The organism is Ktedonobacter robiniae (assembly GCF_016587375.1).
In the GTDB taxonomy this organism is placed as follows: Bacteria; Chloroflexota; Ktedonobacteria; order Ktedonobacterales; family Ktedonobacteraceae; genus Ktedonobacter; species Ktedonobacter robiniae.
In genome coordinates, this window is record NZ_BNJG01000001.1 from 3,727,400 (window position 1) to 3,785,070 (window position 57,671).

45 protein-coding genes (1 of these 45 cut by a window edge) are annotated in these 57,671 nt (G+C 54.7%); 18 read left to right on the plus strand and 27 right to left on the minus strand.

The genetic code is table 11. The annotated features are described in order from the left end of the window. Positions 1 to 28, minus strand: the 5' portion of a protein-coding gene (locus tag JMJ04_RS15590; protein ID WP_201371379.1) for an aminotransferase class V-fold PLP-dependent enzyme. The gene continues 1,166 nt to the left of window position 1, outside the view; the window shows 28 of its 1,194 coding nt (coding positions 1–28); its start codon is at positions 26 to 28; its stop codon lies off the left edge, out of view. 476 nt (positions 29 to 504) lie between these two features. On the opposite strand from JMJ04_RS15590, the gene JMJ04_RS15595 reads away from it, so the two are divergent. Continuing rightward, positions 505 to 1,557 carry a hypothetical protein gene (locus JMJ04_RS15595; protein ID WP_201371380.1) on the plus strand — a complete coding sequence of 351 codons (1,053 nt, stop codon included), beginning with the start codon at positions 505 to 507 and terminating at the stop codon, positions 1,555 to 1,557. Positions 1,558 to 1,629: 72 nt separating this feature from the next. Here the strand turns inward: JMJ04_RS15595 and JMJ04_RS15600 are convergent, their stop codons facing one another. Beyond that, positions 1,630 to 3,270, minus strand: a complete 1,641-nt coding sequence (locus JMJ04_RS15600) for a mucoidy inhibitor MuiA family protein (protein WP_201371381.1) — start codon at positions 3,268 to 3,270, stop codon at positions 1,630 to 1,632. A 406-nt stretch (positions 3,271 to 3,676) separates the two neighbouring features. Here JMJ04_RS15600 and mutS point away from each other — a divergent pair, with 406 nt between their 5' ends. Beyond that, positions 3,677 to 6,358: a DNA mismatch repair protein MutS gene (mutS, locus tag JMJ04_RS15605; protein ID WP_201371382.1), complete on the plus strand. Its 2,682-nt coding sequence runs from the start codon at positions 3,677 to 3,679 to the stop codon at positions 6,356 to 6,358. Continuing rightward, complete coding sequence (gene mutL / locus JMJ04_RS15610; RefSeq protein ID WP_201371383.1) at positions 6,355 to 8,154, plus strand: DNA mismatch repair endonuclease MutL; 1,800 nt, start codon at positions 6,355 to 6,357, stop codon at positions 8,152 to 8,154. The genes mutS and mutL overlap by 4 nt, the downstream gene beginning before the upstream one ends. A 6-nt stretch (positions 8,155 to 8,160) precedes the next feature. Here mutL and JMJ04_RS15615 read toward each other — a convergent pair whose 3' ends face one another. The 18 genes from JMJ04_RS15615 to JMJ04_RS15700 all read right to left on the minus strand — a co-directional run bounded on the left by JMJ04_RS15615 (position 8,161) and on the right by JMJ04_RS15700 (position 27,885). Beyond that, entirely contained in the window at positions 8,161 to 8,736 is a 576-nt protein-coding gene (locus tag JMJ04_RS15615; protein WP_201371384.1) for a P-loop nucleotide/nucleoside kinase family protein, read from the minus strand. Then, positions 8,736 to 9,038, minus strand: coding sequence for a hypothetical protein (locus JMJ04_RS15620; protein WP_201371385.1), 303 nt, complete (start codon positions 9,036 to 9,038; stop codon positions 8,736 to 8,738). Before JMJ04_RS15620 ends, JMJ04_RS15615 begins: the two co-directional genes overlap by 1 nt. Continuing rightward, complete coding sequence (locus tag JMJ04_RS15625) at positions 8,987 to 9,559, minus strand: hypothetical protein (protein ID WP_201371386.1); 573 nt, start codon at positions 9,557 to 9,559, stop codon at positions 8,987 to 8,989. The genes JMJ04_RS15620 and JMJ04_RS15625 overlap by 52 nt, the downstream gene beginning before the upstream one ends. Before the next feature lie 119 nt (positions 9,560 to 9,678). Continuing rightward, positions 9,679 to 11,103 (minus strand): MFS transporter, encoded by a 1,425-nt coding sequence (locus JMJ04_RS15630; RefSeq protein WP_201371387.1) that lies wholly within the window; start codon positions 11,101 to 11,103, stop codon positions 9,679 to 9,681. A gap of 103 nt (positions 11,104 to 11,206) precedes the next feature. Beyond that, complete coding sequence (locus JMJ04_RS15635) at positions 11,207 to 11,434, minus strand: DUF951 domain-containing protein (RefSeq protein ID WP_007906355.1); 228 nt, start codon at positions 11,432 to 11,434, stop codon at positions 11,207 to 11,209. Positions 11,435 to 11,458: 24 nt separating this feature from the next. Beyond that, positions 11,459 to 12,250 carry a nicotinate-nucleotide adenylyltransferase gene (nadD, locus tag JMJ04_RS15640; RefSeq protein WP_201371388.1) on the minus strand — a complete coding sequence of 264 codons (792 nt, stop codon included), beginning with the start codon at positions 12,248 to 12,250 and terminating at the stop codon, positions 11,459 to 11,461. A 41-nt stretch (positions 12,251 to 12,291) separates the two neighbouring features. Beyond that, positions 12,292 to 13,344, minus strand: a complete 1,053-nt coding sequence (locus tag JMJ04_RS15645; protein ID WP_201371389.1) for a mechanosensitive ion channel family protein — start codon at positions 13,342 to 13,344, stop codon at positions 12,292 to 12,294. 205 nt (positions 13,345 to 13,549) lie between these two features. Then, positions 13,550 to 14,482: a tRNA glutamyl-Q(34) synthetase GluQRS gene (gluQRS, locus tag JMJ04_RS15650; protein ID WP_201371390.1), complete on the minus strand. Its 933-nt coding sequence runs from the start codon at positions 14,480 to 14,482 to the stop codon at positions 13,550 to 13,552. A gap of 52 nt (positions 14,483 to 14,534) precedes the next feature. After that, positions 14,535 to 15,221: a Maf family protein gene (locus JMJ04_RS15655; protein ID WP_201371391.1), complete on the minus strand. Its 687-nt coding sequence runs from the start codon at positions 15,219 to 15,221 to the stop codon at positions 14,535 to 14,537. Positions 15,222 to 15,256: 35 nt separating this feature from the next. Beyond that, entirely contained in the window at positions 15,257 to 16,585 is a 1,329-nt protein-coding gene (locus tag JMJ04_RS15660) for a class I SAM-dependent RNA methyltransferase (RefSeq protein ID WP_201371392.1), read from the minus strand. After that, complete coding sequence (locus JMJ04_RS15665; RefSeq protein WP_201371393.1) at positions 16,582 to 19,137, minus strand: tetratricopeptide repeat protein; 2,556 nt, start codon at positions 19,135 to 19,137, stop codon at positions 16,582 to 16,584. The genes JMJ04_RS15660 and JMJ04_RS15665 overlap by 4 nt, the downstream gene beginning before the upstream one ends. A gap of 64 nt (positions 19,138 to 19,201) precedes the next feature. After that, positions 19,202 to 21,412 carry a tetratricopeptide repeat protein gene (locus JMJ04_RS15670; RefSeq protein WP_201371394.1) on the minus strand — a complete coding sequence of 737 codons (2,211 nt, stop codon included), beginning with the start codon at positions 21,410 to 21,412 and terminating at the stop codon, positions 19,202 to 19,204. Positions 21,413 to 21,558: 146 nt separating this feature from the next. Beyond that, positions 21,559 to 23,091 (minus strand): hypothetical protein, encoded by a 1,533-nt coding sequence (locus tag JMJ04_RS15675; protein WP_201371395.1) that lies wholly within the window; start codon positions 23,089 to 23,091, stop codon positions 21,559 to 21,561. Between the two features lie 292 nt (positions 23,092 to 23,383). Further along, entirely contained in the window at positions 23,384 to 23,854 is a 471-nt protein-coding gene (locus JMJ04_RS15680) for a GNAT family N-acetyltransferase (RefSeq protein WP_201371396.1), read from the minus strand. Between the two features lie 179 nt (positions 23,855 to 24,033). Beyond that, a complete protein-coding gene (locus JMJ04_RS15685; protein ID WP_007906339.1) occupies positions 24,034 to 24,234 on the minus strand; it encodes a hypothetical protein in 201 nt (66 codons plus the stop codon). 159 nt (positions 24,235 to 24,393) lie between these two features. Beyond that, complete coding sequence (locus tag JMJ04_RS15690; RefSeq protein WP_201371397.1) at positions 24,394 to 25,026, minus strand: NUDIX hydrolase; 633 nt, start codon at positions 25,024 to 25,026, stop codon at positions 24,394 to 24,396. Between the two features lie 17 nt (positions 25,027 to 25,043). Continuing rightward, the gene (recN, locus tag JMJ04_RS15695; protein WP_201371398.1) at positions 25,044 to 26,996 is read right to left on the minus strand and encodes a DNA repair protein RecN; all 1,953 of its coding nucleotides are present in this window, start codon (positions 26,994 to 26,996) and stop codon (positions 25,044 to 25,046) included. Beyond that, positions 26,986 to 27,885: an NAD(+)/NADH kinase gene (locus tag JMJ04_RS15700; RefSeq protein ID WP_201371399.1), complete on the minus strand. Its 900-nt coding sequence runs from the start codon at positions 27,883 to 27,885 to the stop codon at positions 26,986 to 26,988. The genes recN and JMJ04_RS15700 overlap by 11 nt, the downstream gene beginning before the upstream one ends. Before the next feature lie 420 nt (positions 27,886 to 28,305). Here JMJ04_RS15700 and JMJ04_RS15705 point away from each other — a divergent pair, with 420 nt between their 5' ends. Then, on the plus strand, positions 28,306 to 29,535 hold the full coding sequence (locus JMJ04_RS15705) for a mannosyltransferase family protein (protein WP_201371400.1): 1,230 nt from the start codon (positions 28,306 to 28,308) through the stop codon (positions 29,533 to 29,535). 127 nt (positions 29,536 to 29,662) lie between these two features. On the opposite strand, the gene JMJ04_RS15710 is transcribed toward JMJ04_RS15705, so the two are convergent. Beyond that, positions 29,663 to 31,258: a tRNA nucleotidyltransferase/poly(A) polymerase-related protein gene (locus JMJ04_RS15710; protein ID WP_201371401.1), complete on the minus strand. Its 1,596-nt coding sequence runs from the start codon at positions 31,256 to 31,258 to the stop codon at positions 29,663 to 29,665. 279 nt (positions 31,259 to 31,537) lie between these two features. Between JMJ04_RS15710 and JMJ04_RS15715 the strand changes: the two genes are divergently transcribed. From JMJ04_RS15715 to JMJ04_RS15745, 7 genes are all read left to right on the plus strand, one after another. Further along, the gene (locus tag JMJ04_RS15715) at positions 31,538 to 33,442 is read left to right on the plus strand and encodes a PrsW family glutamic-type intramembrane protease (RefSeq protein WP_201371402.1); all 1,905 of its coding nucleotides are present in this window, start codon (positions 31,538 to 31,540) and stop codon (positions 33,440 to 33,442) included. Positions 33,443 to 33,705: 263 nt separating this feature from the next. Further along, complete coding sequence (locus JMJ04_RS15720; protein WP_201371403.1) at positions 33,706 to 34,803, plus strand: thiamine pyrophosphate-dependent dehydrogenase E1 component subunit alpha; 1,098 nt, start codon at positions 33,706 to 33,708, stop codon at positions 34,801 to 34,803. After that, entirely contained in the window at positions 34,800 to 35,789 is a 990-nt protein-coding gene (locus JMJ04_RS15725; RefSeq protein WP_201371404.1) for an alpha-ketoacid dehydrogenase subunit beta, read from the plus strand. Before JMJ04_RS15720 ends, JMJ04_RS15725 begins: the two co-directional genes overlap by 4 nt. Positions 35,790 to 35,870: 81 nt before the next feature. Beyond that, positions 35,871 to 37,250, plus strand: a complete 1,380-nt coding sequence (locus JMJ04_RS15730) for a dihydrolipoamide acetyltransferase family protein (protein ID WP_201371405.1) — start codon at positions 35,871 to 35,873, stop codon at positions 37,248 to 37,250. A 202-nt stretch (positions 37,251 to 37,452) separates the two neighbouring features. Further along, a complete protein-coding gene (gene lipA, locus JMJ04_RS15735) occupies positions 37,453 to 38,331 on the plus strand; it encodes a lipoyl synthase (protein ID WP_201371406.1) in 879 nt (292 codons plus the stop codon). A gap of 6 nt (positions 38,332 to 38,337) precedes the next feature. Next, a complete protein-coding gene (locus JMJ04_RS15740) occupies positions 38,338 to 39,150 on the plus strand; it encodes an alpha/beta fold hydrolase (protein WP_201371407.1) in 813 nt (270 codons plus the stop codon). A 61-nt stretch (positions 39,151 to 39,211) separates the two neighbouring features. Continuing rightward, positions 39,212 to 39,619, plus strand: a complete 408-nt coding sequence (locus JMJ04_RS15745) for a response regulator transcription factor (RefSeq protein ID WP_201371408.1) — start codon at positions 39,212 to 39,214, stop codon at positions 39,617 to 39,619. 68 nt (positions 39,620 to 39,687) lie between these two features. Here the strand turns inward: JMJ04_RS15745 and JMJ04_RS15750 are convergent, their stop codons facing one another. Beyond that, positions 39,688 to 41,430: a hypothetical protein gene (locus JMJ04_RS15750; protein ID WP_201371409.1), complete on the minus strand. Its 1,743-nt coding sequence runs from the start codon at positions 41,428 to 41,430 to the stop codon at positions 39,688 to 39,690. Positions 41,431 to 41,911: 481 nt separating this feature from the next. Here JMJ04_RS15750 and JMJ04_RS15755 point away from each other — a divergent pair, with 481 nt between their 5' ends. The 4 genes from JMJ04_RS15755 to JMJ04_RS15770 all read left to right on the plus strand — a co-directional run bounded on the left by JMJ04_RS15755 (position 41,912) and on the right by JMJ04_RS15770 (position 47,920). Then, a complete protein-coding gene (locus JMJ04_RS15755) occupies positions 41,912 to 43,489 on the plus strand; it encodes a DUF1800 domain-containing protein (protein ID WP_201371410.1) in 1,578 nt (525 codons plus the stop codon). A gap of 19 nt (positions 43,490 to 43,508) precedes the next feature. After that, positions 43,509 to 44,771, plus strand: coding sequence for a DUF1501 domain-containing protein (locus tag JMJ04_RS15760; protein WP_201371411.1), 1,263 nt, complete (start codon positions 43,509 to 43,511; stop codon positions 44,769 to 44,771). Between the two features lie 436 nt (positions 44,772 to 45,207). Continuing rightward, the gene (locus JMJ04_RS15765) at positions 45,208 to 47,130 is read left to right on the plus strand and encodes a hybrid sensor histidine kinase/response regulator (protein ID WP_201371412.1); all 1,923 of its coding nucleotides are present in this window, start codon (positions 45,208 to 45,210) and stop codon (positions 47,128 to 47,130) included. A 199-nt stretch (positions 47,131 to 47,329) separates the two neighbouring features. After that, complete coding sequence (locus tag JMJ04_RS15770; protein ID WP_201371413.1) at positions 47,330 to 47,920, plus strand: DUF4352 domain-containing protein; 591 nt, start codon at positions 47,330 to 47,332, stop codon at positions 47,918 to 47,920. Between the two features lie 74 nt (positions 47,921 to 47,994). Here the strand turns inward: JMJ04_RS15770 and JMJ04_RS15775 are convergent, their stop codons facing one another. The 3 genes from JMJ04_RS15775 to JMJ04_RS15785 form a co-directional block, all read right to left on the minus strand. Continuing rightward, positions 47,995 to 48,522: a hypothetical protein gene (locus JMJ04_RS15775; protein ID WP_201371414.1), complete on the minus strand. Its 528-nt coding sequence runs from the start codon at positions 48,520 to 48,522 to the stop codon at positions 47,995 to 47,997. Positions 48,523 to 48,681: 159 nt separating this feature from the next. Continuing rightward, entirely contained in the window at positions 48,682 to 50,295 is a 1,614-nt protein-coding gene (gene mctP, locus JMJ04_RS15780; protein WP_201371415.1) for a monocarboxylate uptake permease MctP, read from the minus strand. A gap of 88 nt (positions 50,296 to 50,383) precedes the next feature. Then, the gene (locus JMJ04_RS15785) at positions 50,384 to 50,608 is read right to left on the minus strand and encodes a DUF3311 domain-containing protein (protein ID WP_201371416.1); all 225 of its coding nucleotides are present in this window, start codon (positions 50,606 to 50,608) and stop codon (positions 50,384 to 50,386) included. A gap of 414 nt (positions 50,609 to 51,022) precedes the next feature. Between JMJ04_RS15785 and JMJ04_RS15790 the strand changes: the two genes are divergently transcribed. The 3 genes from JMJ04_RS15790 to JMJ04_RS15800 all read left to right on the plus strand — a co-directional run bounded on the left by JMJ04_RS15790 (position 51,023) and on the right by JMJ04_RS15800 (position 54,907). Then, positions 51,023 to 52,252: a protein kinase family protein gene (locus JMJ04_RS15790; protein ID WP_201371417.1), complete on the plus strand. Its 1,230-nt coding sequence runs from the start codon at positions 51,023 to 51,025 to the stop codon at positions 52,250 to 52,252. Between the two features lie 253 nt (positions 52,253 to 52,505). Further along, positions 52,506 to 53,675: an FIST signal transduction protein gene (locus JMJ04_RS15795; protein WP_201371418.1), complete on the plus strand. Its 1,170-nt coding sequence runs from the start codon at positions 52,506 to 52,508 to the stop codon at positions 53,673 to 53,675. Between the two features lie 53 nt (positions 53,676 to 53,728). Then, entirely contained in the window at positions 53,729 to 54,907 is a 1,179-nt protein-coding gene (locus JMJ04_RS15800) for an FIST signal transduction protein (RefSeq protein ID WP_201371419.1), read from the plus strand. A gap of 7 nt (positions 54,908 to 54,914) precedes the next feature. On the opposite strand, the gene JMJ04_RS15805 is transcribed toward JMJ04_RS15800, so the two are convergent. Next, positions 54,915 to 55,931, minus strand: coding sequence for a hypothetical protein (locus JMJ04_RS15805; RefSeq protein ID WP_201371420.1), 1,017 nt, complete (start codon positions 55,929 to 55,931; stop codon positions 54,915 to 54,917). Between the two features lie 250 nt (positions 55,932 to 56,181). Beyond that, entirely contained in the window at positions 56,182 to 57,594 is a 1,413-nt protein-coding gene (locus tag JMJ04_RS15810) for a hypothetical protein (RefSeq protein ID WP_201371421.1), read from the minus strand. Positions 57,595 to 57,671: the final 77 nt, after the last annotated feature.

The following is a 57,671-nucleotide window of genomic DNA, read 5'->3' on the forward strand; positions in this document are numbered from 1 at the left end:
CGCGTTGTACATCGAAAACGAAAGGCATATCACAGCTTCCTTCTGCTGAAAAGGAAAAGCGGGGAGTGCAGAGGGGCGCCAGCCCCTCTGCGTCCCTTTCCCCTACCGCCGCAGGCGGTATGAACTCTTTCAAACGAAATTGAACAGCGTACTAAAAATAGACGTAGTGCTTTCTTATCTTACCATTCAGGACCGTTCCATGCGAGTAGGCATGAAGAGGAGAATAGTGGTAGCTGTCAGAGAATAGAATGTGGCTTAATGATTAACAAATACATTACAAAATTTGGCCTGGAGGACTGCCAGGAGTACTAAAGCATGGAAAATTTTGAGATTATAGACAAAATTCTTTACGATTAATATAGTGACTGACGAAAGTTCCTATTGATCTTGCGGTGAGGGGTTGTCAGAGGCAAAAGGTGGGGAAGTCTATGTTTCAGGCTTCACACATAACGATGTCTGTTCCCACCTGATTTTAGGAATGGTACGAGGAGGTACGTTAGCGATATGCATACAAAAGAGCGAAAAACAGAGATCAAGACCTATAATCTCTGTATTTTAGGCTTTGGCAACGTCGGTCGAGCTTTAGCGCGGCACCTATTAGCCAAGCGCGAAGATCTGCGGAATGAATATGGTATCGAGTGGCGTGTGACCGGTGTGGCGACTCGGCGTATGGGCTGGATCGCTGATCCTCAGGGGATCGACCTTGAGGCCCTCCTGGCCGGGAATGTGTCACCTACGCAGACAGAGCCGCGTGATGTGCAGGAGTGGCTCCAGGCTGCCCAGGCGGATGTGCTCTTTGAGCTTACCTCGACGAATCCTCAGACGGGCCAGCCCGCGATTGACTACATGCGCACAGCTCTGGAACTGGGGGCCCATGTCGTAACCGCGAATAAGGGACCAGTGGTCCATGCCTATGTGGAACTGGAGGAACTGGCGCAACGCAAAGGGAAACACTTCCTCTTTGAAGCCACAGTCATGGCAGGCGCGCCTATCTTCTCCCTCTATCAAAACTCACTTCCAGCGACCAAACTCATGCGTTTTCGTGGCTTGCTCAATGCCACCTCAAATGTCATTATTAACGAGATGGAGCAGGGCAAAAACTTTGCTGAGGCGGTCAAGCGAGCGCAGGAACTGGGTATCGCTGAGACTGACCCCAGTCTGGATGTCGACGGCTGGGATGCCACGGTCAAGCTCTGTGCGATTGCTAATGTCTTGATGGACGTTCCGCTCAAGCTCGAAGAGGTCCAGCGTGAGGGCATCCGCGAACTCCAGCCCGCCGAGTTGCAGCGTGCGCGTGCCGCGGGCACGCCCTACAAGCAGGTGGCGACGCTTGAGCGCGTGGGGCAGGATGTCGTGGCACGCGTCCAAACAGAGCAGGTAGAGGCAGGCGATCCCCTGGCGGCGGTTAGCCCGGCCTCCATGCTAGCCCACATGGAGATGGATATTGTACCAGGAGGTCTGACAGTCACGCTTCACCTGCCCGAAGATGAGACTGCGGGACCCGACGCGACCGCCTATGATGTCATGGCAGACTTCATTCGTGCCGTCTCAGCATAAAGGAAAAAAGGTGTGATGGATCCTGGTAGCCTGCAACTGCCAGGATCCATCACACCTTTTTTCCCTGATTAGCTAAACTGGCTCGTCAATGGGAGGCAGGCCGATAAGGGTGTAGTCACGTGGGTGCTCCACCAGGAAGCGATACTCTACTTTGTACTCGCCACTTGGAGGGAGCGTGAACTGCCAGGTATACAGCGAGAGCTTGGTCTGCTCGGTTGGCGCTGGTTGCACATGAAGTGCCTTAATTTTGACGCGTTCATGTTGAGGAACAGGCAGGTGATCACGTAACACGATCTGGCGTGGGAAGGACGTGAAGTTGGAAATGGTGATACGGTAGCCGTAGGTCAGGCGGCGCAGATCGTTTTGTAGTAGAACCCCCTTATCGACGGCGCGCTCCGTCAGCTTGCGCTCAACCTTGATGCTGTCGTCGATTCCGAGAAAGATTTTGAAGCGCTCAGAGTGAGCGGTCTGTTTGACCTGGGAGGTACCAACATATTCGCCTTTCAGGAAGATATGAGTTGTACCGGGTAGAATGACGCGCTCAGTGGTATTGGTAATGGTGGCGCGCAGATGCACGTTCTCCTCCAGAGAGGGAGCCGAGACATAGTCAAAGGTGCAGGGAAGGCGATCAAGCGCGATAGTTGTTTTATGCGGCGAGCCATTCGAGGGAATATCGACGGAACGCGCGACGCGGAAGACATAAGCGGTGCCTGTATTCTCCACGGATGCCGTAGCCATTTGTGCGGGCTGGGACATGGCTGCCGCTGGTGCTGCCGCTGGTGCCGGTGGTGGCATATCCATATTCTCCATGTGCGCACTCATTCCTGCGGCTGACATGGCCTGGCTTTTTAGGGCGCGTGCGGCATAGACCGGGGTAGGCGTAAAGGTATTGATATACCAGGGCTTAAGCTCGGGCAAGACCGAGGCCAGGCTGGGGCGGGCGGTGGAGAGTGAGAGCCGAACATTGCTCCAATCTTCATCGGTGCGTTGTGTGACCACGCCCAGATAAGTTAGTTCGACCTCACCACGATTGCCATCCTCATTGAGCTGAACACGAACATCGTACTGGGGCTGCCAAGAGGCCCCCATAACCATGTAGGAGATTTCTAGCGTTATGTCGCCCTCTTGTGGCATCTCAAGCGCGACCACGGCCGCGAGACGGTCAGTTGTGCCGCTGTTTTGTTTCTGTGTGTATTCGCGGCGGCGGGCCTGAATTTCTTTCTGAATACGCTGAACCTGTACGTCTAGGTCCAAGGCCTCTTCCGCATCCTGCTGGGCTTGCTGAGAGGCGAAGCGAAAGAAGTCCGCACAGTCCTGGGGCTTCATCTGCCCACGGGCCAGGCCTCGCGCGAAATCAGTTGCCTGCTCGCCAAGGGAACGTAGCCACTTGCGTCGATCCTGTAACGCCTCCTGGCGTGCTTTTAGCAGCTTTGCCTGCTGCTCCAGGTGATCAATTTCTATCTCTAGTTTTAGCAGGTCGTCACGCGTCGTAACGCTATGATAGGCGGTGGTAATATCCACATTAAGAATGCGCATGCCTTGCGGACCCTGGCCGGAGGCTCGGAGTGATTCACGAAGAAAAGGTGGCAGATCATTGATGCGCACATCATGTTCGCCCTGGGCCAGGTGCATGGTGCCTGCGCGTGTGACGAGGGCGCGGTCGTTATAAACAGTTACCTCGGTAATGGGAGCCTGGATATCAGTTGCGGGCATGGGAGTCTCCTTCTATATTGCGTTCTTCGTCTTATGTACGTGCGAGCACCAGTGCTGGTTGGCAGTAGCCTGGATGTAGAGAATAGCATATTATGCTGCTTTTTACCAGATATTTCGTGAACTATAGTTGTGTTTCAGAACTACATAAATCTTCTTTTGGTGCCCGTGTTTGCTCGCAAGCTCGCCTTAGTGTAAGGTGTGTGGTGGCGGGCAGGCAGAGCCTGCCCGCCACCACACACCTTACACTCTGAGCGCCGCAGGCGCGATGACCCTTCAGAAGAGTAGGAAGAGTGGATATCTCAAGGCGCGATGATATCCAGCTTTTGACAATAAAATGAGAATAGAGTAATGTACGGATGTTCAAGATAAACATTCAGGGATTGATGGAGTAGAGGGAAAATCGCTGATGACGACGCCCGCACGCAAGCAATATTTACGCATTAAGAGCCAATACCCTGACACCCTTCTCATGTACCAGGTGGGGGACTTTTTTGAAACCTTCGATGAGGACGCACGGATCGCCGCGCGCGAGCTACAGATCGTGCTCACCAGTCGCATGTATGGTAATGAAGCGATACCCCTGGCCGGTATCCCTCTACATGCCTTAAATAACTATATTGGCAAGCTGATTACCGCGGGCTATAAAGTCGCTGTCTGCGAGCAGGTGGGAGAGGTGGGTAGGGGTGTGGTAGACCGGGCCGTGACACGAATTTTAACGGCGGGTACGCTCTCAGAGCCAAATCTCCTACCAGCACGCCAGAATAACTACCTGGTGGCTATCGCTATGGGGCGTGTACAGACCGCACTGGCGGCTGTGGATGTCAGTACCGGCGAGTTTCTCGTGACCTGGTTTCGCTCCGAGGAGCTACCAGTCGCGCTGGACGCCGAACTCCAGCGTCTCAATCCGGTTGAATGTCTGCTTGCTGAAGGGAGTAACCGTGAGGCGTATCACTTTCCTACGCAGACGGTGACGGTAACCTCCTGCCCTGGACACTTCTTCAATTCCGAGATGGCGCAGGAGCGACTCTGTAAGCTGTTTGGCGTGCAATCACTCGAAGCATATGGATGCGCGCATATTCCCCAGGCCATCGCCGCCGCGGGCGCGATAGTCGCCTACCTGGAAAAGATGAATAATGGCCTGCTCGCCCTCCTGACGAGCCTAAAATCCTATCGCACCAGCAGCTATATGGTGCTGGATGCCCATACCCAGCGCAATCTAGAACTTCTTCAGGGCACGCGCAGCGGCAGTGTGCAGGGGAGCCTGCTGGGCGTGCTCGACCGTACCATTACCCCGATGGGTGCGCGTGAGATGCGCAAGACCATTACGCAGCCCCTGCTCGACCTCAATGAACTGGATGCGCGGCTGGGAAGTGTCGAGGAACTCTTTGAGAGTCCAGCATTGCGTAGCCGCTTTACCATGAGCTTGCAGGTCTTTAGCGATATGGAGCGTATCGCCGGGCGCATTCGCCAGGGGACCGCTGTGCGCAACGAGGTTCTGGGCTTACGCGACAATCTTGAGCATGTCCCTGAGCTGCGTGAACTCTTGCGTGGTTGCGAGGCGTTGCTCCTGCGCGAACTGGCCGAGGATATGCAGGACTGTCAGGAGGTCATCGACCTGGTAGATCGGGCCTTGATGCGCTCGGGCGAGGAGGATGAGCATGGCGATGATGGGCGCTTGATTCGCCAGGGCTATGATCTAGAGCTGGATGAACTCTTTGCCTCCATTCGCGACTCGCGCCGCTGGATGGTCTCTCTGGAGGGGCGTGAGCGCGAACGAACAGGCATAAAATCTCTAAAAGTTGGCTTTAACAAGGTCTTTGGCTACTATATCGAAGTGAGCAATGCCAACTTGAAACTGGTGCCCGGCGACTACATGCGCAAGCAAACGCTAGTCAACGCCGAGCGCTTTATCACACCTGAGCTGAAAGAGCATGAGGCGCGTATCCTGAGCGCCGTCGAGCGCATCGAAGAGATGGAAAAGGGGCTCTACGGGGAGGTCCTGCGGCAGATTAGCGTCTACTATGCACAGCTAGCGCACACAGCTAGGCTCGTGGCCCAGGTTGATGTCCTGTTGAGCTTCGCCGTGGTCGCGGTTCACCAGGGCTATACGCGTCCCCAGTTGGAGCAGGGACATGGCATTGATATTCGCGATGGACGGCATCCGGTCGTTGAATATGCCCTGGATGGCGACGTCTTCATTCCCAATGATACACAGATGGAGGCCGACGAGGGGAGGCGTATTATGTTGCTGACCGGCCCCAACATGGCAGGCAAGTCGACCTACTTGCGCCAAGTAGCACTGATTACGCTCATGGCGCAAATTGGTAGTTTTGTGCCAGCCAGGCAGGCGCGGATAGGGGTTGTCGACCGGATCTTTACGCGTGTTGGGGCCGAGGATGATATCGCGGCTGGCAAGAGCACATTTATGGTTGAGATGGAGGAGACGGGAACCATCCTGCATCATGCCACGCCCCATAGTCTGCTCATCCTCGACGAGATCGGACGTGGGACTAGTACCTATGATGGGCTGGCCATCGCCCGCGCCGTGGTGGAGCACCTGCATAGCCGCTTAAAAGCGCGTACGCTGTTCGCGACTCATTATCATGAATTGGCGGCTCTCGCGGAAGAGCTGCCCCATCTCTGTGTCCATGCTATGGCGATCAGTGATGAGGATGAGCATGCTAGCATTGTGTTTCTGCACAAAGTCGTCGAGGGGAGCGCGGGCAAGAGCTACGGCGTACATGTCGCGCGCCTGGCGGGGATGCCCATGAGTATTGTGGAGCGCGCCGAAGAGATTTTATACCAGCTAGAGGAGGGGCAGCAGGCCAGCGATAGCCGTTTAATCCTTCTCCCGGAGCGCGAGGAGCATATGGGTGCAGAGAGCAATGGGCGAGTCGCGGAGTCGCAGGCGAGCTATCATTGGCAGAGTGAGGAAGCTCGGCAGATCGCGCAGCGCCTGGGGGCTGGCGAGGGGAGCGCGGATGATCTAGAACTCATCAATCTGTATGCCATTACGCCCCTGGATGCCCTGAACTTATTGTCGTTGCTACAGAGCTGTCAGAAGAAACGTACTGGAAGGCGAGCATGAGTCAGTTGTACGAGCGACCCGAAAACAAGCTGGAGCAGCGCCCGGCACGCAGACCAATCGTGGTCTTACCCGACGAGGTCGCCGAGCGCATCGCGGCGGGCGAGGTCATTGAGCGCCCAGTATCCGTTATTAAAGAACTGGTTGAGAATGCTTTAGATGCCCAGGCCCGTGCGATACGGATCGAGGTACGTGGTGGTGGTTTGCGCCTTATGCGTGTCAGCGACGATGGTATTGGCATTCCTGAGGATGAGTTAGAGCGGGCCTGTTTGCGGCATAGTACCAGCAAGCTCTCGACCATTGAGGATCTGGAACGTTTGGGAACGCTTGGCTTTCGTGGTGAGGCTCTGGCGAGCATCGTCACCATTGCCGAGATGACCCTTGAGAGCAGGGCCAGCGAGACCGGAGATACAAGTGAAGAACGTCCTGCCCAGTTCGTGACCCTGCGTGGAGGCGAGGTGGTTGAGCGTGGGCGCAAGGCCAGGGTCCCTGGAACCACGGTGACGGTGCGTGATCTCTTCTTTAACGTGCCCGCGCGCCTGAAATTTATCCGGGGTGCGCGTACCGAGAATGGGCATATCCTCCACTATATACGGCGCTACGCCCTGGGCTATCCAGGGGTGCGCTTTACATTGGTGCTCGATGAGCATATCGCCTTACAGACAAGCGGCTCGGGTGAGCTAAAAACCGCGCTGACTGAAATCTATTCCCTGCCGCTCAATGAGATGCTCTACGAGGTGGGGCGAGGTGCTGGTGAGCAGTATCGCATCCATGGCTACATCGGAAATCGGGTGCTGGCGCAGAACAATCGCCAGTACGTGACGCTCTTTGTGAATGGGCGCTGGGTCCAATCGCGGGCGCTCTATGATGCTGTGGAGAAGGGCTATCGTGGTCTGTTAGCCAAGGGAAAGCATCCCCTGCTTGTACTCTTTATCGAGGTCGCCCCCAACGAGGTCGATGTGAATGTACATCCGGCCAAGACCGAGGTGCGCCTGCTCCGTGAGCGGGAGGTGCTTGATCTCCTGACGGAGTCGGTCCAGGCTGTGCTGGAGCGTAGCCCTGTCCTGCCGGAGGAGGTCAAATTCCCCGGGCCGGTCCTGGCGACCCAACACAGGCTGCCTGGTGCACGTCGCAGAGGGTTGCATATGAGCGAGACTACCGAGGAGTACCTGGCGGAGGCCGCATCCCCCACCTCGGCGGAGGCGATTGCTCAGTTGCGCCCCTTGGCCCAACTGCAGCGTGCGGTGATCCTGGCCGAGGCTCCCGATGGCAGCCTCTACCTCGTCGATCAGCACCGGGCGCATGAGCGTGTAATCTATGAGCACCTGCGCCAGCGTTACGCTCATGGCATCGATTCGGTAGAGGATGAGGAGGGCGAGGCCGTTAATGGGCATCTCCTGTTGGAGCCAGTGATTGTTGAGCTGAAGCGCCACGAGGCGGAACTATTGGAAGAGCGTCTCCCCATGTTGCGTGGGCTGGGTTTGGAGTGTGAGCGCTTCGGCGGGCGCAGTTTCCTTGTGCGCTCGATTCCAGGCGGAGAAGGGTATGAGCAGCTCGCGGGCCAGGTCGAGGACCTGGTGCAGATCGCCGCCGAAGATAATGAGGATTGGGAGCACAGCCTTTTGATTGGCCTGTCCTGTCGCTCGGCTCTGCGGCGGGGCCGCGAGCTTAGCCAGGGTGAGCAACAGTCGCTTCTGACCTCCCTGGCACGCGCCTCCGTACCAGCAGTTTGTCCACATGGCAGCCCGATCCTGCTCCATTACAGCCGTAGCTTTCTCATCGAAAAGTTCGACTGGTAGCTTTTGTCAGGATATGACCAGGAAGTCGCGTATCGTGTTTAAGATGTGCTTGTAGTCTATGGCGGCGAAGTCGCTTGTATCAAGCTCGTAGAGTGTGCCGTCGAGTTGCAGCGGTTCCAGGCGACCATTGCTAAGCCGGGTGCGCCACTCGTCATAGGCCAGGTGATCCTGATGCCCTGGATGTCGCTCTCCAGATTCAGATCGCAGTTGGAAGCGCTCAAAGAGTATCTGTCCATCAGCGTAGCAGAGGAGTTGGAAGATGCGTAGAGGAAAGTTGTGTTGGCGTGTGTGAAATTCCTCTGTGGCAAAGGCCGGGTCAAAGTTGGCTTCGATAATACAGGGCTGTCCCGCGCGTAATTGGGCTGTGAGGAAGTAGTAGAGCAAGGCGAAGGTGGTTGGTGCCAGGCGACGACTGGCCTCGCGATCCGACCAGCCAAGAGACTCAAAAAGCTGCTCTTTGATACCATCTTTATTGATAAAGGGAAGCCTCAGATCAGCGGCCAGGCGCAGACCAAGCGTTGTCTTGCCTGTACAAGGATGGCCGGTAATAAGAATAAGCGGCGTGGTTTTGTCCGTGGACATCAGTGGCGTACCCCTCTCGCGGTCAGTTCGGCGATGATCAGAAAGAGCAGGTCGAGCACGACCAGGACAACCAGGGCGAAATCGATGCGCGAGGCCATAAATGTGCTCAGAGAGAGCACGCGCGCCAGATGATTGGTGTACCAGAGCAGGCCGAGAGCCAGCAAGAGACAGGTACAGAGGCCGACCATAAACCAGCGCGCTCCCGTCCAGTCCTGGCGGCTGGGCCAGAGCTCGGAGGTGACTGTCAGGATCAGGTAGGGCGCGAAGATGAGCGTCCACCAGGGCCAGTCGGGGCGGAGCAACTGCCAGTTCTGGTGCGCGTCGAGGGGAATGTCCCAGAGATTATAGCCGGTCGCGATCCAATAGAGGAAAGCGAACATGGCGGTGCCCCCAAAGAGCGGCGCAATGCCGCTGAGTCCATCCCCCACGTAGCTGATAAGCTTTCCCTGGGACGAACGTATTGTACCTCGCCCAGTTGCAGCGATTGGCGTCCCCCGCTCCGCACGACGCGTCCATATCGGTCGCGTGCCGTAGTCGGTTGTACACGGAAGAGCGTGATACTGGTGATGCGAAAGCCGAAGGGTGTGAAGAGCAGGACGACTGCCGCGTGACTGAGTTCATGCAGCATTACACCAGGGGCATTGATCCAGAACCAGATGAGCCGGCCACGCTCGCCTAGCAGCCAGTATCCGATCTCGTCTACCCGCCGGCGCAAGGCCTTGCGCGTGGCACGTAGAAGTAGGAAAAGCACCAGGACACCGCACAGGGTGAGCCAGGGCTGATAGGGTGCGATTTGTTCTATAATTTGCGTCTGGGTATCCATGCGCTCTCCTGGTTGCTATGCTAAACAACGACCTCATCGATGCGGCTGTGGTTTAGACTGGATCAGTCTGCTATGTATTGTAGATGCTGAACCTGTATAGCGTCAACAAATATGTTCGACTACACCCTCTCTTCCTGTTCCTGGGGTATGACCACGTGTTCCAGTGGTGTGACCACGGGTACTGCCTGTTGGCGATCCGTGAGCTTATATTTGCGCTCAAAGTAGATACACCAGAGGCCAAAGGCCAGGTGAAAGCCGGCCAGCAGGTAGAGGACCCGGTCAATGCCAAACAGGTCGGAGGCGGCCCCTAGGAAGAGTAGGACCGGGATAGAGCAGGCGCTATAGAGCACGATTTGCAGCGAGAGCACACGTCCCTTGAGCTTATCAGGTGTCAGTTCCTGAATGGCGGTCTGCGAGGGAATATTGATAAAGTCCAGCGCGATGCCAGCCGCGAACATCAAGACGGCGACCATGAGCATCAACCAGGGATTGCCACGCCAGCTTTGCGGCGCAAGCAGGCGCACAACCAGGGTGAGCAGGGGAATGATCGCTGTGGCAAGTGTCAGGCCCAGGGCGCCGAAGTGGATGGTGCGATATTGTCCCAGGCGTTTGACCAGTTGCGGCATCAGCAGCGAACCGGCGATCAGGCCGATACCGGCAGGCGCAAAGACAATCGGCATCGTATTGGCTGGAAGGCTCAGCAGATCTTTCACCATTGGGGTCGCGATTTCACTGATGACAAAGATAATCACACCCGCAAAGGAGAGCTGTACGACCGCCAGGAAGAGTGGCTTATTGGTGCGCACAAAGTTCCATCCCTGAGCCATTTCTTGCCAGATATGCCCCATCGCCCCAATGGTTTGCGCGGTCAGGTCGTCATCCTTGGGTGCTTGTATATGAGGGGCAAAGCTCTTGTTTGGAATGAGGAGAATAAGTCCGGAGCAGACGAGATAGAGCAGCGCCGTCGCCGCGTAGATCTGCACAAAAGGGTCGAGCGTCAGGCCAAAGAGATGAAAGGTTGGCAGGAATAGCAATGCGAGCGGTGTGAGGACCACAAAGCCCAGGGCCTGCGAAATCATGATCGTAATATTGAAGAGGGAGAGCGCGGGCATCAGCTCCTCGTTATTGACGAGCATCGGAATGGTGGCAGATTCAGCGGGCGCGAAGAACTGGCAAATAGTAGAAACAATAAATGAGAGCGCGTAAACGGGTAGCAGGGCATTGTGATTAAAGAGTAGCGAGAGCACGAAAATAAGACTGACGATGCCGCGTAAACAGTTGCTGCTCCAGAGCACCTTGCGCTTCGACATCCGATCAACAAGAACCCCGGCGGGCGCGCCAAAGAGCACCGCAGGCAGGCTGAAGCTGATAATGGCCAGCCCCAACTGTGTCGTCGATTGGGTGATTGCTTCAATGAGGAGCATGATGGCACAGTTGGAGGCATTAAAAATTGTTTGTGAGATGAGTTGGGCCAGCCAGAGGCGCAAAAAATCTGGCTTGCGGAGAAGGGTGAGAAAGCCTCCTCCAGGTTTGGCTACTGCCATTCAGATGTTCTCCTTTATGAGCATATGCTCGTGGGCGTCGAGGGAAAACTCACCCGGATCTGTGAAGAGGTGCGGGTGAGGATGTTAGAGGGCGATCGCAGATTTAGAGCTCATATGGATCAAAGTCGTCTTCTGGCTTGGGAAGGCGGGGTAAACGTTGTTTCATGCGACGCTCAACCTCGGAGCGTGGAAGGAGAATGTGGCGACCGCAGGTCTCGCAGCGCAAGCCGATGTCCGCCCCCAAGCGATAGACCTCCCAGTCAAAACCACCGCAGGGATGCTTCTTACGCAGGCGCAGGCGATCGCCGATCTCAAACTGTACTGGCTCCATAATATGTATGTCCTCTACTCTCTATTACTGGTAGAGATGATGTTCGTGAATATATTCTGTCACAGCATCAGGCATTTGATAACGTATGGGACGTCCCTGGGCGACACGCTGGCGTAGATCAGTTGAAGAGATCTCCAGCATGGGAGCCTGCACAAGACGCAGACGTTGTGTGATACCAGGCAAACGCTCCTCTAGCTTTGTATTATACTCTGTGTTGTCCAGGTTATCCTGATCGAAGGGGTTCCCAAGCGCCCCAGACGCTGAATAGCCGGGGCGGCCCACCGCCACGAGTGCGGTCAGTTGTGCAAGGATGCCCTCGGGATCATGCCATTTGTGTAGATCAAGCAGGCTATCCCAGCCAATAATAAAATAGAGGCAGGCCCGGGAACCGAGCTCCTCGCGCAGTCGTTTCAGGGTATCAGTGGTGTAAGATGGGCCAGACCAATCCACCTCGATGCGCGAGCAGGCAAAAAAAGGATTCGAGGCAATGGCGCGCTCGACCATGGCGAGGCGATGTTGGGATGGAGTGAGGTGATGCGTACGTTTATGTGGGGGCTGCCCGGTCGGAATAAAAAGAATATATGAGAGATTCAGCGCGACGCGAACCTCCTCTGCAACCGCCAGGTGGGCATTATGAATAGGATCAAAGGTGCCTCCCATAATGCCAATATGCTCAACCAACTGCGCTTGCTGTGATCTCTGCTGCTCTTCCAACGGTATCTCTTCCTCCTCGGGGGTGTACGTAATTGCTCGCGCCTGCGGCGCTCGCGGGATAGGTGATGTGATTGTATGCTGGCAGCCTCTGGCTGCCAGCATACAATCACATCACCTATCCCAAAAAGCTTTATGTTTGCTTGCTATATATTGCCAGCTAGTTCGGTTACCGTCAACTCAGCATCCGGCAGTGCGTGATAGAGCGCAAACATCACATCGGTAATCGTATCTGTCTGCTCAACGCTGATCCAGAAACGTAGGGTCAGCGTGACTTTTTGCGCGGCAAAGCTCGTAAAGTGCACGCCTGGTTCGGGCTTGGGAATCACAGCCGGAATTTCTTTAAGCTCACGGAGAATGATGGCGGCAGTCTCTTCCTTCACAAACTTGTCTTGCGGCAAGGCAATCGTGATGGCGGCGCGACGCTCACCATAGTATGAGCTATTGACGACCACGTTATTGAAGAGATAGGCATTGGGGATCATGATCTCCTCACCGGAGAGCTGGCGAACCTTCGTCGCGCGCAACTGGATATCCTCGACTCGCCCAGTGTAGTTGACGCCAACGCTATTGGTCGTGATGATATTGCCAATGTAGAAGGGGCGCTCAACCAGGAGGTAGAAGCCGGAGAAGAGGTTTTTGACGATGTCCTGAATTGAGACCGTGATCGCAACCGTCAGGGCACCCAGAATCGTCAAGGGAGCCGTGATGGGGATATTCCAGATTGAGAGCAGGACAAAGAGCACGATAATTAGCGTGACAAGGTAGAAGATACGCCCGATAAGCGTGCGAATGTTGATATCGATGCGGTTCTCGCCCAGCGAGCGAACAATTAGGTCACGAACGGTACGCGCCGCGCCCAGGCCCAGGGCAATGACCAGGATTGTCCAGAAGAAGGTCCAGAAGAGATGCCAGAGTGTGTTAGGGAGATTGCCTGAGTCAATTTTGAGGGTGGTACCAATGCCATCTATCCAATCCTTAAAGTGATTGAATCCCCAATCGTAGATAATAGGCGCAATCAGCAGAACAATAATCACGGGTGGAAGAATGATGAGTATCCCAAGCGTCTCGATAATCCAGGTGTCGAGCACCGTTTTCTTCAAGCGCGCCCTGAGCCTACGGCGGAACTGCAAGCCTAGAAAGATCGCTATCAATGTAGCGGCAACGAGGATAATGATGCGAAATACCGGCTGTATCATGCTCTTTAACCAGATATAATTAATAAGCTCCTGTGCCAAAATCATCCGAACTACGAGAACCCTTCTAGTGCGCTAACCAGATGGAGACGCCAGATAACACACATCCTGTATTTTGCCTTGATTGGTAGGCGCAAGTTTATATTTACGCGCCTCGCATGGCAAAATCTCAGGATGATGAAATGTCTGTGATTTTTGTGTGACTTGTTTATTCTGTGCGCATTATACCATATCGATGCTGAGAGAAGACCGCGAGGAGCTGGTGAGGGGTGAGAAGAGTACCATTCGGCTGAAGGCTACAACTTGTTGCAAGCTGCCCGATGATGTGTTGTGGTGTCTGTCCCGCTGCGCGCAGGGGAGCCAGGCCCGTGCTGCCATCGCGCTTGGAGAGGCGTTTGCCTGTGGCATCTAGAATCAAGGGAACATGGGCAAAGGTGGGAATGGGGAAGCCAAGGAGCTGAAAGAGTAGAATCTGACGCGCAGTCGAGGAGAGCAGGTCAGCGCCACGCACGACCTGGTTGATCTGCATCAGGGCGTCATCGACAACTACGGCGAACTGGTAGGCGAAGATACTATCCGAGCGGCGGATAATAAAGTCGCCAACTGCCTGCTGGACATGTTGCGTCATTGGCCCCATCACAAGATCGGTGAAGGCGACCTCGCTCTCATCCGGCACGCGCAGACGAAGCGAGGGGCGGCGCATTCGCTCACGCTGGCTACGTTCGCGTGTCGTCAGATAGCGACAGGTGCCGGGATAGCGTGGTCCATCCTCGGCTCCCTGCTGAGGCGCGCTCGCCGCGTGCACGATCTCGGCCCGGCTACAATAGCAGGGATAGACCAGGTCTGCATTCTGGAGGCGTTTCAGATAGATCTCGTAGATCTCCAGGCGCTCGCTCTGCGTGTATGGTGCATAGGGGCCGCCCACGCCAGGACCCTCATCCCAATCCAGCCCGAGCCAGCGGAGATCGTTCAGCATACTTTGTGTGGCGCTCGCGCGCACACGGGGCTGATCGAGATCCTCGACGCGTAGCACAAATTGTCCCTGTTCGCGGCGAGCGAAGAGCCAGGCTAGCAGGGCGGTGCGCAGATTGCCCAGGTGCAGGTCCCCCGTTGGGCTGGGGGCGTATCGCCCCCGTACCACAATTTCTTCTGTCTGCCTTGCCGTTGCTGCTGAAGATGACTTAAGCATGTAATTAGACGTGGGTGGCCTCGTTCTTAAGCAAGCGCGTGGACCAGGGGCAGCAGGGGCAGGCTGGATCTGCGACATGTGGTGCCAGCGGCTGAACATCAAAGCGCGCAAGTAGCTCAGTTAGCGTGCCGAGTGGCAGGCCAACGACGTTCAAATAGCAGCCATCAATACGCTCGGTCGGTTGAAAATCGGGATTCTGGATACCGTAGGCGCCGGCTTTATCCATAGGATCACCGCTGGCAATATAGGCGTCGATCTCGGCATCGCTATAGGGACGCATGAGCACGGGTGTAGCCTGGCTAGCGCCAAACATCGTGATTTGACCATCCTTGAGCGCGCACACGATAACGCCTGTGACCACGCGGTGCCAGCGTCCACGCAGGGAGCGCAGGAGTTGGCGCGCGTGCTCTGCATCGCGTGGCTTGCCCAGGATCTGATCATCCAGGAGGACGGTAGTATCCGCCGCCACCACGAGCGCGCCTTGAGACTCGGGCATAGTAAGGGCGCCCAGGGTTTTATGCGCGGCGGTCCACTGCGCCAGGCCGTCCGCAGGCCCGCGATAGAGTGCCTGGACTGCCTCTTCATCGGTTGGTGACACGCCAATGGTGTAGGGCAGGCCAAGGGAGGTAATAATCTGCCTGCGCCTGGGAGAGGCGGAGGCGAGCAGCAAATGCGTATGATGATTTAGCATAGAGTCAATTACCTGGTGAGAAGCTTTGTACGTAACTATATATTTTCATGCTTATTGCGTTCCAGGACGGCTACACATTCAATATGCGCGGTCTGTGGAAACATATCGAGCGGCTGCACGGAGACCAGTTGGTAGGTCTCGTCACCATGACAGAGGACATCCAGATCGCGTGCCAGGGTCGATGGTTCGCAGGAGACATACACCACGCGTTCAACGGGATAGCGCAGCAGCGTCTCCAGAACGACGGGCTGGCAGCCTGCGCGTGGCGGATCGATGACAAAGCCATCTACCTGGGCGCTTAGCCCGGGTAGCACGTCCTCAACCTTCCCTTTGAGAATCTCAATGTTATTGATATCGCGTGCGTTCCAATGGGCATCGCGGATGGCACTGGGCGACTCCTCAATGGCAATAATGCGACCAAAGTGGTGTGCCATCAGCAGGGCAAAGGTGCCAACGCCGCAGTATGCGTCGACGATGGTCAACTGTGCAGGATCCTTCTCGGCGGGTCGATGCGCGAGGAGTCCATCAAGCACCATGCGAACCATCTTTTCAGCTTGTGGCGTGTTGGTCTGGAAGAACGAGCTAGGGCGGATACGGAAGGTCTTGCCACCCAGCTTCTCCTCCATGGTCTCGTCACAAATGGTCAGTCCGGCTTCTTGCAGTTGTTGCTGCACCTCTTCGGGTTGTTGAGGCTGTAGGAGCATCTGTCCCGTGCCGACACCATAGCGCACAATGACCTGTGGACGCGGATTCTCAAACTGGCTCAGCACAGTAAGCGCGCGGTTGATGCGTTCATGCGCGATGGGGCAGGAGACAAGCGGCAGAACCCGGCGCGTATCGCGTGCGGTCAGCCCTGGTTGCCCCTCACGATTGATGGAGAAGCGCATTTGATTGCGATAGTTCCAGGGGATTTCGCAAGCCACGGCCTCCAGCAGTGGAGGCTGTTCAAAGTGGCCAATCTCACGTAGCAGTTCTTCCACCATTTCACGTTTCCAGGTGAGCTGGCGTTCATATTGCAAATGCTGCAACTGGCAGCCTCCACAAGTGCCAAAGACAGGGCAGGGAGCAACCACGCGCTCTGGCGAAGATTCATGAATCTCGGTGATCCAGACGCGAGGTGGGCGCGGCTTCCAGCGGCGGCTCCGACGCCCGGGGCGTGGTTTGGGAGGATCCTCGACCGCGATAGTGACGCGTTCGCCTGGCAATCCCGCGGGTACGAGGAGGTGGAGGAGCTTTGGCTCCTCCGCCTCCTTCTCGATCGTCACTTCAGCCGTGGCGTGTCCCTGGCGTGTCAGGGGTCCAAGCGTTACTGTATGATAATGAATCATACGTTCTTGCAACTGTTCGTTGAAATCTGTCATCATTTCTTGTGCTTTTTCGCTTTGTTCTGAGATTGGTTCGCTTTGCGCTGTTCGCCACGAGATTTCATGGCACGTCGTTTCTCTGCGCGTGCCTGATCTAAGTTGGCACGTAGTTCCTGGACGAAAGCCGAATCAGGCGAGATTTCCTCCGCAGCCTCAAGGTACTGCTCGGCCTCTTTCAGCTCGCCTTTCTGAATGTAGACCTCAGTCAGCTTGCCCAGAATGCCGATATCGTCCTCGTTGATTTCTAGCCCTTGCTGCAGTACATCTTCGGCGCCATCAATATCCTCGCGTACCTGGACATAGAGATCCGCCAGGTGTACGTAGGCTTCTGTGTTGGTGGGATCATGGTCAACGCTCTGCAAGAAACTCTTTTCGGCCTCGTCGTACTGCTCCATGTTTAACTGGAGATAGCCAATATTGTTCCAGAGATTGGGGAAGTCTGGAGCGATGGTCGTGGCGCGCTGATAATGCTCGATAGCCTGCGGAATATGATTACGGTATTCCTCAATCATGCCCTGGTTGACAGCGATCATCAATGCCTCGTTAGCATTGGGCGAGAGCTGTTCAGCCTCGTGAAGTAGTTTCTCGGCTTCATCAAATTTGGCGTATTCATGCGAGAGCTGTTGGGCCAGTAAGATCAGGCCCAGGGCGGATCGCTCCTTCTCCAGGCTGGTGTGGAGGTTCTGTTCGGCGAGCTTGAAGAAACGCGTGGAGCGCTCCTCATCCTGCTCCGCCGCCTGAGCCAGGCGCTGTTGAGCATTTGCCAGGCTGATTAAGGCCTTTGACGCAAGTTCAGGGAAGCGATCCGCGATGGCTTGCAGGTAATACGCAGCACGTTCCAGGTCCTGAGATGCCTCCGCCTGGCTAGCTGCTTGCTGATACTGCTCGGACTGCTCGTCTGGGTGATGCGCGATCAAGGCATCGAGATGGTGCAGGTACTTGCTGGTGATAGTGATGCCTTTTTGAAGACCAGCTAGCGTCTGGGTGAAGACCAGCTCTTCATTCTCCTCGTCCTCGCTCTCCTCTCGGACGATGCGATTGCCCTCTTCATCGATGCCCAGTTTCTCCATTAGTTGTTCGTAACGCTGGATAAGCTCATCGGAGCGGGTCTCAAGCTCCTCGTCGGAGAGGCTCTGGAGCTGTGTCCCCTCATCGACATGAGAGACCAGGCGTGGCTCGCCACCTTCATCGATGACGGTAAAACTGGACCAGAACCAGTGGCGCCCAGTCACATCATAGACAGCGGTTGCCCTGGGCAGTTCGGGAAGGCGCTCAGAGAGTGGCGTCTGCCGCATCTCCAGTGACCAGCACACATCGACGATCCCCTCTTCGGCTTCGATATCTAGCTCCTCTTCGTCCTCATCCTCCTCATCCTCTAGCTCGTCTTCCTCCTCTTCATCCTCTAGCTGGTCGTCTTCCTCTTCCTCGTCAAGGAAATCCTCATCCTCCAGTCGCTCTTCCAGGCCTAGGATGCGGAAGTTCGCTGGCTGGGCCTCGGCGCGCCATTGCTCACGCAACTGGACCCAGGCTTCACGCTCGAGTCCCTGGCGTAGCGGGCTATCGTGCGCGAGCAGGTCGTAGGCTTCTCCATAGTTGCCCTCACTCCAGGCATCGAAAAACTCTTCAACCGTCTGGTCGAAAAGGTCGCCTGCGGCAAAGAAGTTTTCGAAAAAGTTTTGCATCTCCTGAGCCATATCAAAGGGACCGAGCTCGTTCTCTTTCGGCATTATCTCTTCATCCTCATTTTCTATCTCTGCGTCTGGTGAGCTCAGGATAAGCTCATCGACAATATGTTGGTAGCGAACGAAATCTATTGGGGCGCGCGCTCCATGTTCTTCCAGAACGTCCAGGGCGTCTTCCATCAGGTGACGAGCCTCTGGCAGCGTGCACGGAAGGAAGCGGGCTCCTGAAAACTGCTGTGTACGTATATACTCCAGGCGTTTCTCGGCCAGGCGTTTGCTCAAATGTGCTTCATAGAAGAAGTCTTCAATACCGTGGAGGCGATAGTCCAGTGTCATACCCATGATGCGCGCCTCTTTATAGCCATCACCCTCTTCCCAGAGGAGGATGACCTCTGCCGCCTCTTCTTCGGCGAGCGTATCTGTATAAAAGCCTTTCCAGAAGCGAGGTGGAGTGCTGGCCTGGGGTGTGATGGGTTGCGCAGGTACCTGCTCCTCGGCTGGCAATTGCCAGTGTGGCGTAATTTTAGCATTCTCCAGGCGTAGGAGGGAGCGGCGCGCCTCTTTGCGTAACTCTTTGGTTGATGCCAGTTCGTGTAGCGCTTGCAAGAGGTCGGCGGCCTCCTGAGTAATCTGTTTACCCAGGCCCTGTATCAGGGCTTGTTGCACAGGTTCGGATTGAGCCAGCAGAGGTGAGAGTGCCTCCTGGACCTGGCGCGCATGTGTCGTGGCCTGGAGCGCTTGCGTATAGCCCGGATAGTCGGTAAGCTGTTGTTGTACCCAGGCCTGCTCTTCAGGGCTCAGTCCTGGGGAGGTATGCGCCCTTTTTGAGTTAGCGTTTGAGCTTGCTCCTGCCTTCTGTTTTTGTGACACAATCCATCTTTCCCTTCCATATATTATTCACTACGAACAGTGAGCATGGGGCGCGTAAAGCCCGCTATTTTCTCTTCTTCTCCAATTCGAGTTGCTGGCGAGTGGCCTGGACGATCTCCAGGGTTGGATCGAGTCGTTCCGCCTGCTCAAGTTGGCGCTGCGCGGCCCGCTCTTCGCCTAGTACATGTAAGACCGAGGCATGCAGCGCAAGCAGATGAGCCGAGTCAGGATTGGCGGCAAGTCCAGCTTCAACGACCCGGCGCGCCTCCTGCTGGTCCTGCTGATTCATATTAATGGCTGTAAGCTCAGAGTAGGGGCGGATATCCTGTGGCTCCAGTTCAATGGCGTGTTTATAGTGTGACGCCGCTGTCTCCATATGTCCCAGCAGGCGATGGACGAAGCCTAGATTGAACCATATGCCTGGATGGTTGGGCACCAGCTTTGAGGCCCGCTCAAAATGGGCTAACGCTGTGGCCATCTGTTCGCGGCGCATGGCTAGTGCGCCCAGGTTGGCCTCGATACTGCCTTGCTCGTCAGTGGTAGGATTGAGCGCTTCTGCCTGGTGTAGCTCTTCTTCGGCCTCTTCGTTGCGTTCCTGGCTACTGTAAAGCTCAGCCAGGAGAAGATGATTCAGCGCATCATTATGTAGTTCTAGCAAGTCACGAAGCGTTGCTTCAGCAAGCTCCAGGAAATGCTCACGTCGTCCGGGTATATTGGCCGCAGCCTCGTTAAAGGCATAGGTAGCGTATGTCCCTGCGAGACTACGCATATTTAACTCGAGTCGCTCAGGGAAGCGCTCGACCAGCCGCTGAAGATAAACCATAGCTCGCTCGGGACTGCCCAGGGCCATAGCACGGCCAGTAGCCGCTTCGCATGGCTGTCTATCAAGAGGAACCAGGGCAATCAGAGCATCATAGTAGTGTAAGATCTGGTAGAAGCCGCGTGTCAGCTCATCAAGCAGGCTTTGCATATCCTCTGCTGGCTGCTTGGCTTTGGCCTCGACCTCCTCTTCCCGACGCGTAATCTGCTGCTGAATCTCCGTAATGGGAAGTCCTTGCAGGCGTGCCCCCTCATCATGGAAGCGCTGAACGCGCCATTCATTATTTTCGCGCGCCATGGTGTATTTGCTCCAGAACCAGTGCCGGCCCGTTTCCTTATTGATCGCCGTTCCTAGCGGCATTTCAGCCAATGCACCACTGAGCATGGTTTCGCTGAGTTCAAGCGACCAGCCAATTTCGACCTCTACACGCTTCGCCTGGCTACTGGTCGCACTGGAGGGAAGCCAGAGTGTGCTTTGCGGTGCCTCGTGCTCCTGTACAAACGTCAGCATAAGGCGGGCGGGGTGGGCTTCATCGGACCAGCGGCGATGTTGTTCAATCCACTCAGCGCGTGTTATATCTTTTAATAGCGTGCTATCCCGGCTGAGGAGATCATAGGTCAGGCCATAATCGCCTATTGACCAGGCACCCACGAAGTTAATAGCCGTCTCCTGGGCATCCATCTCAGGATACATGAAGGTCAGGCCCCGGTCGCGTCCAACATCCTGAGCCTGGAAGATCAGAGTATTGAGGGTGTTGTTATGATGGCGGTATTCGGCTGCAGGCTGGTTCCCACGCCAGGTATTGGTCGCGAGAGCCTCTTCGATCAAGCGTCTGCCCTCTGCCAGGGCACACTCAACAAAGGCTTGACCAGTGGTAACCTGGCGCTCCTCTATGCTCTCAAGCACGCGACGTTTGCTGAGCGTTTCCAGGATGAATTCACGGACGCCATCGCGCCAGAAATCAAGAACGAAGGTAAGGCTTCGCACCTCGGTATAGTCATAGCCCTGTTCCCAGTAGAGCGAGAGGAGCACTTCTCCCTGTTCGCGTGTCTGTGAGACCTGTCCTCGCCAGAAGCGCGGTGGGTTTGCCGTCTTGATCTCCACAACTGAGGTGCGTGCCTGAGGAGCCTGCCACTGTGGTTTGATTGAGGCATTCTCTAAGCGCAGGAGCGCACGTCTCGCCTCCTTGCGTACCTCTTTGTTGGGGCTGACGCTATGGAGCGCGAGCAGGATATCGGCAGCATCACTGTGCTGTTCCTTGCTGAGCTCTTTGGCAATTGTTTGCTGAAGCTCTGGTGTGTACTGCAAAAGCTCTTGCAACACGTGCTCGATTGAGGAGGCATCCGTGCTTTCTCGCAGGTTTTCTGCCAGGGTATGATAGTGTGTAAGCAGGTGTTGTTGTTGCTGTTGTTCTTCGTCAGTCAAGCTAAATGCTGTCTCTTTTTTCCGTACCATAAATCGCGCTCACCTCACAACTTATTATCGTGTGGATTGTACCACGAAGTAGGGGAAGAGTCGAGCGGAACAACAAAAAGAAGAGTGCTTTTGCCAGGAGCACTCTTCTTGTCTCTGATGGAAAACCTGTACGTTTGTCTTCTCTTTTACATAGAAAGGGGCGCGTTCAATGACGAGGCTATGCCGACCTTGCTGCGCTGAACCATCGTAGAGAAGGCCGATGCCAGGGCTTGACCAGATAGCGGCGTCAACCGCGAGCTGATCAAGACGAACATGGGCAGGGCTGCACAATAGAAGTAGGACGGCAGGCTGCGCCAGGCGAAGAACAGCGGGATAATCGCTAGCAGGAATGCGGCCTCGGGGCGCTTGCGGCAGATACGCCAGTAGACGTAGAGCATGGCGAGCATAGTCACGCCCTCAAGCAGGGTATACATGCTGGTTGGCAAGAACGGTAGCAGGTGCGTCACACTTAAGCCAACGAGGCCAACCCCCATAGGGAACATAGGATCTGCCATGGGTGCGAGGACACCCGCGAGCCAAGCATGAGGGTTCCAGAGAATAAATGGCATATTGATGAGAAGCATGAACATACTCGCCAGCATACAGCGATAGATGGCCTCTTTAAAGCCATAGAGACGCCAGAGCATGACAAAGTAGAAGGGCGCGATAAACCAGGCAGTTTGCTTGCTTGCCAGGGCCAGGCCAAAGAAGAGCGCTGTGCTCCAGCGCCGCTCGCGTAGCAGCCAGGCAATCACGACGAAGAGCGTACAAAGGACATCAAGATTGCCTCCGACCGTGGAACTCCACATGGGTACATTGGCAATGCCCAGCAGGAGGACCCATGGGCGAATCTCTGGACGTGATGCCTTCCAGGCGATGGCGACCAGGAAAAGATAGCTTGCCAGGTAGAGTGGCAGGACATTATAGTTTTTAAACAGGGCGAAGGGCAGCAGGGTCAGGAAGGAGAGGGCGGGATAGCTGACCTTAGATTCGAACTCGGGAGCCTCGCCAGCCTTGAGCGCAGTATCGAGGGCGCTACGAAATTCGGCGATAGAGGGATAGTCATAGCGGTTGGCGAACTGTCCCTGGCGCAAGGGCGTGGTCCAGTTGGGTTCAAGCGTAAAGTTCTGGTTGCGATAGATATCCAACATATTGGAGTCGGTATAGGGATTGCGCCCCTCCAGCAGCAGCATCGCGGCATTGGTATCAAGTGAAGTGCCATCATTGGAGAATTGAGGTGGGAGGACGCACATGATCAGGCCCCGCCCAAGTTCAACCGCACCTATCACCGAGAGGATGAGCAGGGCGAGAAGCATAAACTTTTGCCAGCGCGTTGGAGGTCGCTTGATAGCGGACTTTGGGCGTGGCTGTGAAGCGGGCCGAAGCGCCATCCACATCGCGACAAAGCTCCCAAGGATAAGCACGAAGGGAATAAGTGAACCCACTGGCATCAGATAGGGGATATACCAGTCGTGGTCGATTTCATTGAGTGTTTGTAAGAAAATGGCGACCCCAATCCAGAGGGCGCGTCGTTGCAGATCGAAAAGGTGATAATTCTCCGGCGTGATCTCCGCCACAAAGAAGGTTTGCAGCAGTTGCCCGACCTTATCGTGGAGTAATTTTTTGGATGTCTTCTCGACCGGTTGAGTAGTCTGTGCAAAAACAGCTCGTTGTGACATATATGGGGCTTTATCCGTTGGCTGAGGGGGAGACAGGACCTCCTTTGGCAAAGGAGAAAAACGATAACATCGTTGTCATCCCAAAAGGATAAAGCGTCTAGCACCTCCATCAGAGTAACCGAGGCTCAACACAGGATATGTGCCGGTTAGGAGGAATGCTGGTCTGTGGTGAGACAGCTTTGCATGGTTCCTTTCTCGGTCCATGTCTTACAACGAAGCGAAATGCGAATATGTCACAACTGGTCAGGCAAACGAACAAAAAAGTACGCTGACATAGGTCGACCGGGGTTCTCTACAGGTGTAACCGATAGTAGAGTTCGCGATGTTGCAGGCTAAAGCCAAGCTCCTCATAGAGCTGAATGGCGGGAACGTTATTCTCCCACACCAGCAGATCAATGGCGGTGAGGTGACGTTCTTCGTGTGCATAGCCAATCAGGTAGCGCATGAGCGATTTGGAGATGCCGCGACCGCGATAGTCGGGATGGACAATGACGCGCTTGACATAGCCAATCTGCTGAGGTGCTTCAGTGGGAGGAAGCATCAGTTCTGCCTTCCCGCAGACATTACCAGCGATTTCGGCCAGGAAGATCAGAGTGTATTCATGCGTTGAGGGGTCAACAGAACCAAAGTACTTCTCGACCTCGCGATGAATCGAGCGCGTGGGCGAGGCGCTAAAACTGTCGAGGTGATCAATCTGTTCAATATCCGTGGGCGTCGCGAGGCGAATAGCGATGGGCGTAGTACTAATCCGTTCATCGATCATCGGCAGATCCTACATTCTTTTCTAATCTGGATTGGGCGAGAGGTAAGCGAAGTGCCAGAAGGGCCACTATCCCTAAAAAAGGAGACCCCCTGCCAGAAGGATGCCCTGAGGCATCCTGGCATGCTGGTTCGTATTTCACTATCGACAGAAAACCGCGCGGAGTCAGTAGCTATGTAAGGTTAGCGCATTTTCTTCCGTGGAAGTAAGAGCAGGGAGATCAAGGCGTACCCGGCACAGACAAGCAGAAGGATAGAATACACGATATATTCGCCATCCATCTTCGGTGAGTTAATGGTTGAGACCAGCAGCGATATGCCCCAGTACATGAAGCCAATAAATACGGCGAAGAGCAACAGAGTGCTCATGAATTTCTTACTCATCAGACAGGTCCTTAGTGTGGTAGGGGTGGATAGATGAATGTAGCTGTGTATCTACACGCGCCCAGGGTATATTATTGCTACCCCGTTTATTTGTCAGTGCCTATTATAGCATAGCCTGTCGAGATTGTCCCTGCTCCAGGAGTACTATGTGGCTTGTGCTCACTTGCTAGCTCTGGTGTTACTCTGGCTTTGTAGCTTGTCCCACACGACGCGATGGATGACGGCGCGAAAGCGTCCCCACTCGCCCCAGTCGCCCAGGTTCTGATGGGGGCGTTGCTCGGTATGGGTCAGGTGCTCCAGGTGCTCAGCCAGTTGAGGAAGCTCTGCGGGTTGAATCTCGCGGAAGAACTCAACTGCCTCGTCTTCATCGATGGCGCCTAGGGTCCCGTTAATCTCATCCAGAAGGAAGGCGAAGGTATAGAATGAGGGAGTCTTTCTGGCGTTCTCCGTCTGGTAGGCAACAATGGCCAGGAACTGTGTAATAGTCACTTCGAGACCCGTTTCCTCATGGGTCTCGCGTACTAGTGCATCGTAGATCGACTCGCCATGATGAATGCCACCAGTGAGCAGACGGAAGGTTGCAGGTGGATAGAAGGCTTTCTTCATCGTCAACAGGCGACCGCTTTGTTTTCGGCGAACTACCATACAGACCTCGCCATAGCGATCTGGCTTATTGAGTGGTTCATAATCGTCGCCAGTATAGAGGGCCGCATTATGTAGTGCTGGTGTGCCGTAACGCTCAGCCAGGCGTGCGATTTCATCCTGTTGCTCGCGGGGAAGAGAAGAAAGCATGTCAAGACTCCTAGATCCTAGACGATGGGTTGATTATAGTGATTAGCTGGATTATGATTATGGCGGCTCTGACGTAGGTTGCGCTTCCAGTTCTCTTTCCAGAGATCGGAGCGTGCCAGCATCTCCTCCGCGCTTTTTAGCGAGAACTCTGTCACATTGCCGCCCATAATATGCGAAATCTCGCGCATACGTTGTTCTGGGCGTAGCTCATTCACGATGGTCATGGTTCGATTGTCGATAATCTGTTTATTGACGTTATAATGGGTATCGGCGAAGGCCGCGATCTGGGGCAGGTGCGTGATGCAGATAACCTGGTGATTGAGGGTCAATTGCCAGAGTTTCTCGCCCACGACCTGGCCGCTACGTCCACTGATACCAGAGTCGATCTCGTCGAAAATAAGCGTAGGAGTTGCATCGGCGCCTGCAAGAATGGTTTTGAGCGCGAGCATCAAGCGCGAAGTTTCACCGCCCGAGGCAATTTTGGTGAGGGGTTTGAATGGTTCACCAGGGTTGGGAGCGATCAAGAACTGCACGTGGTCAATGCCAGTGTTATCGCAGGCGTAGTGTTGAAGTGGTTCCCCATTGACTGTTGAGGGAATGCCATTTTCATCGGGCACCTGGAGAATCTCGACCTGGAAGCGCGCGCGACGCATGTTCAGGTCGTTTAATTGCTCTTCCATAGCGGTTGCCAGGTGAGTCGCGGCCTCTCGTCTGCGACGCGAGAGGGTATCGGCAATTTCGCCAATCGCCTTGCGAAAGACGCTATCTTGCTGCTGGAGTTTCTGAATCATCTCGTCGCGATTGACGATGGTATCCAGCTCCGCCCGGTCGTCGGAGGCGCGCTGTAGAATCTCTTCAATACTGGCGCCATATTTGCGCTTTAGTTTGGCGATCAGATCGAGCCGCTCCTCAATCTCGATCAGGCGTGAGGGGTTATCCTCGATATCTGACTGGTAGCTGCTGACCGAAGTTGCGACATCTTCGAGCTGATAAATGGCCTCGGCCAGGGACTCATTCAGCTCATCCATGCTTGAATCCAGGCGGCTTAACTCGCTCAGGTCGCGTTGCGCGCCACGCAGGAGGTCGAGGGCGGGGCTATAACCACTGTCTCCCAGATCCGAACCCTGCAATGCTTCGTAGATGAGCGAGCACAGTTCGCGCAGGCGCTCGGCATTGCTCAAGACTTTACGTTCTTCTTCGAGTTCCTCAATTTCGCCGACGCGTAGCTCTGCCTTGTCGATCTCCTCGATCTCAAAACGCAGGAACTCGGCCCGGCGCTCCTGGTCGCGCTCATTCTGCTGTAGGGATTGCAGCGTTTTGCGCGCGTTGCGCCATTCCGCGACCTTACTGCTGAGTTGATCACGGAGGGGAAGCAATTCGGCATAGCGATCCAGGAAGTTGATGTGTTGCTCTGGGCGCAGCAGCGTCATATGCTCGCTCTGCCCATGGATATCGACCAGCCAGCTAGCAACCTGTTGCAGGACATGCTGTGAGAGCGCGCGGCCATTAATACGGGCCACGGTGCGCCCTGAGCGGAAAATATCGCGTGAGAGGATCAGTTGCCCATCTTCAGGATCGATATCAAACTCGTGTAAGAGAGAGGCCAGGGCGACCTGGGCATCAGCGCTTTCGGTATCGGCGGTGCGCTGTTTACGGCGACTCTCGGCTTCCTCGATAGCCTCCAACAAGTTGGCGGGTGTATCTGCTCCCACGGGAGCAAGGACCTCGATGCCCTCAATCACGACAGGAGGAAGCGCATCGATAGAGAAGATGCCCTCAACCGTCGCTCGGTCGCAACCCGCGCGCACAAACTCGGCACCGATTTTTCCGCCCAGCAGGGCGTTTACGGCGTCGATAATGATAGATTTACCCGCGCCTGTTTCGCCAGTAAAAACGTTAAATTGGCGGTTGAGGCGTAAGTGTAAGCTGTCGATAATCGCGAAATCTTTAATGTTTAGCTCAAGTAGCATGATGATGTTCTACAGCTTCTTCCTTGCCAGAATGCTCAATTTCTTGCGTACTATCATTTTTCAGCTTATCGTTGATGATCTGATAGAAAGAGGTCGGTGGCCGCCGACGCAGGAACCTGGTTATGCGTGGACTCTTCTTGACGGTAACAATCGCACCATCCTTCACCTCCCGGTTGCGTTGACCATCAGCCGAGAAGACACCATCCTGAGTCCCGGTAGAGATGCGTAGTTTAACGTGGGCCTCCGGTTGTAAGATGAGCGAGCGATTCGAGTTCAGGTGTGGTGCGATTGGCGAGAGCACCGTACTCTGTACCTGTGGATGCAAGAGCGGACCTCCAACAGCCATATTATAGGCGGTTGAGCCAGTGGCTGTGCAGAGAATCATCCCATCAGCGGTTGTGGTGTTATAGTAGTTATCGTCGACCCAGACCTGGACGCGAACGACGCGCGGCCAGGTCCCACGAGCGATAACGATATCGTTTAGCGCGAGAAATTCCTCGCTTTGTCCATCTTGCGTGAGAACTGCCTGGAGCATTGTACGTTCATCTACCCAGACTGATGAGTCGCGCTCAAGATAATAGTGTAAATGTGTGGGAAGCTCGTCGGGTTCAAGTTCACTCAAAAAGCCAACGCGTCCGAAATTGATGCCAACAATGGGTAAGTCGGCAAATGAGCAAATACGGGCAGCATGGACAAGCGTGCCATCGCCACCTAAAACGAGCGCGAGATCACACCCTTCCAGTTTTGAGTCGGGCTGCTCATCCCCCTCCGTGCGAATATCGATGGAGCGGACTTCATAACCTTGCTGGCGTAAGTTTGGTACAAGTTGGGAAGCAAAGCTTCTGGTATCCTGCTTGCGTCCCTGGTATAAAATCGCAATAGTCTTCAAAACCATCTCCAAGCGGCAAGAGAGGGCGAACACAAGGTGCCGCCCTGACTATGAAAAGCCACTGTAGTGCTACCTAATGGTACGCCATGAAGGGCGTTTTGTCAATGCGAGAAGGGGGGGAAAAGCACATGGATAGTAAAAATGTTCTATCTCCCTTTCCAAAAGAAAGCTTCTCCAATGAGCGATTGAACGGGTGGGTTTTACCAAAAGCATAAACGCTGAGATACACACATGACCAAATGGATGTGGTCTGTTACAATGCCTTCTCGCCGGGCGTTTTACCATTGAAAAAAACAAGCAAACTTGAATGCTTCGATACAATAATCTAAAGAACTTGGCTAACCCCCTCTATACGGGCGAATTCAGACGAAGGTGCGCATTCAGGTGCTGCGCTATACTTCTCGAGAGAAGGAAAAGGAAATGTTGGCAGAGCATGCAGAGGTTACTGAGAAACGTGAGGTCGTAAAAAAGGAGGAGGCAGGCAGCAAGGAACAGGGGTGGCGCAAGTGGGGCAAGGCTACGCTGGCCGTTCTTCCTCTTTACCTGGGAATACACGTGGCCTTTTTTATCATTTCCTGCCTGGCGATGTTGTTTCGGATTGATGATTTTGCCTGGACCAACATGCCTCTATCGACGCTCTGGCAGGAATGGCACCACTGGGATGTTGGGAATTATATTGTCCTGGCACAACATGGCTATACAGCAGCCTGGCGTACCGCCTTTTTTCCTTTGCAGCCTATGCTCATTGCAGCGCTTACGCCACTCACGCATGATAATCCTTTGATCGCCTCGATGTGTATCTCGAATATCGCCTTTCTTGTACTGCTGGTGGTCTTTTACCAGTTAGTGAAAGAGGACTTTGACCAGGAGCGCGCCGAGCGAGCAATATTGTACCTGGTGGTATTTCCAACGGCCTTCTTCCTGGCTGCTGGCTATACCGATGCGCTCTTTCTCGCTTTAGCGCTTTCCTGTTTTTATAATATGCGGCGAGGTCACTGGTGGCTAGCAGGACTTTTTGGCTTCTTTGCTAGCTTGACGCGCTCCGCAGGAGTCTTTCTGCTTGTTCCCTTCGCCTATGAATATGTGCGCCAGCGCCAGTTCGCGCTTAAGCGCCTTCTCCAGCCAGCAGTGTTGAGTATGGGACTGGTTCCGCTGGGAACAGGACTTTTTGCCGCCTATTGCTATCTACGCTTTGGCGATCCGCTGGCCTTCTCGCATGCTCAAGCTCATTGGAATCGTCAGCTCACGTTTCCCTGGATGGGTCTTCTTGACTCGGCCCTGGCGGTGAAACGAAGCAGTGGTTTCTTGAGTTTCCAATCGTTGCGCAACCTGATCGACCTGGGCTGCGACCTGTTGATTCTGGGCCTGTTAGTATTATGTTTCGTTGGCCCCTGGCGTTTGCCGCGTGCTTATCTCTCTTATGTTCTCTATGGGCTGGTACTCTGGCTCTTCTTCCACCTGGTGACAAAAACAGATGAGCGCTATGCGCTTGAGTCAATGTCTCGTTATGTCATTGAACTCTTTCCAGCTTTTGTGCTTCTGGCAACTCTAGGGCGAAACAAGTATGTGAACTACCTGTATCTGATGGGGTCAGGGGCAGTGCTCTTCTTCCTGCTTACCCAGTTTTTAACTGGACACTGGGTCCTCTAGATTCCACGAGGAGCAGGTGCTAAATCATTAAGGAGGCGTAGGGTCCAAGCTTGCTTAGACTCTTTCGCTGTAGGAAGCAATTAGCTGGTGAGCAGAAGTCTAAGCAAGCTTGGACCCTACAATTTGCCTACTCCATACCTCCGTTTTTGAGTTCCTGTAATTTCTCGCTGGCAAACCAGAGTGCATCCTGCCTGGAACGGACGATGCCGTCAGTCTGGGCCTCGGCCAGGGCCTCAAGGAGTTTGCCGATGATGGGGCCTGGTTTCAGATCCAGGCGGCGCATCAGTTCATCGGCTTGTAGCATGCGCGGAGGAAGAATACTCTCGCGTTGACGGATATAGCGTTCGCAGAGCAAGCGCACAGCCGCCAGTTGCTGGCGCCAGGCCTCGGTGAGCGGAAGAGGCCCGCGCATCGCCAGGTGGTCTGCCAGGGCGACGAGTGCAACCTGGATGCCGATTGGTCCCAGATCTACAAAGTAGCGGCGGATGGCGCGAGGCGTTACGTCGCTATGGCTGAGCTGCCCCGGACGCATATGGTGAGCGGCGACAAGCTGAACCAGGCGACGGTCAGCGGTACTCCCATCCAGGCGCTGCATGATATTCTGTGTTAGTGGCACACCCGCCTGGGGATGATGATAGAAGTGGATATTGCCGTGTTCATCAACGGTATAGGTGACAGTTTTTCCCACGTCATGAAGTAACGCGGCGAGCCTGGTGACAGGTTGCGAAAGGCTTGCCAGTTGGAAGACGCCCTGTTGCTCTGCCTCCTGGAGCAGGATTTGTAGCTCAACCAGGTCATCATGCCCATCAAAGGTGAGGGGTGAGGCGCGTAGTTCGGTCGGGCTGGCATGTAAGAGCTCATCAAGCAGTTGTAGGTAGTGTGGCGTCTCCAGAGAATGCTCAAACACATCCCAGTGGTGGAGGGATGGCTGGGGCATGCCACGCGCCTGGATAAACTCAGGAAAGAGCATGGTGAAGAGTCCGTACTGATCCAGTAAACGCAGGTGATCGGTCGTGTTGGGAAAGCGTAAAAGGGCGTAGAATTCTTCGTGAACGCGCTCTCTAGCAACCTGGGGCAGGAGCGAGGCATCCCGCTTGAGCAGGGTCGCGGTATAGGGATCAAGACGCAGTTGATAGTGAATGAGGAAACGCATCGCGCGTAGCATGCGCAAGGGGTCCTGGCGGAAGCTCTGCTCACTCGCCACACGTAGCGTCCTGTTTTGGAGATCTATATGCCCATAGAGCGGGTCGATCAACTCTAGTTGGGTCCCAGACTCAAGTGAGGCGAGCAGCCCGGGGAGAGCGAGCGCCATGGCGTTGATAGTAAAGTCGCGGGCGTGAAGGTCCTCCTCAATTGTCTCCCCACGCCAGGGCGAGAGGTCAAAAACGATGTCTGGCCCAGTAGACGAAGGGATCGTAATCCGGCATGCCTTATCGTTCATGTGAGCGAAGGCTCCACCCAGCGTATTTGCTAGCTGACGCGCAATGGTGACTGTATCGCCTGGGAGCGCGATATCCCAATCGTGACACGGTTGAGCGAGGAGGAGATCACGAACGGATCCTCCCACGAGATAAGCAGGAATATTCCGCTCCAGAAAAAAAGTTGTTGTGCGTTGTAGATATGTTTGTGCCTGCGCGTCCAAATTCGGTTCTCTTCTGCTTTCATCTTTTAGTAGCAGTTCTCTCTGCGTGCTCATTGTCGAACGATCCAGTATCGTTGTCAAGAGGCATGCTCTTTTCTTCATGTCTTTGCTGTGGTCTGCTCCTAACATACGCTTTCGCGCCTGCGGCGCTCAAGAGTAATGGGTATGTGTCAGGAAAACGGCAGAGCCGTTTTCCTGACACATACCCATTACCCCGAGACGAGAGCTGGATGTGCCCTGGTTGAAGATGTGATACAGTTACTGTCCCACTGAAAGCTGGTATAATAGAGTTCAATAGAACCACTAAAGTACGAAAATTTTAAGGATAGATGGCATAGTGTTGGGAACCAGAAACGTAGCATGAAAGAGACCTATGGCGTGCTGCGTGTTGTGCGTGTGCAATTGCCCGCCAATGCGGCATTTGAAGATGCTGAGCTGACGCCGACTGAATGGCTGGCAGGTGAGCGTTTCGTCTATGTATTGACGAATCGAGAGACCTCCATTGGGCGAGCGCTGAGCAATGATATTTTATTGATGGATCCGACTGTCTCAAGGGAGCATGCTCGGTTAGTAGTGACTGAACAGGGCTGGCGTATTTTTAACCTAACGATGCGTAACACAGTATGCGTCAACGGGCGAGCAGTGCCAGCTGGAGGGAGTCTATTCTTGCAGTCGCAGGATATGCTTATCCTGGGACATACAACGCTGCAATTAATTGCGCCGCAAAAAGTTTCTGACCCCGCTGATGAGACCTCCGCAACGCAACTCTCATCGCTACATCAAGATCTCCTGGCTTCACAACAGAAGGAGCGCCAACTGAAGTTGACGGGCGAGAGCGCCGTGACGCCGCTTCCAGATGCTATGTTTAATGACGTACTCTCTGTTCCCACGCCATTGATAATGGCACCTGAGTCGACCCCGCACATGTTCGCACCTTCGCCAACAAAGCTGCCTGGTAGCAGAGCACAGAGTCTGGGCATGCCAGCGTCTCCAGTGGGGAGAGTGCCCCTGGAGGTGGAGGAGAACCTGACGACTGAATGGGAGGAGCAGGAGTCTCTCTTTGGTGGTGTGACGATGCAATTCGCCTTCGGTGGTCGGCGGGGCAACAAATTGCGTTGGCTCCTGGGAACACTGGGTATCTCCCTACTCGCTATGGGCGCGGTAATTATCCTGCTTTTTAATACCTTCTTTGGTGTGACCGTGCTTCAGCATGGCGTCTCCAGCCTCCTACTAACTCTGTTTATCCCCTTAATTCCTGCGGGTATCGTGATCTGGCTGGTCAATGTAATTGATCGCTATGAGCGCGAACCCTGGTTCTTACGCCTGGCGGCCTTTCTCTGGGGAGGAATTATTGCTATTCCTCTGGCACAACTGAGCGAAGGCCTGGTGGATGCCTGGATTAGTAGCCTGGGGCCGCAAACGAGCACGCTGCTACGCTCGCTTTTACAGGGACTCAATCCCGGTATTACTGAGGAAGCCTTAAAAGGTCTGGGCCTGGTCCTGCTCTTTTATATGCTGCGGGACGAGTTTGATAACGTGACCGATGGCTTTGTCTACGGGGCCTTGATCGGGGCGGGCTTCGCCCTGACCGAGAACTTTCTCTACTTTGCCACCAATGTCTCCAAGGGATCGCTGCCCTACCTGATCGTGGCACGCATTGTCCTGGGCTGGCTGACGCATCCAACCTTTACGGTGTGCATAGGTGTCGCGCTAGGCTATGTGCGGCATACGCGCGTGCGCTGGCAGCAGTGGTTGGTGCCAGCCGGGGGCTTCCTGCTCGCGGTTTTGCTGCATAGCGCCTATGACTTCGTGATTTTCTACGCGGGCGCGCTGGTAACCAATTTGCCCAATAACACGATCGCTTTAACGGTCTGGTGGGTCGCCATCCTGGGTAACTATATCCCTCCCTTTGTGACGCAACTGACTCTGCTCTATATCCTGGTAAAATCGTTGGCACATGAAGCGACCGTTGTGCGTGAGTTCCTGGCGTCCGAGGTCAGTAGCGGTGTCATACGTGTAGATGAGTATGCACTGCTTCAGAGTTCGTTTCAGCGGGCGAAGGCGGAGCGCAAAGTCTTAAGAAAACGCGGGTTGAAACAGTGGCTGCGTGTAAGAGCGCTCTACCAGACGGAGATCGGCCTGGCTTTTCGTAAGTGGCATGTGAGCATGGGCGATGAACCCAAGCCGGGAGATATACAGCCCGAAGATGTCTATCGCCAGCGTATACGTCGCCTGCGCCAGGAATTGGAGCAGACTGGTACATAGTCTCCTAAATCTCCTCTAGGATCTACCTCGGCTTGTTACGCGAGCCACTAGAGTAAGAGGGTATATGTCAAAAACGGCATTGCCGTTTTTGACATATACCCTCTTACTCTGAGCGCCGCAGGCGCGAAAACTCCTCTGCCTTCGCCAATAGAGCAGGGTTTGGGGTACCATATAAATGATCCCTTGACTTTATCAAGTCGGCACGCGAAAATACAGTGAACCTGATAGTTTCAGGCTGTCAGCCCAACTAGAGGAGTTAAAACATGCATGAAATGCAGCAGGCTAATGTTGACCTGCTTCAGATCTTTTATCTCATGCGCCTGACGCGCGCGATGGAAGAGCGCACCCGCACTCTGTTCTTGCAGGGGCGTGTTGTGGGTGGTGTCTACACCGCGCAAGGGCATGAGGCGACAACTGTCGGGGCAGCGATGACGCTGCGCGATGGCGACTGCATTGTTCCGCAGCACCGAGATCTGGGGATGCATCTAGTTCGAGGTACCTCTCCACGCGCGGTCATGTGCCAGTGGTTAGCGCGTGGCAACTCTCCATCGCTGGGACGCGATGGGCAACTGCATATTGGCGATATGCATCATGGCATTGTGCCGATGATCAGTATGCTTGGTGAGTCGCTTCCCGTGGCGTGTGGCGTAGCCTTGACGATGAAGATGCGTAAGCGTGAGAGCATCGTCCTGGCCTCATGTGGAGATGGCGCGACCAATACAGGGCCATTTCACGAAGCGCTCAACATGGCCTCGGTGCAGAAGTTACCCCTGGTGCTGGTCATTGAGAATAATGGCTATGCCTACTCGACCCCTGGTTACAAGCAATTTAATGTGCAGCAGCTCTCCGAGCGCGCGAAAGCATATAATATTCCGGGCGAGACCGTGGATGGAAATGATGTCCTGGCAGTCATCGAAGCCGTCTCGCGTGCGGGCGAGCATGCTCGTGCAGGTAACGGCCCTGCTATTGTAGAGTGCAAGACCTTCCGCGTGCGCGGGCATTCAGAGGCGGATAAAGCCGACTATGTACCGAAAGAACTGCGCGAGGAGTGGCTCAAAAAAGACCCTATTACCCGCTTTGAGGCCTATCTGGAGCAAGAAAGACTCTTGACGGCCAGGAAGAAAGCCCAGATGGAGGCCCGCATCCGCGAGATATGTGATGATGCGGTTCGCTATGCGGAGCAGAGTCCCGAGCCAGACGTAGCGACGGTCACGGACTATGTGTTTGCGCCCGATGGTCCTATTGCGATTGTTGGTGAGCCAGGGGCGGACAATCCTCGCTATATCAACGCCCTGGATCGGCGTACAGGTGAGTCCTTTACTACGGTAAGCCAGGAAGAGGAGGCCATTGGTCGACGATGAGCGCGAAGAAAATAACCTATCTGGAAGCCATTGGCGAGGCAATGCGCGAAGAAATGCGGCGAGATGAAGCCGTTTTCTTGCTAGGCGAGGACGTGGGTACCTACGGTGGCGCCTTCAAGGTCAGCGCAGGCTTGCAAGAAGAGTTTGGCGCGGAGCGGGTGATCGATACACCTATGGCGGAGTCTGCTATTATTGGATCGGCTGTGGGAGCATCACTGATGGGTATGCGTCCCATCGCCGAGATGCAGTTCATTGACTTTATTACCTGTGGTTTTGACCAGATCGTCAATATGGCGAGCAAGATGTACTGGCGCACGGGCGTGCCGACGCCGATGGTTATTCGTGGCCCGGCTGGTGGTGGCACCAGGGGGGGCCCATTTCATTCCTCGACCCCCGAGGCCTGGTTCTTTCATACGCCGGGCATCAAGGTAGTCTATCCCTCAACAACTTATGATGCGAAGGGCCTGCTCAAGGCGGCCATTCGTGACAATAATCCCGTGCTCTACCTGGAGCATAAGCTTCTCTATCGCCTACCCGATTTGCGCGACGAGGTACCGGAAGAGGATTATATCGTGCCGCTTGGAGAGGCCATTGTGCGTCGCCAGGGCGCGGATATGACCATCCTGACGTACGGCGCCATGGTACATCAATGCTTACGGGCGGCTCAAGTACTGGAGCGGGAAGATGACCTTGAGGTGGAAGTGGTGGATCTGCGCAGCCTGGTCCCGCTGGACCGCGAGACCATCAAGGCTTCGGTGAAGCGTACCAATAAGGTGCTGATTGTGCATGAGGATATGCTCTCGGGTGGTATTGGGGCTGAGCTGGCGGCTATGCTGGCGGAAGAGTTGTTTGAGTATCTTGATGGTCCGATTACGCGGGTAGCGGCTCCCGACGTGCCTTTCCCCTATGCTCCTCCGCTGGAGAACGCATATCTACCCAATGCCGAGAAGATTCTCGCGGCAGCACGCAAGCTGGCCGCATACTAATTGACGATGACATACTGCTACTTAGACCCTGGGCCTGGATGGTCGAGGTCTGAGGAGGAGATATATAAGGAGTACAAGACTATGGCAACGCCAGTTAAGATGCCTCGCCTGGGCGAATCAGTGGCTGAGGGGACGATTGGAGCCTGGCTCAAGAATATCGGCGACTATGTTGAGCGCGACGAGTCTATCGCCGAGGTGGTTACCGATAAGATCAATGCGGAGCTGCCCTCACCCGTCGCGGGCAAGATCGTCAAACTCCTGGTGCAGGTCGATGAGACGGTGCCCGTTGGAACTGATATTGTCTTGATTGAAGAGAGCGCAGATATACCCGCAGAAACGTCTCCCCAGGCTCCCTCTGCCGCTCCAGGTCCCGATGCCGCTCCTGTGCAGAAGCGCGAACAACTGGAAACTCCAGTTATGGAGCAGCGCGAGGCGCGCACCGCTGGCACACAGGCCGTGGCCTCGACCCCCGTCACTGAGAAGAATGGCGAGGAAGAGCGCCAGCGCATTTCGCCCCTGGCTCGTCGCCTGGCGCGTGAGCATGGCCTTGATCTTAATGTCATTCAGGGCACTGGTATCAATGGGCGCGTGCGCAAAGAGGATATCCTGGCTTACCTGGAACAGCGCTCGACTGCTCAGCCCGTTGCAACAGCTACAAGTGCTGTTGCTCAGCAGGCCGTAGCTGCCCCCAAGACCCCCGAGCCTCAGCCTGCCTCTACCGCTGTCACCTCAGCACCAATCGAAATCCCAGCAGGCGACGATGTGCAGGTAATTACGCCCAGCCGTATTCGCCTGGCAACTGCTGAGCACATGGTGCGGAGCAAGCGCACCTCGCCCCATGCCACGGCTATGGTCGAGGTTGATATGACCGGGATCGCGAAGTGGCTGGAGAAGAACAAAGAGGACTTCAAGCGCCGCGAGGGCTATGCCATGAGTTATGTTCCCTTCGTGATCAAGGCGGTCTGTGAGGGCATCCGGAAGTACCCGGTTATGAACTCTTCCTGGTCTGAGGACAACAAGATCCTCATCAAGAGGCGCATCAACATGGGTGTGGCGGTCGGAACCGAGACCGGCCTGGTCGTCCCCACCATTTATGACGCGGACCAGTACACGCTGGCAGGCCTGGCGAAGCAGGTAAATGCCCTGGCCCAACGCGCGCGCAATAACAAGCTGACGTTGCAGGATATGCAAGGAAGTACCTTTGTCGTCAACAATACGGGCGTCTTTGGCACAGTCATCTCTATTCCGATCATTAACCAGCCGCATGCCGGCATTCTGGCCATGAATGCTGTGGTGAAGCGCCCGGTGGTGACGGAAGATGACGCCATCGCCATTCGCTACATGATGTATCTCTGCCTCTCCTTTGATCATCGCCTGCTCGATGGCCTGGAGTCTGGTGGCTTCTTGAAGACAGTCAAGACGCGTCTTGAGAGCTATGGCCGCGAGATAGACGTCTACTAGAATAATTGACGTACACTGTGCAGGGTGTGCTAGTATTAGTATGTGTTTTGTTAGCTAACGCCATGTACACGTTCTGGGCTGGACCCCTCGCGCCTGCGGCGCTCGCCCAGCCAGGTGATGTAGTGCAGTGGCCGCGTGCGCAAGTAGCGGCTACTGCACTACATCACCTATCCAGAACCCGAAAAATAAGGAATAACTAGGCATGACAACAATAATCCCTCAGCGGCGTCCCGAGTGGTTGCGGGTGCGTCCCCCCAGTGGCAAAAATTACGATGAGTTGAAGGACTTGATGCGTGGGCAGTCGCTGCACACGGTCTGTGAGGAGGCGCGCTGCCCCAATATTGGTGAGTGTTGGGGGCATAAGACCGCCACGTTTATGATTCTCGGTCGGGTCTGTACCCGGAGCTGTGGTTTCTGTGCCGTCGAGACAGGCCGTCCGATGGGGATGGACTGGGAAGAGCCTAAACGTGTCGCTGAGGCTGCGCAGCACATGGGGCTGCGGCATGCCGTCGTCACATCGGTGAACCGTGATGAGCTGAAAGACGGGGGGGCGGGAGTCTTCGCGGCCACGATCCGCTGGATTCGTCGCCTAAATCCCGAGTGTAAAGTAGAGGTCTTGACACCCGACTTTAAGGGAATATATGATGCACTAAAGGTGGTTATAGACGCGAAGCCAGATGTGTTTAATCATAATGTAGAAACTATTCCAAGGTTGTACAAGCGTGTACGCCCGCAGGCCGTGTACGAGCGCTCTCTACAGGTGCTGAAATGGGCCAAAGAGATGAACCCAGCGGCTCCTACCAAGTCCGGCTTTATGCTTGGGCTGGGCGAGACCACAGACGAGATTTTGCAGGTGATGCGCGATATGCGCGAGCACGACGTCGATATCCTGACTATTGGTCAGTATCTACGCCCATCGTTCCAGCATCTGCCGATCCAGCGCTATGTCCCGCTTGAGGAGTTTGCAGCGCTCAAGGCTGAGGGGAAGAAGATGGGCTTCAGACATGTGGAGTCTGGTCCCTTTGTGCGTAGCTCATACCATGCTCATGAGCAGGCGGAGGGCGCGACAAAAGAGGAGTAAACCTGCATGAAAGTAAGGATACGCAATGCCGAGATTGCCTATGATGACCATGGCATCGGTTATCCCATCATCTTCCTGCACGCCTTTCCCCTCAATCGGCGGATGTGGGAGGGGCAGATGCTGGCTCTGCTGGGTGAGCAACGCTTTCGCCTTGTCGCACTGGATTGGTGTGGCCTGGGTGAGAGCGAGAGCCAGGGGCGCGAGGCCGTGACGATGGAAGATCTCGCCGATGATATTGCTGGTTTGATGGACGCACTGGGGATGCAGGACGCAATTCTGTGTGGTCTCTCGCTTGGCGGCTATGTGGCATTCGCATTCTTACGCAAGTACCCTCAGCGGGTCAAGGGCCTGATTCTGGCCGACACGCGTCCCGGAGCTGATAATGAGGAGGGGAGAGCCAACCGCGAACGTATGGCGCAGTTGGCTCTGACCGAGGGGACGGAGGCGATTGCCGATCTCCAGCTTCCCAATCTGTTGGCAGCTACGACACGGCAGCATGCTCCCGAAGTGGAGGCGTGTGTACGCCAGATGATTCTGGCGGCAACTCCCGTAGGTATCGCCGCGATCTCACGTGGCATGGCGAAGCGCGAAGACGCGACCATGTTACTTGGCGCGATCCATTGCCCAACTCTGGTCCTGGTGGGGGCACAGGACCGCCTTACCCCGCCAGAGGTCGCTCGCGAATATGCGGCGCGTATTCCAGGCGCGCGCCTGGTTGTGATTGAAGATGCAGGTCATCTCTCTAACCTCGAACAGCCTGAGATCTTCTTGCAGGAGCTTCGACATTTCCTGCTCACAACGTTTCCCACAACGGAGTAGCGCGTTTGTCTTGAAAAGCAAGCAGGCGTGCTTAGCAGCAGTCTCGTAGGTAGGACAAGCTATGATGCAGCCACAACAGCATGAACAGGGATGTCAGCCGCTGGTTCTGGTGGTCGATGATAACCCTGCTATTCGAGATATGGTCTCCTGGGCGCTGGAAATGGATGGCTACGAACCAGCCGAGGCTGCCGAGGGCCAGGAGGCGCTCAACTGGATACAGTGCATCTCGCGTGAGGGGCGCTATCCAGCGGTCATTTTGCTGGACCTTGCGATGCCGGGGATGGATGGGCAGGCCTTCCTTGCCTGCTTACGCCAACAGTGGGAGAGTCCTCAACCACTCCCAGGCGTCATCGTGATTACCGCGGCCAGGCAGAGTCCCGAGGCTTCCAGCCTGGGCGTGGAACGCGTCATCGTCAAACCGTTTCATGTCCGCGATCTCCTGGACGCCGTGCGATTGCTTATAATGTAAAGGGGGTGGTGACGGCAGCCTGACAAAGCCAGGCTGCCGTCACCACCCCCTTTACACTACAAATAATACTATGCGAAGCGCCGCAGACGCTGACGAATCCAGGCTTTGCGTCCCAGAAGGAGAGGGACTATCCAGGTCCAGATGGAGCGCAGGAAGGCGATGCGGAAGCCTGGTAGGAAGGGCAGAAACGTTGTCACTGCCGGCCAGGCAAAGAAGCAGTAGGTGCTAGCCATCGTAATCCCCAGGATATGGACCGCCACCGGGACATTAATCGCAGGCAAGAATGGGATGCGCGTGGCGAGTTCCTGCCACTCTTTGACGCTTGTCGCGCTCTCGACCAGTGCGAAGAGGCCGAAGAAGGTAATCGCGTACCAGGGCCAGTACCAGGGCGATCCCAGTCCCATGTAGAGCAACCAGGCAAGAGTCATCCAACGTATGAGGGCGAGCGGCGTTCTGGGTGCGGTTGCTGGACGTAGCCCTTGCCAGCAGATAAAGGCAAAGCTCAAGAAGAAGAGCAGCAGGCTGAGATCGCGCATGATGAACTCGGTCAACGAGCCATTTTCTGGCGCTGAGGGAAGAAAGAGGCTATTAATGATATGCGTCAGGAGTTCGGGTACGGTATTGATGGCGCGGTAGGTCCCGGGATTGACTTTGAGTAGGGTGAGGATCTGGCCATTATCCCAGAAGGGGGCGTAGAGCAGCACTATTGGCAGTGAAATGCCCAGGAGCACGAGGAGGGGCTGGCGTAGACGCTGCCAGAGCGTACCTTCTGGTGTACAGGCCAGAAGATAACAGAGATAGCCGGGCAGCAAGATGCCCACATTTACCTTAATACAGGTGGCCAGGGAGAGGTTGAGTGCGACCAGGAGATGGGTGCGCCATGTTGGCTGGCCTGTACGCACGAGAAACCAGAGTGCCAGCAAAATAAAGAAAAGTACCAAGGTATCGTTATGGGCATTGACACAGGCCTCAAAGAGCAGGAGCGGATTCCAGGCAAAGGCCAGCGTCGCCAGCATTCTTTGCCATGGCGATTGCTTGCTTCCTTGCAAGTAGCCTCCGATGGACCAGATGAGCCAGGTGGAGCCCAGGTGTGTGGCGAGATCGAGTAGACGCAACGCCAGCACCATAACCGCCACATTTTGTGTCCCAAAGAGCATTTCACAGAGCCATTGGAGCGCATAGGTCAGACCTGTGTAGATCGGACCATACACCGAGGGTTGATCGGTCCAGTAGATATTGATGTATACAGGATCATGCCAGATCGCGTGCGGCGTCTGTATCAGCGGATTGAGATGATAGATAACGCCCATGCGCGCATAGGCAATGTAAGAGAAGAGGTCGGCCGAGGTTACAATGGGCATAAAGGCCCAGATCAGACCCAGGAGGAGAGCCCCGACAAACACAACCCGCAAACGCGTCCTTTGTGGAAGGATGCGCAGGGCTAGCAGGTAGAGTCCCCCGATCAGGAGAAAGAGCGCAGCGACAAGCAAGGTGTGTGTCCAGCTTGTGAGCACGCTGGGGGTAGGGAGATTGTGATGAAATAGGCGGGGGTTGAGTGCTTGCCCCGGAAAGAGCAGGTGCGAGAGCTGGATGGTCCAGGGAAAGAGATCGCCCAGGAGAGAGGAGAAGAACATCAAGCCCTGGAGCGAGAACGCGCCACTGAGCAAGAGAAAACATGCCAGCATTGCAGGTAGTAAGGCATGTGCGCGCAAGGGCATAGGGCGCGAGGTGTGCAAGGGCGTTTGTTCAGGTGAGATGAGGCTAGCAGGCAGCGCTTCAGCTACAGTGTGTCGCTCTACTCGACGATCCATTTTCAACATTACACTCCGTTTTTTATAAAAAAGCGCAATAACTCTAGTTAACGCTGTGTGCAAATCATTGCTGGTGGGTGGTGTGTTCAAGCTCAATTGAATAGGAAAGTGGGGAGTGCAGAGGGGCGTCAGCCCCTCTGCATCTCTGACCCCTGCCGCTGAATAGGAAAGTGGGGAGTGCAGAGGGGCGTCAGCCCCTCTGCGTCTCTGACCCCTGCCGCCGCAGGCGGCATGAATATATTTTAAATGAAAATTGACAGAGCACTAAACATGATCTTGCGAAAAGCTATAAGACCTCTTGAGCTTTTCTTGAATTCTCTCTGGTAGAATCAGGTCGACAAACGATACAACGAATAGGCTCTTATCACAGTGACAAAACTTGAGATGGAAGAGAGAAAAGAGCTACTCGCAGACTCATTTTCAGGGAAGTAGAAAGGCAGCGAGCTCCCAGGAGGAGCAGGCTTAGGAGGTTTTTCCTATCATGGACTTGTATGAACAGCCAACGCAGCCGGATAGGCGAAGTGAGAGCCAGGGGGCATCGCCTTCCAGCACTCGAGGCATGTCGCGGCGCAAGGCTCTAGGACTGGGGGCCGCGAGTTTAGTAGGAATTGGAGCGGTTGGTGCGGGTGGTGTGGCGTTAGAGCGCTGGTGGCAGGAGCGTCATGGGCAGCAGGGAGCCATAGGTGGAGACATCAAGATTGGGCATCTCCTGCGCAAGGCTGGCTTTGGAGCCAGTGCCAGTGAAATTCAGAGCTATGCTGGACTCGGTTTTGAAGGTGCAATTGATCGCTTGCTTAACTATCAGCAGGTCTCGGAAGAGGCGACTGAGCGGCGCCTCTCGCAGCTTCAACTGGACATGAGCAAACCCGCTGAGATGCAGCAGTGGTGGCTGATGCGCATGGCGTGGACGCAGCGTCCATTGCTCGAGAAAATGACGCTTTTCTGGCATGGGGTCCTGGTCAGTAGCTATCGCAAGGTGGGTGGTAAAAATGGGTATGAGCGTATGATTGTACAGAATAAATTTCTGCGTGAGCATGCCTTTGATACCTATGATAACATCCTGCTGGGCATCACGGCCGACCCGGCGATGCAAGTCTACCTGGATCTTAATAAAAGTACCAGCCAGCATCCCAATGAGAACTATGCTCGCGAACTGATGGAGCTCTTCACCCTGGGCCTGGGCAACTATTCGCAGCAGGATGTCTTTAATGGTGCCGCGGCCCTGACGGGCTGGCGCCTGAGCAAACAAGATCCCCTCAAGTCAACGTATGTCCCCAGCGCGCATACCAACCTGCAAACGACGTTTCTGGGGCATACCGGCAAGCTGGATTATAAAAATATTGTAGATATCTTAGCGAATCACCCGGCATTGCCCTGGTTCATCTGTCGCAAGCTCTTTACCTTCTTCGTTTATGAAAATCCCAGCAAGGACGACCTGCAACCCCTGGTTGATGCCTACAACCAGAGCAAACATAATATGGGGGCTGTGATGAAGGCGCTCTTGCACTCGCCCCAGTTCTCCTCTGCCCAGGCGTATCGCAGTCGCCTGAAATCGCCTGTTGAGTTTACTATTGGAGCCTATCGGGCGCTGGAAATGCAGGGAACAGGGAAGGCGCTGCCCGCGATCACGCTCAACATGGGCCAGGAGATCTTCAATCCGCCCAACGTCGCGGGCTGGCCCGGTGACAAGGTGAGTACGGCCTGGCTCAATAGTGGAACCTGGATGACCCGTCTGAATTATATCAATGCGTTCTTGCAGGGACAGGAGGGGGCGAAGAAGCGAGTCTTGCAGGGCCAACAACAACCCTTAGATTTTCAGCATATCGTGGATAGTCAGAAGATAAGCTCCCCAGAGCAGTTTGTGACGTACTTTGCCAACTTTCTTCTTGATGGCAACCTGCCCGCGGAGCGGAAAACTGTGCTGGTAGATTACCTGACCACCAGGGATACGAGCCGTGGGGCAAGCGTGAAGTTTGGCAATGGGACGAGTTACCCACTCAATCGTGTCCGGGGAACACTCTATCTGCTCATGACCCTGCCAGAATACCAGTTAAACTAGAGAAAGCCAGGAGGATAGCATGAAGTTATCGCGGCGTGCAATGGTGCGAGATGGCCTGCTGGTCGTCTCTGCTGGCATGGTCATGCCAGGCATTTTTAGTCGAGGTGTCGCCTCCGCCAAGGAACTCGCGCTCCAGGGAGCGCGCTTCTCACAGCAAGCAGGCACAAAAACATTGATTGTCGTGCAGATGGCGGGTGGCAATGATGGCTTAAATACGGTCATCCCCTATGCCGATGGTGCCTATCATCAGCTTCGGCCTACGCTGGCCATCCCTGGCGAGCAAGTCTTAAGCCTGGATGGGCGCCTGGGGCTGCATCCTGAATTAGCTCCCTTGAAAAAGCTCTGGGATAGTGGGCATATGGCGGTCATTGAGGGGGTAGGCTATCCTAATTCCAGCCTCTCGCATTTTCAGGCTATGGACATATGGCAGACCCTTGACCTGAATGGTAATGGTCGTGACGGCTGGTTAGGCAAGCTTGTGAGTGGCTGGGTCGATAAGGATGGGCACCCCTTTCAGGCGCTGAACGTGGGGACCCAGACCGCTCAGGCGCTCCAGTCAATCAACGCTCAGGTTCCTACCTTTAACACGGTCAATAACTATCGCGTTGCCCCCGATCCAGTGGATAGCGATGGCGGTAGTAGTCGGCTGCAAACCTTGATGAAGCTCTACTCCACCTATCCCAAGTCTTCTGCCTATGCCGCGCTTCTGGAGGCGACCGCTCTGAGTGCCCAGGAGGGAAGCAAACAGATACATGAGGCAGCCACTCAGTATCACGCGCTGGCGAGCTATCCTCAGGGGCCTTTCAGTGCGGGCTTGCAGGTCCTGGCTGAAGCGATTGTGCAGAACCTGGGCCTGCGTGTGGGCTATGTCACGCTTGGCGGTTTTGACACGCATGCCAATCAGCAAACGACTCATGCTCAACTGATGAAAACGCTGGCGGAGGGTCTCTCCGCATTTTATAGCGACTTGCAGGCGCATGGCCGGGCAGATGACGTCGTCGTGATGACCTGGTCAGAGTTTGGACGCCGCGTCGAAGAGAATGGCAGCCAGGGCACAGATCATGGTACCGCGGCCCCCCTCTTTATTCTCGGAAACGCGGTGAACAAGGGGATCTATGGCGAGCCACCCAGCTTGACCAGCCTGGATGATGCTGGCAACCTAAAGTATACCGTGGATTTTCGTTCTGTGTACGCGACCGTCCTGGATCGCTGGCTGGGGGCCTCGTCCAAAGATGTCCTGGGTGGCGCCTTTGGCAATCAGAGCTTCTTACCATCTCTCTAATCTCCTCTGGTACCTGTCTGCCTGCCTTGCTACGCGAGCGTCGGGAGATAAGGGAGTGTGTGCACGGGAAAACGGCAGAGCCGTTTCCCGTGCACACACTCCCTACCCCTGAGCGCCGCAGGCGCGAAGATTCTTAAGCAGGGGATATTTCTTCCTGCCCTCCAGAATTTGCTCTCACTACAGCTCTCCGCAAGATATCGAAATTAGTTTTCGCCAAGGCGTTTAGGATGCGCTTCCTCCCATCAATCCTTCTTCTACACCACAGCCAGGGGCTTAGTTCTGAAACGAAAAGTAGTTAAGAAAAGTGTAATGTCTAAGGGGTGTGGTTGAGTTGTTTTTCATGCACAAGAGAGTTACAGCGAAGAGTGCTTTGCGTATTGGCATAGACATGAAAAGTATTTTTTGAGCGAGTTGGTACATTGCTTGGAGTTGATCTGTGAGGTTTCTCATTATTGACGATAATGCAGCGGATCGTGAGCTGATTATTCGGCAGCTGCAAAAAGAGTTTCAAGACGCCGAGTTTAGTCAGGTGGGGCGACCGACCGAATTGGAGGCCGTTTTGGCCCAGGCTCCGGCTGATTTTATTTTAACTGATTATCAACTGAACTGGGCAAACGGATTACAGATCTTTGAACGAGTCAAGGCGCTTTACCCTGACGTGCCGGTAGTGATGTTTACGGGAACAGGTAGCGAAGAGGTGGCGGTTGAGGCGTTGCGGGCCGGAGTAAATAACTATATTCTCAAAAAGCACCTGGACCGGCTTCCCATTGCCGTACGTGAGAGCCTGGAAAAGACGCGTCTGCGCAAGCAATATGAAGAAGCCATCTCCCAGTTACAACGCTCCGAAGAGCGCTATCGCGAGATTTTTGAGCAAGGACTAACTGGAGTCTTTGCGGTTACGCCTGAGGGAAAACTACTAACCTGCAATCCTGCCTTTGCCCGCATCTTTGGCTTTGCTTCCGTGGAGCAGGCGCTTGAGGCGAACTTGAGCACGCTCTATGGCGGACCTGAAAAGTATGCCAGTTTTGTGCAGCAACTGAGCCAGGAGAAACGCCTGGAGTATAGTGAGTTAGAACTGTTGCGTCTAGATAGTAGCCCAGTCTATATCGTGGCGAATGTCGTTGGCTCCTTTGATACACAGGGCAAGCTTAAAGAGTTTACCGGCTACTTTTTTGATAACACTGAGCAGCATCACCTGGCTGGCCAGTTACAGCAAGCCCAAAGACTGGAGAGCGTTGGCTTGCTAGTGAGCGGCATTGCGCACGATTTCAATAACATGTTAGGTGGTATCCTTGGCTATTCCAGTCGTGGGCTTTCGCGTATTTCGACCAGCCATCCCCTCTATAATAACCTGGCCCATATCCATGAAATTGCGACAGGCGCGGCGAAAATGACTCAGCAATTGCTGGCCTTCTCGCGCCGCCAGGTGCTTGAGCCAGCGGATGTTGATCTCAATAAAGTCGTGAAGAATCTGCTGGAGTTTCTCGGCAAGATTTTGGCCGACCATATTGATATCATGTTTGTCCCTGATCCGGAGCTGCATACCGTTCATGTCGACTACGCCCAGATTGAGCAAGTTGTCATGAATTTATGTATTAACGCACGTGACGCCATGGCTGAAGGGGGCAGGTTAACTATTCGCACACGCAATGTGGGTCATGAAGAGGTGAAGCGTATCAGCCACGGCGAGATGCCAGCTGAGGCCTATGTGCTTTTGACGGTGCAGGATACGGGCATAGGCATGGATGAGCAGACGCGTAGTCGCATCTTTGAGCCCTTCTTTACTACAAAAGAGGTCGGAAAAGGGACGGGGCTAGGTCTCTCGATGGTGCACGGGATTGTAGGGCAGCACAATGGCTACATCTCAGTTGATAGCCAGGTGGGGAAAGGCACGACCTTTAATATCTATCTTCCAGCCATTGATGTCATGCACACACTCCCCTTGCCTTATCTACAGGACGCGAGTGAAGATGCTCAAGAGGTACGTGGTGGTGACGAGACCATTCTGGTCGTCGAGGACGATCCTGACTTGCGCTATTTGATGGAGGAGGCGCTGGGGGATTATGGGTATACGGTCATGAGTGCGCGCGACGGAGTGGAGGGCTTGCAGCTCTTTGAGAAGCACAAGGACTCCATTGCCCTGGTGATCTCCGACCTGGTCACTCCCAAGATGAAGGGGAAAGAACTCTATGATCGTATTCACGCCATGAGTGCCGAGACACATTTCTTGTTTGTGAGTGGCTATCATGCCAACCAGATCAGCCAGAACTTTGTGCTTGACAAAGGCTTTGTCTTCTTACAGAAGCCCTTTGACCTGGATGACCTGGCTGCCAAGGTCCGTGAGATCCTGGTTCAGTGACCGCTCCAGCAACGACGTTGCCTCTGTCAGGCCCGCATTTTCCAGTGTGGTTCATTGGTACGTGGATTGGCAGCCACTGGCTGCCAATCCACGTACCAATGAACCACATCTATTTAGTAGGACCCTTAGCAGGCTTGCACAGGCTTTGCTATAATATGTTTACTAATTTTGACTCAGCACCAGGGAGTTCACACATACAATGACACAGACAGATAAAAAAGTAGAGTCACCGCAGTCTGAAGAGGGGGAGACCGTCACACATTCGCCAAATGAGCGCGGAAAATGGGTCACCCTGATCTGGGTTTCGGCCCTCATGATTGTTGGCATCTTTGGATGTATGTCTTATAGCCACCTGCCGCGGGCGAACGATGCGCAGAGCAACGCCGTTGACACACAGTTGACTCCCACGCCAACGGCAACGGGTCTCGTCGACTCAATCCAGTTGAACAAATCAGTGACTGTAAATGACACGCAGGTTACGGTGAACCAGGTGCAACAGGCAACCGGATTCTCCGACGTCAAGAAGAAGGCAGGCAACTATACTGTGCGTGTCTATGTGACAATCAAAAACGTAGGCAAGCAAGTAAGTGGTCCGCAATATGATAAAGTACTGCACTTGAAACTAGCTGATGGCACAATTGTTGCTCCAAGCTTCATCTCTGCCTCGCCTGATCTTGTCCCAGGCACCTACCAGAATGGCTCATTTGATTTCGGCGTTTCCAGCCCGGTGACGCTCTCCGACCTGACTCTTTTGATTGAGGATAAGAGCATTTCGTTTAGCAACAAGTAGATTGGTGGTACACGTTATGAGCAGCTATGATGGGCTGGCTTCGCCAGCCCATCATAGCTGCTCATAACTATTTTTTAATCAGTTTCGGGAGTGGTCACGCGCTCCAGGCGATGGAGAACCTCTTCAAAGATCTGCTGGCGTATCGCCAGGCTGCCTTCTACTTCCTGAGGCGCTTCTGTCTGCTCAAGGCAGAGATTTTCGATGGCCAGGTAATATTCGACGAGTACCCGGTCGCTACTGGTAGTATGGGCGAGGTAATCTTCAAAGAGCTCTTCCGCCTCTGTATAGGCTTGCAGGCGATCCTGCGCTGCCTGGAGTTCTTGCTGAAGTTCAAGCACGTGCGTGTAGGGGTCGGTTGGCTGAACGCGGCGTCGCCGAGGATGGCTAGACTCTGGTTCATCCTGCATCAGCATTTGGAGCGCCAGCGCCACCTGGCCGATAGCGAGATCTGCATCTTGCTTACGCCGGGTCAACCAGGCACGGACTGCATGTACACGCACAAGAACATTCGCCCCCTCGGGCAGGCGCAGGTCATCTTCTGAAAGTAAGTCATCGCTGCCGGTTTCGTGTGCGATTGTCTCGAAATCATCTTCTGAAAACATAGAGAGAATACCTTACCAAAATCTTCTAAAAATTGACTTAAGCTAGTTATATCACAAGACGAAGAGAAAGCGTAGGAGCCAGGGACCAGGTGTCTTCTGGCTTCTACGCTTTCTCTTCATAACAAACAGGCTGGGGAGAATGAGTGGGTGATTCTGGATCTAGCCCAGCGCCTCCTGCCCAATCTCTGGTGGCTCGACCGGAGCCGTGGCCTCTGCGTAGTCTTCTGGCTGGGTGATGTCTTCACCACGCCTGGCGCCAATCATCTCGAAGACAGGCGTAAGAATGACTGCCAGCACCAGGTTCAGAATGACGCCACTGATAGCGGCATAGACCGCGGGAACGTGGATAAACCCGAAATCGATCGGGGCGGTCGACTTAATATTGTTGCTGAAAACGGTCCAGGTGCCAAAGACCATGCCTACCAGCCAGCCGATCAGCAAAGCCCAGCGGTTGAACCAGCGTGTATATAACCCGAAAAAGACGGCGGGCAGGGTTTGCAGTATCCAGACACCACCCAGGAGCTGGAAGTTAATAACGATGCTCTTATCCAGGAACACAATAAAGAGCAGTGCACCAAATTTGATAAGGAAAGAGGTAATCTTGGCCACGTTGGTCTCTTGCGTCTCATTTGCATTGCGATGGAAGAACTCAATGTAAATGTTGCGCGTGAAGAGGTTGGCGGCGGCAATAGACATGACCGCGGCAGGCACCAGGGCGCCAATTGCGATAGCTGCAAAGGCAAAGCCGGAGAACCAGGAAGGGAAGAAAGCATTAATCAAGGCTGGAATGGAGCCATTATTGCCTAAGTCCGCCAGTGGCTTAACTTTAGCCGCGATGGCCATATAGCCGAGCAACGCTAGCAAGCCCAGCATCAGGGAGTAGATCGGGAGTAGCGACACATTGCGCTTAATGACTTTCACGCTGTTGCTACTGAGAATACTCGTTAAGGAATGGGGATAGAGGAAGAGTGCCAGGGCGGAACCCAGTGCCAGGGTTGCATATGCTAGGTACTGATTAGACCCCAGGAGATCATTAAAGGTTGGAGCGGTCCCCTTCGCCTTCGCGGTCGTGGCCGCGGCCAGCGTCTTCATATGTGCGGCATCGAAGATCTTGGAGAAGCCACCCAGTTTGTAGGGGATATAGATGATCGTGGCGAAGAGCACGATGAAGATCATGACATCTTTGACCAGCGCGATCATGGCTGGTGCGCGCAGGCCACTGGAATAGGTATAGGCGGCCAGGATAAGGAACGCCACAATCAGCGGAAGATCTACATCGATGCCAAAGATGGGAATGACAGTAGGAAAGCCAATTGCCTCCAGGGAGACCTGAATGCCAAACATTTGCAGTGCAATATAGGGCATGGTCGCTAGAATACCGGTAAAGGCAATGGCCAGGGCCAGCCATTTGCTGCCGAAGCGGCCACGAACAAAGTCCGCGGCGGTCACATAGTTATGCTTTTTGCATACCGACCAGAAGCGTGGCATGATGACGTAAATAAAGGGGTAGACCAGGATAGTATAGGGAACCGCGAACCATCCTGAGAGGGCGCCAGCCCCATATAGTGCCGCGGGAACCGCGATAAAGGTATAGGCGGTGTAGAGGTCGCCGCCAAGCAGGAACCAGGTAATCACTGTACCAAAGCGGCGGCCAGCCAGACCCCACTCGTGAATCTGGTTTAGATCTCCGCGACGCCAGCGCGCGGCCACAAAACCCAGTACTGTAACGAGCAGGAAGAAAAAGATAAAGACGGCAATTGCATCCCAGCGCATAAGCTACTGTACCCTTTCTCAAAAGACAACGGTGTCATTGATCGACGAATAGCAATATATGAGGTGCGCTTGCGCTCCTGACGAGCAGCTATGAGCGTCCTCTGGAGGCCAGGAAGCCTTCCAGGAAATACACGGAGGCGGTGATGATTGCTGTGAGAATAATCCAGAGTAACTGGTACCAGTAGAAGAAAGGGAAATCCAGGAATGTTGGCTCACGAAAATTGTAGAAGCCGGGGAAGAGCAGACCAAGAAATGGAATGATCAGGAGGAGGCGAAGCCAGCGATAGCCTTGCCTTTGTGGATGAGTCTCCATAGTTGTTGCTCCTTCTGTGTGGTAGCGACCACGAACATCATTGTCCTCTTCTCCGAAAACCCTGAACGCGAAGCGCTAGACACGCCAGTGAAGGCTAGTCCCCGAATGGGGATGGGTTTCGGAACAAGATCTGTTAAAACGCAAAAGGAAAGCTGGAGTTTTGCTGCCAATACTATGGGGTTGCAAAATAGTTCTATACATAGTTTCCAGGCGTAGTGTTTAATAAAAAGGGGTATGGAGCAGGTCATGCCATACTGGTGAAAGCTAAATATAGAAACTATCTTAGCCTAAATCGTACGGTATTTTTTTATAAATGTCAATCCAATAAGGCAAGGTGAAAAGCCAATTTTGTAGTATTCGTGTGAATGGGTATAATAGGTTTCAAAGGACAAATTTAAGGTGGAGGAGGGGTATTTGCAAGTGAGTGAAAAAATGCAAGAGCAGATAGCCGAAGAATTGTTCGATTATAGCGATGAGTTAGAGGCGGCGGACCGGATTACGCGTAGAGTGACGCAAGAACTGGCTTGCCAGGAGACTGTGTTTTCCTCGTTAAGCCCTCTTGAGCAGAATTTTCCTCTCGAAGTGGGAGAAGTTATTCTTGGGGGGCGCTATCGTGTTGAGCGGCACCTATACTCGCGCCCTCGCTTGAATCTTTATCTGGGGAGAGCGGTAGGACGGCATTGGGAACGCGGTGGCGTATTTTCTGTGTTTCGCTGGTTGGCATGCAGGTGGCGCCGGATGTGTAGGAAGCCGGAGATGACAACAGCGCCACTGGTCGCTATTCGCGAGATCGTCTTGACAGGACTGGACGCGCATCGGCAGGCCTGTATTGAAACGGCTGGTGTTGAAGAATTTATCGAGCCGATTGGTCTGGGTTCGGCCAGGTTGGCGAATGAGAAGGATCGCGTGCTCTTTGAGCGTGGTCGGCTCTACCTGGTGCTGCAATTGCAGAGCAGGCAAGCGGGAAAGGACATCGAACCAACAACACTTGATGATTTGCTTGATGGGAAGCCCTGGCCGGAGTGGCTGAGCATCGCCAGGGTCGTGCAGTGGGGCGTACAACTGGGGCGCATGATCGCGCGCCTGCATCGGATGGGGATTATTTTAGGGGAAATCGCGCCAGAGACGCTGCTCGTTGATAAGCAAGGGCTGGCGCCCTGGGCGCCGTTGTTGCTGATGTGCTGGCCGCCCGCTCCGCGCTTCTGGGATGGGCTGCCTGAAGAGGAGGCCTATGAAACATATCGGCAGACCTTTCCCCTGGCACGTGGCTCGAAGCAGAACGCCTTTCTGGCACCTGAATTGCTTTATGGTCTCTCGGACGAGCGCACGGATGTATACGCGCTAGGGGCCATGCTCTATATGCTCGTAACACGCGTGGCCCCCATTGCCGCTATGCGCCGCCTGCAAGCCTCACAAACTCTCTGGCCTGACGAGAAGCAAGCTTTGCCTCTGCGGGCAGTGGAGAATCTGGAGCGATATGAGGGTTTAGAGCTGATACCGCCCCGGTTCTGGCGTGAGGAGTTGAGCGTGTCACTGGAGCAAATTCTGCTTAAAGCGCTTGCTCTCGATCCCCATGAGCGCTACGAATCAGTCTTCAGCCTGGTCGAAGCCCTGGAGGCCATTGAAGGCGAAATACAAGGGTAAGTATTGGTCCTGGCTATGGGCGCTGACTGCTTCTCGAGAAGCAGTCAGCGCCCATTTCTGTCGCTTCTGACGTTGGCAGCAATCATGCAAGAGAGGCGCGTATATCCAAATATAGATAGTACTGAATAAAAAGAGATTGACATTGTTAAACATCGCATGATACTATGGTGACGGCAAATTTCTATATATGTATCTTGTGTTGGAGGATGTTAGTTGCTTTAGGCAAGAGCAGAGTATGTCAGGAGGAGACACGATGACGACTAAATTTGCCGTCGCGTATAGCGATTTGCGTGAGGGGAATGCGGCGGGGACAGCCCTGGGGGCCACTCTCCTGGAGAAGCTTGGCGGGACCCCAGATGTCATCATCATTTTTATTTCACCTGATTGCGACCAGCAAGCGATATTATCTGCGTTGCAGCGAACCTGCCAGCCTGAGCAGATGCTTGGATGTTCTTCAGCGGGCGAGTTTACCGGTGAGGTGCTGAGCGAGGGACTGGCTTGTGCGCTGGCGATACGTTCAGATGAGCTATTTTTCTCCGTGGGGCTGGGGCGTGAGCTGAGCAAGGGTCATACACAGGCGGGGCGCACTATTGTCTCTGCATTCCGCTATCCTGAGATGCCGCGGGCACTCTATCGTACAGCTTTACTGCTCACGGATATTCTCTCAGGTGGCGCCGAAGATCTGATCGCCTCGATCTCCCAGCAAACAGATGGAACGTTTCATATCTTTGGAGGCGGCGCTGGCGATAATGCGCGCTTTGCGCGAACGCCGGTCTTCTTTGGCACGGAAATCTACGACGACGCTGCCGTTGCCCTGGAAATCCTCTCCAAAAAACCGGTTGGGATCGGCTCGCACCATGGCTGGCATCCTGTTACCGAGCCGATGCTGGTAACCAGGGCCGATGGCTTGCGCCTTATTAGCCTGGACGGTCGACCCGCGCTTGATGTATTCCAGGAGTATGCCCAGGCCACTGGCCAGACGCTGGATCTTGCCAATCCTGTGCCTTTTTTCTTGCACAATGTCTTGGGCATAGATGCAGGGCTTGGCCTATACAAATTACGTGCGCCCCTGGCGGTACATGCTGATGGATCATTCACCTGTGCCACAGAGGTGCCAGAGGGGGCGATTGTCTCGATCATGAGTGGCGTGTTAGAGGCCGCGGTAGATGCTGCATCACAGGCCGCTCAAATGGCGTTGCGCCAGATGCACGCCTGTGAGCCGGGGATGACGCTCTTTTTTGACTGTGTCGTGACCCGCTTGCGCATGGGCGACGAGTTTACTGAGGAGCTACATGCGGTGCAACATATTGTGGGGGCCCCCGGGTTTGTGGGATGTAACACCCATGGACAGGTTGTCTCTGGTGAGGGACAGTTTAGCGGCTTCCATAATTGTAACGCGGTGGTATGTATCCTGCCTGCCTAAGGCCATATTAAACATGGCTGTGGAAAAGAGAGTGAAGGGATGTTTCCGGTGCTATGGCTCCGAATGAGTATGTGATTGCCTCAACCAGTATTGAGGATAGTTGCCTGGCGGGCCGAGCCCTGGGCTGGCAAATACGCGAGGGCTTAAGCGCCGAGCCAGATGTGGTCATCCTTTTTCTCTCCCCTCATTATGAGCACCAGGTCTTTCTCCACGCCTTGAAACAGACATGCCGGCCTGATATGCTCATCGGCTGTGCCTCCATGGGCGCGTTTACAAGCTATGTTCAGGGAGGGGGCATGGCCAGCGCACTGGCTATTCGCTCTCACGAAATGCTGTTTCAGGCCACTATAGCCAGGAATGCGAGGGCGGATGTAGCTCAGGCCGTTGAAGGCCTGGTTGCCTCCATCTCAAGCGCTGATAAGCATCCTACCATGCAGCGGACGCTCCTTCTCTTTGGAAACGGTGAGTCGGGTAAGCTTGATGTTCTACTGTCCCGCCTTTTGCGCCTCACACATGGCTCACATCAGCTCCTGGGTATGTATGCAGGTGTGAACACTCATTATCATATGGCGGTCTTGTATGAGACGGAAGCGCTTAGGGAAGGCGTGGTTGCCCTGGAGATCCTTTCGTCCAGGCCAATTGGTCTCGCATCCTTGCCAGCCTGGAGTCCTGTCGGCTCCCCAATGCTGATTACAAAGATACGCGATAATACTGTGGTGAGTATTGATGATGTAGCTCCGCTGAGCCTGTTTAGGCGCCAGGCTGAGGCGCAAGGTCTTGCCTGGAATGCAGGCAATGATGAAGAGATTATGCGCTTTCTGCTCAACACCCCACTCGGTATTGACGCTGGTATGGGGCAGCATATCTGTATGCCGTGCGCGTACACGCTTGCCGATGGCTCGGTCACGTTTCTGGAGCCGGTTCCCCTCCAGGGGCTTGTACAGTTTATGAGAGCACCAGCCTCCGTAGTCGTTGAGGCCACTGAAAAGATGACGCGCAGCGCCCTCCAGTATATGCATGGCTACGAACCAGGGGCCGCGCTTTTCTTTGAAGGCGAAGGCTATAGGCCACGGAGCGCGAATGATTTTCGCCTGGAGCTTGACGCTGTCCAGGGTGCTCTAGGTTTAACACCATATGGAGGGTGTAGTACACGGGGGCAATATGCGCGTGTACAAGGGCAGTATGGTACTTTTCAGCGCCATGCCCCACTCATCTGCATTTTTCCTCGGTAGTCATTGGCTAACCGATGCTACAGATCAGCCCGAGTTGTTGCTGTGCCGCGATACGAATAGCATCCACAAAGACGCCGGCATAGCTTGGCTGGACCTCGTCGATCAGGCGCGAAGTGCGTTTGCTTGCGCTTAACTGCCGTTCCTGCAAGAAGGTATGATAGTCAGCCTCAGCCTCGTGAGGATCAGGAATAGAGATATCTTGCAGACTAGAGGCCAGGAGGGCCGTTTCAGTCGGTGTCAGGTAGCCGATATAGTTGCCATAGGGATCACCACCCTGGTAGCCAAAGGGCATAGCGCGGCGTCCACAGGCCAGGAACTCAAAGAGCGCCATCGCGCGCACAGCATGAGATGCCAACCAGCCACGCAGGTGCAGTGTTGTTGGGAGGCGCCCAATTATGACGCCATTGCTCGGTACATCTACGTTGTCATCCGCAAGGAGCATGTGCAATGCCTCTTCTGGAAGGTGTTCATGTGGTGGCTGAGATGGTGTCTCCCATGGCGTGCTTTGATGAAGACTGTCGATGAGATCGTTTAGACCAGCTGATTGTAGGAGGGAGATGAGCTCACTGCTCTCCATTGGTGGTAAGGCTTCGCTCGTATTGACTGGAGAAGCAAGCTCTGGTGTCATCTCAAACTCTGGCGACATGTACCAGGGGAGACAGAATTGTTGGACCAGCGCTCCCCAGACGGTGCGGAGGGCCTCGGAGTCTTGATAGAGCTGAGGGGGATGTGTCTGAACATAGCGGTCGCTTAGCGGCGTAAATTGCCCTGGATCGCAGAGAAGTGCGTATTCTTGATGTGTATGTGGTCCACGAGGAAGACCCTGAGCAAAGGCTTTGGCGCGCGTCCAGGTGCGCAACTGGCGCATGGGCTGTGGCACAAATAATTCTTCTTGCGCGCAACGCGTTTGCTCAAACAAGTGGTAGGTGTGGGTATCATCGCCATCGACAAGCCAGCGAGCAAAGGCTGGCATAACACGCCCCGTATAGACCTCCCAGGCGAAACCTTGTATACGTACGATCATAAACTCTCTCTCGTTAACTACAACGCTAAATAGCTACAGTGATGAGGGAAGTATGAGTAAACACTTGGAAATGCGATCTGGTTACTAGGAGCGGCCTTGCTGACGATCAAATGCATGCTAACCGCAGCATCTATAGATGCTGTGTGTCAGTCAATGCTTATACCTGAGATACATAGTACCCGTGTAACCTCCTTTTTGCCAAGTGTATGGGCTGTTAGTAATGGCTACACGGGTACCGAAACAGACGGGTTTATGCCTTCGCGTCTTGCCCTGCGTTGTTGTCGTTTGTCTTCTCCTGATTGGGCATGACGAAGATGCCCATTTGTGCCTGCTGCATCATCTCCTCCAGGAAAGGATCATCCTGAAGTCCTGAGAAGGAGAGGGGACCCTGGGATGGCTTAGGTGGCCGTTGCTGGTTTTCCAGGCTCGCCTTGAGCTCAGGAGGCAGATCCATTGAGAGCGGCTGGAAATTGCCCGCGATATTATAGGGATGTATCGGGGGCTGTTGGATATTGGCAACTTGCCCTGGATGTTGGAGGGAAGCCAGGGGCTGCGAAGGTGCCACCGTCTGCGGGCCAGTTGGCGGGACGACAGGGTATGGTCCCGTTCCATTAACGCCATCCATCGTGACGGTGGGGTAGGCCCCTGAAGGGGAAGCCCCGGCCGAGATGGCCGCTAAGCGCGGTTGTGTGCCTTCTGTATTGGACATCGCTATCGTCGCAAATGGGTTGGTGTTTCCTGTGCCGCCAGGGGTAGGAATGGCGGGATCGATTCTGGTTGGCATTGCGGGAATCAAGCCACTGTTTGGATTGACGCGTGGCTGGGTGGGTGGCACCATATCCGACATGGGACCATTATTGGGATAAAGCCGTGGCTGAGTGGGTGGAACCATGGATGACATAAATCCCGGTTGTTGCATTCCGGGGGCATTATTGGAGAAGGCTGCACCATTTGGCTCAGCAAAGATATTTTGCAGAATATTATTCACCGCCGGGCTGGCAGGTGTACCAGACATGGGTCCAAAGACCACATTGCCTTCCTGAGGATCAATCCAGGGAACGTTGCGTGGCATCTGCTGGGCCAGGCCCGCTTTTTGATCTTGCTTGCGTTTCATGAGGAGGATAGACACAACTGAGGCCCCGATAATCACCATAAAGCCGATCCCCCCTCCAATGGGGAGAAGCATAGAGGTGCCATTGTCACCGCCCTTGTCATTCTCATTGCTCGTGGTTGCTGGCTGGGCGACAGCGGTAGGTGTGGGGCTATCAGGCTGGGTGGCCTGGGCCGTAGGCATCGCGGTGGCCGTCGCGGTTGCTTGAACTGTAGGCGTTGCGGTCGCCTGTACGGGAGGCGGAGGCGGTAGTGGTGGCGGAAGCGTCGGCTGAGGCTGCTGTGTGGGGACCCGAGTCGGGGCCTTGGTAGGCGTGGCTGTAGGGCTGGGCGAGGGGCTAGGTGTTGGTGTTGGCGTATCCGTAGGAGTTGGGTCTGGGTCAGGCGTTACATCTTGCGGGCTCGCCAATGCCGTGTTGACTGGTTGAGCGGGTGTTGATTGTGCGGAACTAGTATATGCTGCCCCGCGGTTGAGTGAGAGATAAGCGCAATGGCACCAATAGCAGAGAAGAAAAGTAGCGCAAAGCAGAGAGCCATCATCCGCAATGTCCACTGGGCGTTCCCATAGTGACGCTTTTTCACAGTTTCGAGCCTCCCGGCTTAAATAATAGCAAATACACACAAAATAGC

Excerpts from the sequence above, each read along its gene's own strand:
- JMJ04_RS15755 (WP_201371410.1), top strand. The coding sequence starts at position 41,912 with ATGGACTTGTATGAACAGCCAACGCAGCCGGATAGGCGAAGTGAGAGC.
- nadD (WP_201371388.1), bottom strand. The coding sequence starts at position 12,250 with ATGCTGGCAGCCAGAGGCTGCCAGCATACAATCACATCACCTATCCCG.
- lipA (WP_201371406.1), top strand. The coding sequence starts at position 37,453 with ATGACAACAATAATCCCTCAGCGGCGTCCCGAGTGGTTGCGGGTGCGT.
- JMJ04_RS15745 (WP_201371408.1), top strand. The coding sequence starts at position 39,212 with ATGATGCAGCCACAACAGCATGAACAGGGATGTCAGCCGCTGGTTCTG.
- recN (WP_201371398.1), bottom strand. The coding sequence starts at position 26,996 with ATGCTACTTGAGCTAAACATTAAAGATTTCGCGATTATCGACAGCTTA.
- JMJ04_RS15635 (WP_007906355.1), bottom strand. The coding sequence starts at position 11,434 with ATGGAGCCAGTACAGTTTGAGATCGGCGATCGCCTGCGCCTGCGTAAG.
- JMJ04_RS15615 (WP_201371384.1), bottom strand. The coding sequence starts at position 8,736 with ATGTCCACGGACAAAACCACGCCGCTTATTCTTATTACCGGCCATCCT.
- JMJ04_RS15785 (WP_201371416.1), bottom strand. The coding sequence starts at position 50,608 with ATGGAGACTCATCCACAAAGGCAAGGCTATCGCTGGCTTCGCCTCCTC.
- JMJ04_RS15715 (WP_201371402.1), top strand. The coding sequence starts at position 31,538 with ATGAAAGAGACCTATGGCGTGCTGCGTGTTGTGCGTGTGCAATTGCCC.
- JMJ04_RS15625 (WP_201371386.1), bottom strand. The coding sequence starts at position 9,559 with ATGGATACCCAGACGCAAATTATAGAACAAATCGCACCCTATCAGCCC.
- mutL (WP_201371383.1), top strand. The coding sequence starts at position 6,355 with ATGAGTCAGTTGTACGAGCGACCCGAAAACAAGCTGGAGCAGCGCCCG.
- JMJ04_RS15800 (WP_201371419.1), top strand. The coding sequence starts at position 53,729 with ATGGCTCCGAATGAGTATGTGATTGCCTCAACCAGTATTGAGGATAGT.
- JMJ04_RS15775 (WP_201371414.1), bottom strand. The coding sequence starts at position 48,522 with ATGTTTTCAGAAGATGATTTCGAGACAATCGCACACGAAACCGGCAGC.
- JMJ04_RS15720 (WP_201371403.1), top strand. The coding sequence starts at position 33,706 with ATGCATGAAATGCAGCAGGCTAATGTTGACCTGCTTCAGATCTTTTAT.
- JMJ04_RS15770 (WP_201371413.1), top strand. The coding sequence starts at position 47,330 with ATGACACAGACAGATAAAAAAGTAGAGTCACCGCAGTCTGAAGAGGGG.
- JMJ04_RS15730 (WP_201371405.1), top strand. The coding sequence starts at position 35,871 with ATGGCAACGCCAGTTAAGATGCCTCGCCTGGGCGAATCAGTGGCTGAG.
- mctP (WP_201371415.1), bottom strand. The coding sequence starts at position 50,295 with ATGCGCTGGGATGCAATTGCCGTCTTTATCTTTTTCTTCCTGCTCGTT.
- JMJ04_RS15685 (WP_007906339.1), bottom strand. The coding sequence starts at position 24,234 with ATGAGTAAGAAATTCATGAGCACTCTGTTGCTCTTCGCCGTATTTATT.
- JMJ04_RS15690 (WP_201371397.1), bottom strand. The coding sequence starts at position 25,026 with ATGCTTTCTTCTCTTCCCCGCGAGCAACAGGATGAAATCGCACGCCTG.
- JMJ04_RS15595 (WP_201371380.1), top strand. The coding sequence starts at position 505 with ATGCATACAAAAGAGCGAAAAACAGAGATCAAGACCTATAATCTCTGT.
- JMJ04_RS15680 (WP_201371396.1), bottom strand. The coding sequence starts at position 23,854 with ATGATCGATGAACGGATTAGTACTACGCCCATCGCTATTCGCCTCGCG.
- mutS (WP_201371382.1), top strand. The coding sequence starts at position 3,677 with ATGACGACGCCCGCACGCAAGCAATATTTACGCATTAAGAGCCAATAC.
- JMJ04_RS15705 (WP_201371400.1), top strand. The coding sequence starts at position 28,306 with ATGTTGGCAGAGCATGCAGAGGTTACTGAGAAACGTGAGGTCGTAAAA.
- JMJ04_RS15675 (WP_201371395.1), bottom strand. The coding sequence starts at position 23,091 with ATGTCACAACGAGCTGTTTTTGCACAGACTACTCAACCGGTCGAGAAG.
- JMJ04_RS15795 (WP_201371418.1), top strand. The coding sequence starts at position 52,506 with ATGACGACTAAATTTGCCGTCGCGTATAGCGATTTGCGTGAGGGGAAT.
- JMJ04_RS15630 (WP_201371387.1), bottom strand. The coding sequence starts at position 11,103 with ATGGCAGTAGCCAAACCTGGAGGAGGCTTTCTCACCCTTCTCCGCAAG.
- JMJ04_RS15760 (WP_201371411.1), top strand. The coding sequence starts at position 43,509 with ATGAAGTTATCGCGGCGTGCAATGGTGCGAGATGGCCTGCTGGTCGTC.
- JMJ04_RS15655 (WP_201371391.1), bottom strand. The coding sequence starts at position 15,221 with ATGCTAAATCATCATACGCATTTGCTGCTCGCCTCCGCCTCTCCCAGG.
- JMJ04_RS15645 (WP_201371389.1), bottom strand. The coding sequence starts at position 13,344 with ATGATACAGCCGGTATTTCGCATCATTATCCTCGTTGCCGCTACATTG.
- JMJ04_RS15660 (WP_201371392.1), bottom strand. The coding sequence starts at position 16,585 with ATGATGACAGATTTCAACGAACAGTTGCAAGAACGTATGATTCATTAT.
- JMJ04_RS15805 (WP_201371420.1), bottom strand. The coding sequence starts at position 55,931 with ATGATCGTACGTATACAAGGTTTCGCCTGGGAGGTCTATACGGGGCGT.
- JMJ04_RS15740 (WP_201371407.1), top strand. The coding sequence starts at position 38,338 with ATGAAAGTAAGGATACGCAATGCCGAGATTGCCTATGATGACCATGGC.
- JMJ04_RS15725 (WP_201371404.1), top strand. The coding sequence starts at position 34,800 with ATGAGCGCGAAGAAAATAACCTATCTGGAAGCCATTGGCGAGGCAATG.
- JMJ04_RS15600 (WP_201371381.1), bottom strand. The coding sequence starts at position 3,270 with ATGCCCGCAACTGATATCCAGGCTCCCATTACCGAGGTAACTGTTTAT.
- JMJ04_RS15750 (WP_201371409.1), bottom strand. The coding sequence starts at position 41,430 with ATGGATCGTCGAGTAGAGCGACACACTGTAGCTGAAGCGCTGCCTGCT.
- JMJ04_RS15670 (WP_201371394.1), bottom strand. The coding sequence starts at position 21,412 with ATGGTACGGAAAAAAGAGACAGCATTTAGCTTGACTGACGAAGAACAA.